At 73.9% G+C, this 56,730-nt stretch carries 52 protein-coding genes and 1 pseudogene (2 of these 53 running past the window's edge); 39 read left to right on the top strand and 14 right to left on the bottom strand.

Annotated features, from left to right (window positions below):
• The 7 genes and pseudogenes from AB0N63_RS01840 to AB0N63_RS01870 form a co-directional block, all read left to right on the top strand.
• A protein-coding gene (locus AB0N63_RS01840; protein WP_365522682.1) for an SRPBCC family protein crosses the window boundary here: on the top strand, positions 1–416 show its 3' portion. The gene continues 28 nt to the left of window position 1, outside the view; the window shows 416 of its 444 coding nt (coding positions 29–444); the start codon falls outside the window, past its left edge; it ends in the stop codon at positions 414–416.
• Between the two features lie 159 nt (positions 417–575).
• Positions 576–3,038, top strand: a complete 2,463-nt coding sequence (locus tag AB0N63_RS01845) for an MFS transporter (RefSeq protein ID WP_365522685.1) — start codon at positions 576–578, stop codon at positions 3,036–3,038.
• Between the two features lie 230 nt (positions 3,039–3,268).
• Positions 3,269–4,069: pseudogene (locus tag AB0N63_RS01850) on the top strand (hypothetical protein); the annotation flags it as partial.
• Between the two features lie 522 nt (positions 4,070–4,591).
• Positions 4,592–7,474, top strand: a complete 2,883-nt coding sequence (locus AB0N63_RS01855; protein ID WP_365522687.1) for a bifunctional glycosyltransferase family 2 protein/CDP-glycerol:glycerophosphate glycerophosphotransferase — start codon at positions 4,592–4,594, stop codon at positions 7,472–7,474.
• Positions 7,471–8,604: a glycosyltransferase gene (locus tag AB0N63_RS01860; protein ID WP_365522689.1), complete on the top strand. Its 1,134-nt coding sequence runs from the start codon at positions 7,471–7,473 to the stop codon at positions 8,602–8,604. The genes AB0N63_RS01855 and AB0N63_RS01860 overlap by 4 nt, the downstream gene beginning before the upstream one ends.
• 98 nt (positions 8,605–8,702) lie before the next feature.
• On the top strand, positions 8,703–10,133 hold the full coding sequence (locus tag AB0N63_RS01865; protein ID WP_365522692.1) for a glutamate decarboxylase: 1,431 nt from the start codon (positions 8,703–8,705) through the stop codon (positions 10,131–10,133).
• Between the two features lie 253 nt (positions 10,134–10,386).
• Entirely contained in the window at positions 10,387–11,256 is an 870-nt protein-coding gene (locus tag AB0N63_RS01870; RefSeq protein ID WP_365522695.1) for a class II glutamine amidotransferase, read from the top strand.
• Between the two features lie 31 nt (positions 11,257–11,287).
• On the opposite strand, the gene AB0N63_RS01875 is transcribed toward AB0N63_RS01870, so the two are convergent.
• Positions 11,288–12,358, bottom strand: coding sequence for an NlpC/P60 family protein (locus tag AB0N63_RS01875; protein ID WP_365522698.1), 1,071 nt, complete (start codon positions 12,356–12,358; stop codon positions 11,288–11,290).
• Between the two features lie 229 nt (positions 12,359–12,587).
• Between AB0N63_RS01875 and AB0N63_RS01880 the strand changes: the two genes are divergently transcribed.
• The 6 genes from AB0N63_RS01880 to AB0N63_RS01905 all read left to right on the top strand — a co-directional run bounded on the left by AB0N63_RS01880 (position 12,588) and on the right by AB0N63_RS01905 (position 20,211).
• Entirely contained in the window at positions 12,588–13,421 is an 834-nt protein-coding gene (locus AB0N63_RS01880) for a M55 family metallopeptidase (protein WP_365522701.1), read from the top strand.
• Entirely contained in the window at positions 13,414–14,718 is a 1,305-nt protein-coding gene (locus AB0N63_RS01885; RefSeq protein WP_365522704.1) for a M20/M25/M40 family metallo-hydrolase, read from the top strand. The genes AB0N63_RS01880 and AB0N63_RS01885 overlap by 8 nt, the downstream gene beginning before the upstream one ends.
• Positions 14,719–14,814: 96 nt before the next feature.
• A complete protein-coding gene (locus AB0N63_RS01890; RefSeq protein ID WP_365522707.1) occupies positions 14,815–16,767 on the top strand; it encodes a prolyl oligopeptidase family serine peptidase in 1,953 nt (650 codons plus the stop codon).
• Entirely contained in the window at positions 16,764–17,687 is a 924-nt protein-coding gene (locus AB0N63_RS01895) for an LD-carboxypeptidase (RefSeq protein ID WP_365522710.1), read from the top strand. Before AB0N63_RS01890 ends, AB0N63_RS01895 begins: the two co-directional genes overlap by 4 nt.
• 147 nt (positions 17,688–17,834) lie before the next feature.
• Positions 17,835–19,631: a CocE/NonD family hydrolase gene (locus AB0N63_RS01900; protein WP_365522712.1), complete on the top strand. Its 1,797-nt coding sequence runs from the start codon at positions 17,835–17,837 to the stop codon at positions 19,629–19,631.
• A 28-nt stretch (positions 19,632–19,659) separates the two neighbouring features.
• Complete coding sequence (locus AB0N63_RS01905) at positions 19,660–20,211, top strand: GNAT family protein (RefSeq protein ID WP_365522715.1); 552 nt, start codon at positions 19,660–19,662, stop codon at positions 20,209–20,211.
• Here AB0N63_RS01905 and AB0N63_RS01910 read toward each other — a convergent pair.
• Positions 20,183–20,530, bottom strand: coding sequence for a DUF6204 family protein (locus AB0N63_RS01910; protein ID WP_365522718.1), 348 nt, complete (start codon positions 20,528–20,530; stop codon positions 20,183–20,185). The two genes, AB0N63_RS01905 and AB0N63_RS01910, sit on opposite strands and share 29 nt — an antisense overlap.
• Positions 20,531–20,692: 162 nt before the next feature.
• Here AB0N63_RS01910 and AB0N63_RS01915 point away from each other — a divergent pair, with 162 nt between their 5' ends.
• Complete coding sequence (locus AB0N63_RS01915) at positions 20,693–22,657, top strand: DUF5107 domain-containing protein (RefSeq protein ID WP_365522721.1); 1,965 nt, start codon at positions 20,693–20,695, stop codon at positions 22,655–22,657.
• 12 nt (positions 22,658–22,669) lie between these two features.
• On the opposite strand, the gene AB0N63_RS01920 is transcribed toward AB0N63_RS01915, so the two are convergent.
• Positions 22,670–23,017: a VOC family protein gene (locus AB0N63_RS01920; protein WP_365522723.1), complete on the bottom strand. Its 348-nt coding sequence runs from the start codon at positions 23,015–23,017 to the stop codon at positions 22,670–22,672.
• A 109-nt stretch (positions 23,018–23,126) separates the two neighbouring features.
• On the opposite strand from AB0N63_RS01920, the gene AB0N63_RS01925 reads away from it, so the two are divergent.
• Complete coding sequence (locus AB0N63_RS01925; protein WP_365522725.1) at positions 23,127–23,663, top strand: phage holin family protein; 537 nt, start codon at positions 23,127–23,129, stop codon at positions 23,661–23,663.
• A 78-nt stretch (positions 23,664–23,741) separates the two neighbouring features.
• Here AB0N63_RS01925 and AB0N63_RS01930 read toward each other — a convergent pair whose 3' ends face one another.
• Entirely contained in the window at positions 23,742–24,689 is a 948-nt protein-coding gene (locus AB0N63_RS01930) for an LLM class F420-dependent oxidoreductase (RefSeq protein WP_365522727.1), read from the bottom strand.
• Positions 24,690–24,888: 199 nt separating this feature from the next.
• Here AB0N63_RS01930 and AB0N63_RS01935 point away from each other — a divergent pair, with 199 nt between their 5' ends.
• The 12 genes from AB0N63_RS01935 (at position 24,889) to AB0N63_RS01990 (ending at position 34,245) form a co-directional block, all read left to right on the top strand.
• Positions 24,889–26,736 carry an NAD(P)/FAD-dependent oxidoreductase gene (locus AB0N63_RS01935; protein ID WP_365522729.1) on the top strand — a complete coding sequence of 616 codons (1,848 nt, stop codon included), beginning with the start codon at positions 24,889–24,891 and terminating at the stop codon, positions 26,734–26,736.
• Positions 26,733–28,580, top strand: coding sequence for a transketolase (locus AB0N63_RS01940; protein ID WP_365522731.1), 1,848 nt, complete (start codon positions 26,733–26,735; stop codon positions 28,578–28,580). The genes AB0N63_RS01935 and AB0N63_RS01940 overlap by 4 nt, the downstream gene beginning before the upstream one ends.
• A 152-nt stretch (positions 28,581–28,732) precedes the next feature.
• The gene (locus tag AB0N63_RS01945) at positions 28,733–29,119 is read left to right on the top strand and encodes a gas vesicle protein (RefSeq protein ID WP_365522734.1); all 387 of its coding nucleotides are present in this window, start codon (positions 28,733–28,735) and stop codon (positions 29,117–29,119) included.
• A gap of 89 nt (positions 29,120–29,208) precedes the next feature.
• Positions 29,209–29,640: a gas vesicle structural protein GvpA gene (locus AB0N63_RS01950; RefSeq protein ID WP_365522736.1), complete on the top strand. Its 432-nt coding sequence runs from the start codon at positions 29,209–29,211 to the stop codon at positions 29,638–29,640.
• Complete coding sequence (locus AB0N63_RS01955) at positions 29,637–30,407, top strand: GvpL/GvpF family gas vesicle protein (protein ID WP_365522738.1); 771 nt, start codon at positions 29,637–29,639, stop codon at positions 30,405–30,407. The genes AB0N63_RS01950 and AB0N63_RS01955 overlap by 4 nt, the downstream gene beginning before the upstream one ends.
• 4 nt (positions 30,408–30,411) lie before the next feature.
• Positions 30,412–30,675, top strand: coding sequence for a gas vesicle protein GvpG (locus AB0N63_RS01960; protein ID WP_009191485.1), 264 nt, complete (start codon positions 30,412–30,414; stop codon positions 30,673–30,675).
• Positions 30,672–31,409, top strand: coding sequence for a PE-PGRS family protein (locus AB0N63_RS01965; protein WP_365522742.1), 738 nt, complete (start codon positions 30,672–30,674; stop codon positions 31,407–31,409). Before AB0N63_RS01960 ends, AB0N63_RS01965 begins: the two co-directional genes overlap by 4 nt.
• Positions 31,406–32,635, top strand: a complete 1,230-nt coding sequence (locus tag AB0N63_RS01970; protein ID WP_365522745.1) for an SRPBCC family protein — start codon at positions 31,406–31,408, stop codon at positions 32,633–32,635. The genes AB0N63_RS01965 and AB0N63_RS01970 overlap by 4 nt, the downstream gene beginning before the upstream one ends.
• On the top strand, positions 32,632–32,991 hold the full coding sequence (locus AB0N63_RS01975) for a gas vesicle protein (protein ID WP_365522748.1): 360 nt from the start codon (positions 32,632–32,634) through the stop codon (positions 32,989–32,991). Before AB0N63_RS01970 ends, AB0N63_RS01975 begins: the two co-directional genes overlap by 4 nt.
• On the top strand, positions 32,988–33,767 hold the full coding sequence (locus AB0N63_RS01980) for a GvpL/GvpF family gas vesicle protein (RefSeq protein ID WP_365522750.1): 780 nt from the start codon (positions 32,988–32,990) through the stop codon (positions 33,765–33,767). The genes AB0N63_RS01975 and AB0N63_RS01980 overlap by 4 nt, the downstream gene beginning before the upstream one ends.
• A complete protein-coding gene (locus AB0N63_RS01985) occupies positions 33,764–33,967 on the top strand; it encodes a gas vesicle protein (RefSeq protein ID WP_365522753.1) in 204 nt (67 codons plus the stop codon). Before AB0N63_RS01980 ends, AB0N63_RS01985 begins: the two co-directional genes overlap by 4 nt.
• Entirely contained in the window at positions 33,964–34,245 is a 282-nt protein-coding gene (locus tag AB0N63_RS01990) for a gas vesicle protein K (RefSeq protein WP_365522756.1), read from the top strand. The genes AB0N63_RS01985 and AB0N63_RS01990 overlap by 4 nt, the downstream gene beginning before the upstream one ends.
• 76 nt (positions 34,246–34,321) lie before the next feature.
• Here AB0N63_RS01990 and AB0N63_RS01995 read toward each other — a convergent pair whose 3' ends face one another.
• Together AB0N63_RS01995 and AB0N63_RS02000 are read right to left on the bottom strand one after the other, a co-directional pair.
• On the bottom strand, positions 34,322–35,143 hold the full coding sequence (locus AB0N63_RS01995) for a class I SAM-dependent methyltransferase (protein WP_365522759.1): 822 nt from the start codon (positions 35,141–35,143) through the stop codon (positions 34,322–34,324).
• Between the two features lie 158 nt (positions 35,144–35,301).
• The gene (locus AB0N63_RS02000) at positions 35,302–36,795 is read right to left on the bottom strand and encodes a phosphatase PAP2 family protein (protein ID WP_365522762.1); all 1,494 of its coding nucleotides are present in this window, start codon (positions 36,793–36,795) and stop codon (positions 35,302–35,304) included.
• Positions 36,796–36,935: 140 nt separating this feature from the next.
• Between AB0N63_RS02000 and AB0N63_RS02005 the strand changes: the two genes are divergently transcribed.
• Positions 36,936–38,555 (top strand): ATP-binding cassette domain-containing protein, encoded by a 1,620-nt coding sequence (locus tag AB0N63_RS02005; RefSeq protein WP_365522764.1) that lies wholly within the window; start codon positions 36,936–36,938, stop codon positions 38,553–38,555.
• Positions 38,556–38,795: 240 nt separating this feature from the next.
• Here AB0N63_RS02005 and AB0N63_RS02010 read toward each other — a convergent pair whose 3' ends face one another.
• Positions 38,796–39,914, bottom strand: a complete 1,119-nt coding sequence (locus AB0N63_RS02010; protein ID WP_365522767.1) for a Vms1/Ankzf1 family peptidyl-tRNA hydrolase — start codon at positions 39,912–39,914, stop codon at positions 38,796–38,798.
• A 57-nt stretch (positions 39,915–39,971) separates the two neighbouring features.
• Here AB0N63_RS02010 and AB0N63_RS02015 point away from each other — a divergent pair, with 57 nt between their 5' ends.
• Positions 39,972–40,253 carry a DUF6158 family protein gene (locus AB0N63_RS02015; RefSeq protein WP_365522769.1) on the top strand — a complete coding sequence of 94 codons (282 nt, stop codon included), beginning with the start codon at positions 39,972–39,974 and terminating at the stop codon, positions 40,251–40,253.
• A 130-nt stretch (positions 40,254–40,383) separates the two neighbouring features.
• On the opposite strand, the gene AB0N63_RS02020 is transcribed toward AB0N63_RS02015, so the two are convergent.
• The 3 genes from AB0N63_RS02020 to AB0N63_RS02030 all read right to left on the bottom strand — a co-directional run bounded on the left by AB0N63_RS02020 (position 40,384) and on the right by AB0N63_RS02030 (position 41,859).
• The gene (locus AB0N63_RS02020) at positions 40,384–40,929 is read right to left on the bottom strand and encodes a type 1 glutamine amidotransferase domain-containing protein (RefSeq protein ID WP_365522772.1); all 546 of its coding nucleotides are present in this window, start codon (positions 40,927–40,929) and stop codon (positions 40,384–40,386) included.
• A 95-nt stretch (positions 40,930–41,024) separates the two neighbouring features.
• On the bottom strand, positions 41,025–41,423 hold the full coding sequence (locus AB0N63_RS02025) for a CBS domain-containing protein (protein WP_365522775.1): 399 nt from the start codon (positions 41,421–41,423) through the stop codon (positions 41,025–41,027).
• A 34-nt stretch (positions 41,424–41,457) separates the two neighbouring features.
• The gene (locus AB0N63_RS02030; protein ID WP_365522778.1) at positions 41,458–41,859 is read right to left on the bottom strand and encodes a DUF2795 domain-containing protein; all 402 of its coding nucleotides are present in this window, start codon (positions 41,857–41,859) and stop codon (positions 41,458–41,460) included.
• Positions 41,860–42,118: 259 nt separating this feature from the next.
• Between AB0N63_RS02030 and AB0N63_RS02035 the strand changes: the two genes are divergently transcribed.
• From AB0N63_RS02035 to AB0N63_RS02050, 4 genes are all read left to right on the top strand, one after another.
• Positions 42,119–42,913 (top strand): RNA polymerase sigma factor SigF, encoded by a 795-nt coding sequence (locus AB0N63_RS02035; RefSeq protein ID WP_365522780.1) that lies wholly within the window; start codon positions 42,119–42,121, stop codon positions 42,911–42,913.
• Positions 42,914–43,353: 440 nt separating this feature from the next.
• Complete coding sequence (locus AB0N63_RS02040; protein WP_365522783.1) at positions 43,354–44,142, top strand: hypothetical protein; 789 nt, start codon at positions 43,354–43,356, stop codon at positions 44,140–44,142.
• Between the two features lie 229 nt (positions 44,143–44,371).
• Positions 44,372–45,622: an aminotransferase class I/II-fold pyridoxal phosphate-dependent enzyme gene (locus tag AB0N63_RS02045; protein ID WP_365522786.1), complete on the top strand. Its 1,251-nt coding sequence runs from the start codon at positions 44,372–44,374 to the stop codon at positions 45,620–45,622.
• Entirely contained in the window at positions 45,619–46,794 is a 1,176-nt protein-coding gene (locus tag AB0N63_RS02050; protein WP_365522789.1) for an MBL fold metallo-hydrolase, read from the top strand. The genes AB0N63_RS02045 and AB0N63_RS02050 overlap by 4 nt, the downstream gene beginning before the upstream one ends.
• A gap of 163 nt (positions 46,795–46,957) precedes the next feature.
• Here the strand turns inward: AB0N63_RS02050 and AB0N63_RS02055 are convergent, their stop codons facing one another.
• Positions 46,958–47,602 carry a VTT domain-containing protein gene (locus AB0N63_RS02055; protein ID WP_365522792.1) on the bottom strand — a complete coding sequence of 215 codons (645 nt, stop codon included), beginning with the start codon at positions 47,600–47,602 and terminating at the stop codon, positions 46,958–46,960.
• Positions 47,599–48,381, bottom strand: a complete 783-nt coding sequence (locus AB0N63_RS02060; RefSeq protein WP_365522794.1) for an MBL fold metallo-hydrolase — start codon at positions 48,379–48,381, stop codon at positions 47,599–47,601. The genes AB0N63_RS02055 and AB0N63_RS02060 overlap by 4 nt, the downstream gene beginning before the upstream one ends.
• Before the next feature lie 85 nt (positions 48,382–48,466).
• On the opposite strand from AB0N63_RS02060, the gene AB0N63_RS02065 reads away from it, so the two are divergent.
• From AB0N63_RS02065 to dnaK, 4 genes are all read left to right on the top strand, one after another.
• Positions 48,467–48,904: a hypothetical protein gene (locus AB0N63_RS02065; RefSeq protein WP_365522797.1), complete on the top strand. Its 438-nt coding sequence runs from the start codon at positions 48,467–48,469 to the stop codon at positions 48,902–48,904.
• Between the two features lie 285 nt (positions 48,905–49,189).
• Positions 49,190–51,376: a phage holin family protein gene (locus tag AB0N63_RS02070; protein WP_365522800.1), complete on the top strand. Its 2,187-nt coding sequence runs from the start codon at positions 49,190–49,192 to the stop codon at positions 51,374–51,376.
• 168 nt (positions 51,377–51,544) lie between these two features.
• Positions 51,545–51,970 carry an OsmC family protein gene (locus AB0N63_RS02075; RefSeq protein WP_009191504.1) on the top strand — a complete coding sequence of 142 codons (426 nt, stop codon included), beginning with the start codon at positions 51,545–51,547 and terminating at the stop codon, positions 51,968–51,970.
• A gap of 208 nt (positions 51,971–52,178) precedes the next feature.
• The gene (gene dnaK, locus AB0N63_RS02080) at positions 52,179–54,056 is read left to right on the top strand and encodes a molecular chaperone DnaK (protein WP_365522803.1); all 1,878 of its coding nucleotides are present in this window, start codon (positions 52,179–52,181) and stop codon (positions 54,054–54,056) included.
• Positions 54,057–54,167: 111 nt separating this feature from the next.
• Here the strand turns inward: dnaK and AB0N63_RS02085 are convergent, their stop codons facing one another.
• Together AB0N63_RS02085 and AB0N63_RS02090 are read right to left on the bottom strand one after the other, a co-directional pair.
• Positions 54,168–55,031 (bottom strand): helix-turn-helix transcriptional regulator, encoded by an 864-nt coding sequence (locus tag AB0N63_RS02085; protein ID WP_365522806.1) that lies wholly within the window; start codon positions 55,029–55,031, stop codon positions 54,168–54,170.
• A gap of 52 nt (positions 55,032–55,083) precedes the next feature.
• Positions 55,084–55,920 carry a helix-turn-helix transcriptional regulator gene (locus tag AB0N63_RS02090; RefSeq protein ID WP_365522809.1) on the bottom strand — a complete coding sequence of 279 codons (837 nt, stop codon included), beginning with the start codon at positions 55,918–55,920 and terminating at the stop codon, positions 55,084–55,086.
• Positions 55,921–56,084: 164 nt separating this feature from the next.
• Between AB0N63_RS02090 and AB0N63_RS02095 the strand changes: the two genes are divergently transcribed.
• Positions 56,085–56,390, top strand: coding sequence for a 4a-hydroxytetrahydrobiopterin dehydratase (locus AB0N63_RS02095; protein WP_365522812.1), 306 nt, complete (start codon positions 56,085–56,087; stop codon positions 56,388–56,390).
• Between the two features lie 22 nt (positions 56,391–56,412).
• Positions 56,413–56,730: the 5' portion of a class I SAM-dependent methyltransferase gene (locus tag AB0N63_RS02100; protein WP_365522814.1), read on the top strand. 447 nt of this gene lie beyond the right edge of the window; only the first 318 of its 765 coding nucleotides appear in the window; the start codon lies at positions 56,413–56,415; the stop codon falls past the right edge of the window.

Consider the following 56,730-nt stretch of genomic DNA (forward strand, 5'->3'; position numbering starts at 1 on the left):
GGGTCGTCGCGGCGGACGCGGAGAAGGTGTTCGACGCCCTCGCCGACTACAGCGGCACCCGCGAGAGGCTGCTGCCCGAGCACTTCAGCGAGTACGAGGTGCGCGAGGGCGGCGACGGCGAGGGCACCCTCGTCCACTGGAAGCTCCAGGCCACCAGCAAGCGCGTGCGCGACTGCCTGCTGGAGGTCACCGAACCCACCGACGGCGAGCTGGTGGAGAAGGACCGCAACTCCTCCATGGTCACCACCTGGCGGGTCACCCCGGCCGGCGAGGGCAGCTCCCGCGTCGTCGTCACCACCACCTGGCAGGGCGCCGGCGGCATCGGCGGTTTCTTCGAGAAGACGTTCGCCCCCAAGGGTCTCGGCCGCATCTACGACGCCCTGCTCGCCAACCTCGCCGCCGAGGTCGAGAAGTAGTTCCACACCTCAACTCGCCCTGAAAAAGCCTCTGTTGGGCCGTCACCGGTTCGGGTGATCTCACCGTTGTCCGGAGATACGCCGTAACTCGTCGCACCTGCCCGTAGTTGTCGCTTCACGCGCGGAAATTGCGCGGCAGGTACGACGAGGGAGAGGTACGTGGGCGGGATCACTCTGGTGCAGGACGAACCGGGGGCGGCGCCCCCGGACACCGGCGCCACCCCACCGGACACCCCCTCCGCGCCCCCCGGGCCCCGCGCCGAAGCGCCCGAGGCCGCCCCCGCCCTCAGCCCCCGCCGGGTGCGGCTCGTCTTCGTCGGGCTGATGCTCGCGCTGCTGCTCGCCGCGCTCGACCAGATGATCGTGGCCACCGCCCTGCCCAAGGTGGTCGGCGAGCTGCACGGCCTGGACAAGATGTCCTGGGCCATCACCGCCTATCTGCTCACCGCCACCGTCGGACTGCCCGTCTACGGCAAGCTCGGCGACCTCATCGGCCGCAAGGGCGTCTTCCAGTTCGCCATCCTGGTCTTCGTCATCGGCTCAGCGCTCGCCGGCCGCGCGCAGACCATGGACCAGATGATCGCCTTCCGCGCGGTGCAGGGCATCGGCGCGGGCGGGCTCATGATCGGCGTCCAGGCCATCATCGCCGACATCGTGCCGCCCCGGCAGCGCGGCCGGTTCATGGGCCTCATCGGCGCCGCCTTCGGCCTCGCCTCCGTCGCCGGCCCCCTGCTCGGCGGCTACTTCACCGACCACCTCTCCTGGCGCTGGTGCTTCTACGTCAACGTGCCCTTCGGCCTGATCACCCTGGCCGTCGTCACCGCCGTGCTGAAACTGCCCAGGCCGCGGGCCAGGGCGCGCTTCGACGTCCTCGGCGCGCTGCTGCTCGCCGCCGCCTCCACCTGCCTGGTCCTGCTCACCAGCTGGGGCGGCACCGAGTACGCCTGGAACTCGCGCGTCATCTGGGGGCTCGGCGCAGGCGCCGGCGCGGCCGCCGTCCTCTTCGTCGTCGCCGAGCACTTCGCCACCGAACCCCTCATCCCGCTGCGGCTCTTCCGGGACTCCGTCTTCAACATCAGCGCCCTGGTCGGCCTGGTCATCGGCGTCGCCCTGTTCGGCGCGGCCAGCTACCTGCCGACCTTCCTGCAGATGGTGGACGGCGCCTCCGCCACCGAGTCCGGCCTGCTCATGCTGCCCATGATGGGCGGCATCGTCGGCGCCTCCGTCATCTCCGGGCAGCTCATCAGCCACACCGGCCGCTACCGGCTCTACCCCCTGCTCGGCGGCGCCCTCTCCGCCGTCGGCATGTGGCTGCTGTCCCGGCTGGAGACCGGCACGCCCCGCCTGCACTACAGCCTCTGGATGGCCGTGCTCGGCGCCGGCATCGGCCTGGTGATGCCCGTTCTGGTGCTCGCCGTGCAGAACTCCGTGCGCCCCGCCGACCTCGGCACCGCGACCAGCGCCAACAACTACTTCCGGCAGATCGGCGGCAGCGTCGGCGCCGCCGTCTTCGGCACCCTCTTCGCCGGCCGCCTCACCGACGCCCTGCGCGACCGCCTCCCCGCCCGCGCGGGCGGGGCCCTGCCCGACGCCGAGTCGATCACCCCGCAGACGGTGCGCGCCCTCCCGGCGGGCCTGCGCGACGCCTACATCCAGGCGTACGCCGACGCCATGCCGCGGATCTTCCTCTACCTCGTGCCGGTGCTCCTCCTCGGCACGGTCATCGCCTTCTTCCTCAAGGAGAAACCCCTGGTGTCCCACAACACCCCCGCCCCGTCCGCCTTCGAGACCGACACCGCGCCGCTGCACACCACCGCGCCCGTCAACAACAACGCGGTGCCGCAGGCCCGTGCGCCGTACCCGGCCGGCGTCCCCGTGTGCGGCACAGTGCAGCACGCCGACGGCACCGTCGTACCGCGCGCGGCGCTCACCCTGATCGACATCGCGGGCCAGCAGATCGGACGCGGCGCGAGCGGCGAGGACGGCCGGTACGCGCTGTCCACGCCCGGCACCGGCTCGTACGTGCTGATCGCCGCCGCCGGCGGGCACCAGCCGCAGGCGGTCTCCGTGACCGTCGGCGAACGGCCCGTCGAACTCGACGTCGTCCTCGGCGGCGCCGGACGCCTCGCCGGCACGGTGTGCACGGCCGACGGCACCCCCGTGCGGGACGCCACCGTCACCCTCACCAACGTGCACGGCGAGGTCGTGGCCAGCACCCGCAGCGGACGCGAGGGCGGCTACGTCATCACCGAGCTGGTCGCCGGCGAGTACACCCTCGCCGCCAGCGCCCCCGCCTTCCGCCCGGCGGCGCTGCCCGTCAGCGTCCAGGCCTCCCGCGAGACCCGCCAGGACGTGGAGCTGGCCGGCGGCGCCGTGCTGCGCGGCACCGTCCGGGCCAGCGGTGGCCGGCCGGTCGAGGAGGCGCGGGTGACGCTGCTCGACGCCGCCGGGAACGTCGTGGACACCCTCACCACCGGCGCGGACGGGACGTTCCGGTTCGTGGACCTGTCCTCCGGCGAGTACACCGTCATCGCGGCCGGCTATCCGCCGGTCGCGACGGTGCTCCAGGTGGCGGGCGGCGGCCGTACGGAACGGGACCTCCAGCTCGGGCACGAGGACTGAGCCGGCGGCGGGACGCGACCGCTCCGTGCGGCGCGCCCGGCCGGCCCGGTGCCTGACGCCCGTCCGGCGCGTGACATTGCACGGTGGGCGCGTGACATTGCACGGTTCACGGCGGCGGTCGCGGGCCGCGGCCTATTCCGGAAATCGCCGGGCATCGTGACCCGGCCGCGCCGTACCGTGGTGGGCGGGGGAGCAGATCCTGCGGAGCCGTGGGGAGAGGGGCCTGCGCCATGGACCGTGGCACCGAGAGCTACGCGCCTCGCGGCCGCCAGGAGGGGAGCGTCGCCGTCGCGGGGATGCGCGCGGCCGGCCGGGTCCGGCCGGCCGTGGCCCTCGTGGGCCGCGACCGCCTGGTGTCGCACTGGAGCCGGAGCGCCCGGGAGTTGTTCGGCGTCCCCGAGAAGGACGCGATCGGCCGCCCCGCCGAGGATCTGCTGCCCGTCTCCGGCGCGCTGCCCGACGAGGACGACGAGCCGCCGGACCCGGGCCGCGTCGCCCACGGCGGACTCGGGCCCGCAGAGGCGCCCTCCCCGGGCGGACGCGGGGCGGGATCGGCGCTCTCCGTGGACGGGTCCGGGTCCGGAACGCCGCTCTCCCCCGACGGGGCGTTGTCCCAGCCGGCCGCCGGCCGCGCCCGGCTGGCCGTCCCCGGCCGGGACCGCCTCGACGTCCTGTGGTGGGCGTACCCGCTGGTGGGCCCGGGCCGCGCACGGCTGCTGGTCCTCGCCGCCGACGCGGACGGCCTGCGCGACGGCACGCCCTACGGGGCGGCGCGGGGTCACGAGGCCGCGCGGGGCCGCCGGGCGGTCGAGCGGATCGCCCCCGCCTTCGCCCCGCACACCGACTTCCCCGGCGCCGGGCAACTGGCCCGCGGGCTCCCGGAGACGCTGCCCGGCATGAGCGCGGGCGAAAGCGCCCGCATCGTCTCGCAGGTCCTCGAACTCGGTTGTCCGGCCCTGGAGTTCAGCCAGGGCGACCGGGTGCCCGTCACCGCGGACTGGGGGGTCCCGGCAGCGACCGGTTCGGCGCGGTAGTCGCGTCGGCCGCCGGTTTCACGGCGTGCGGACGCCGACGGAGCCCCGCACGCCTCTGCTCTCTCTCGCGCGCCGAGGCGCCGGATCGAGGTGTGGGTTCGGTGCGAGTCGGCCGTGGACTGTGCGGCGGATGTGTGAAGGCGAAGGGGACGCCCGGGAGCGGGGGCCCGAGCGGAGGCCGGCGAGGTTCGGCTCAGGGGGTGCGCCCGCCCTCGGGCGGGTGCCGCCGGGACGGCCCGCCCGGGCCGGTGGCGTGCCGCCCATCGGGACGGTGCGGGCGGCGCGGCCGCCGTCCGAGCCGGTTCTCCGCGCCGCGGGACCGATCGAACCGCCGTCGACGTGGCCCGTGGCCGTGAGCGCACGGTGACGGCCCGGCGGCGACAGCGGGGCTCAGCGTGTCCGGCCAGTGGCGTATTGTCGCATTGACGTAGTTTGAAAGGGGTGAGGGAAGGCCGCTCCCCCTACTGCCTGTAGGGTTACGTCCACCCCGCCACACCCCGAACGGAACAGAGACGAGAGGTGGCCGTGTCGACCGTCGCGCCCGATCCGGACGTCAGTGTTGTCGTCATCGTCTACAACGACCAAGACAGACTTCCGACGGCCGTAGGTTCCGTCCTCGAGCAAACTCTGCGCAATGTCGAGGTGGTCATCGCCGACGACTGCTCGACGGACGGCTCCTTCGAGGTCGCCCAGGCGCTCGCCGCCGCCCACCCCGGCAAGGTCCGCGCCATCCGGCTGCCGGAGAACAGCGGGGGCTGCGGAGAACCCCGCAACCAGGGCATCAAGGTCGCCCGCGGCCGGTACGTGATGTTCCTCGACAGCGACGACACGCTGGAGAAGAACGCCTGCCGCAACATGGTCGACGCGGCCGACCGCACCGGCGCCGACCTCGTCTCCGGCCTGTGTGTGCGGGTTCACACCGACAACCGGCACGGCAAGCGGACCCCCTGGTACCCGTGGCTGTACCGCAGCACCCGCACCCTCGACTCCGTCGCCGAGCTGCCGGACCTGTTCGTCTTCGACACCCTGTCCACGAACAAGTGCTACCGGCGCGGCTTCCTGCTCGACAACGACCTCGCCTTCCCGCGCGGCATCCACTACGAGGACCTGCTCTTCTCCGCCCAGGCCTATCTGGCCGCCGAGCGGATCACCCTCATCCCCAACACGGTCTACCACTGGAACGTCGTCCAGAAGACGGCCGTGAAGTCGATCAGCAACCGCCGCGGCGAGATCAGCAACTTCGCCCACCGGGTCGAGATCCACCGCCGGATCGACGCCATCCTGGACCGCCAGGGCCAGGACGAGCTGAAGCTGCGCAAGGACATCAAGTTCCTCAAGCACGACCTCGTGCTCTACCTGCGCGAACTGCCCTTCCTGGACGACGACTACCGGCACCGCTTCGCCGAACTGGCCCGCGACTACATCCAGGACTTCCCCGAGGCGGCGTACGCCGAACTCGACAAGATCCACGCCATCTGCGCCCAGTTGCTGCTGCGCGAGGACTGGACCGACCTGATGCCGGCCATCGACGCGCTGCTCAACCGTGGCAAGATCGCCACGCCGCTGGTCGAGCGCGACGGCCGTGTCTACTGGACCGGCCGTCACCTCGACGACCCGGAGATGCGCGCCGTCCTCGACGTGACCCCGCTCGGCTACCACGCCAAGCGGCTGAACCAGATGTTCCTGCGCAACCGGCTCACCGAGTACACCGTCCACGGCGGCGACGTCACCCTGGCCGGCCGGATCGTCAACCCGCTGCACACCATTCCCGGGGACGCCGCACTCAGCGCCGAGCTGGAGTTCAAGGCCCGTCGTCGCAGCCTGCAGACCTTCCGCTTCCCGGTGCCCGCCCCGCGCCACGAGGGCGAGGCCGTCACCTGGCGCGCCGAGGTCCCGCTGGCCCGGCTGCTCAGGCCGCTCGGCATCATCGACGACGTCTGGGACGTACGGCTGCACCTCACCGCCGACGGCAAGCGCACCACCAGCAGGCTCACCGTCGGCGCCGTGGACCTGGAGGACGCCCGGGCGGTGCCGGTGCGGCCGCGGCTCACCCGGCTCATGGCCGACCGCCTCGAAGCCCAGGTGTCCGCCAAGGGCCACCTCGCCTTCCGGCTCACCCAGGAGGGCCGGCTCGCCCGCTCCGGCCGCGCCGCCGTCGAGCGCAACCTGCACGGCCGTCCCGCCCGCGTCGCCAAGGGCGCCTACCGCAAGGCGCGCGCCGTGCGCCGCGAACTGAACTCCGGCGCCCGCAAGCTCCAGGTCTACGAGCGGATGCTGACCAAGCTGCCCGTCCGCAAGGGCACGGTGGTCTTCGAGAGCCACCTCGGCAAGCAGTACAGCGACAGCCCCCGCGCGATCTACGAGGAGCTGCGCCGCCGCGGCACGCCCGTCACCCCGATCTGGTCCTACGCCGGCGACCGCCCCAGCGGCTTTCCCGAGGACGCGGAACTGGTGCGCCGCTGGTCATGGCGGTACCTGAAGGCGCTGGCCCAGGCCGAGTTCTGGATCGACAACCAGGGCTACCCGCTGCGCCTGAGCAAGCGCCCCGAGACGACGTACATCCAGACCTGGCACGGCTCCGCGCTGAAGCGGATGGGCTTCGACGAGCCGGGCCTGCGGATGCTGTCCGAGGCCGAACAGCGCTCCTACCAGCAGGCCCTGGACCGCTTCGACCACTTCGTGGTCCGCGGCGAGCACGACGTGCGCACCCTCGCCCGCGCCTACCGCATCCCCGAGCACAAGCTGCTGCGCACCGGCTACCCGCGCAACGACGCGCTGGTGCGGGCCCGGGAGAGCGAGACGCCGGACCCTCAGGCGCAGCGGCTGGCCGCCCGCCTCGGCATCGAGCCGGGCAAGCGGGTGCTGCTGTACGCGCCCACCTTCCGCAGCCAGCCGGGCGGCAAGGTGCGCACCTTCGAATTCCCCTTCGACGTCGCGGAGTTCGCCGCCCGGTTCGGCGACGACTGCGTCCTGCTGGTCCGGGCGCACTACCTGAACCGGCTCACCCTGCCCCCGGCGGTGGCCGGCCGGGTGATCGACGTCAGCGGCGAGCCGGACATCACCCCGCTGATGCTGCTCGCCGACGCCCTGATCACCGACTACTCCTCGGTGATGTTCGACTACGCCCTCCTGCGACGCCCCATCGTCTTCTACGCCTACGACTGGGAGGAGTACGCCGAGGACACCCGCGGCACCTACTTCGACCTGCTCGCCGAGGCGCCCGGCCCCGTCCCGCGCACCCCGGACGAACTCTTCGCCGTGCTCGGCGACTTGGCCGGCCTGCGCGTGAAGTACGAGGCGCGGCTGAAGGAGTTCGTGGACAAGTACGGTGAGTACGACCGCGGGGACGCCGCGGCGCAGATCGTGGACCGTTTCTTCGGCCCCGCGGGAGAGGCCCGATGACCCAGCGCGACATCTTCTTCGTGGCCAACGAGGTCAACGAACTCGGCGGCGTGGGCCGCTGGCAGACCCAGCTGGCCGGCCTGCTGGCCGCACGCGGCCACCGGGTCACCGTCGTCGGCATCGCCCCGGCCAACCACCCCATGGATCTCGGCGAGGCGCCCCCGTTCCGCACGGTCACGCTGTACGCCCGCCGGCCGCCGGGCCGCCCCCGCCCGCGTCGACCGCTGGGCTCCCTCGACCCGGCCGTGCGCCGCCACGAGACGCACATGCGCACCGCCGCCTCCCGGCTCACCGGGCTGTTCCGCGCCGCGGCGCCGGGTGCGGTGATCATCGTGCCGCAGGTGTGGGCGATGGAGTGGGTGGCGCTCGCGGACACCGCCGGGCACCCCGTCATCGGCATGACCCACGAGTCCTTCGAGACCTGCCGCAAGTCCTCCCGCTTCGGCCGGGTGAAGCGGTACTTCAAGGACGTCGACCGGCTGCTCGCCCTCACCCAGGAGGACGCCGACCGCTGGGTGGGCGAGGGCCTGAACAACATGGGCTTCATGCCCAACCCGCTGCCCGTCGTGCCCGGCGATCCCTCGCCGCGCACCGCCAAGGTGGTGGCGAGCATCGGCCGGCTCTCCCACGAGAAGGGCGTCGACCTGCTGCTGGACGCCTGGGCCGAGGCCGTGGCCAAGCAGCCCGGCTGGACCCTGCGGATCTACGGCAAGGGCGAGGCCGAGGGCGAACTGCGCCGCCGCTGCGCCGAGTCGGGCCTGGAGGACTCGGTGGACTTCGCCGGGCAGACCGACGACGTGCCCGGCGCGCTGCGCGCCTCCTCCGTCTTCGTCCAGTCCTCCCGGGGCGAGGGCTTCCCGTTGGTGCTGCTGGAGGCGATGGCCACCGGAGTGCCCTGCGTGGCCTTCGACTGCGCGCCCGGCGTGCGCGAGATCGTCTCCCATCAGGAGGACGGGCTGCTGGCCCGCCCCGGCAACACCACCGAACTCGCCCGCCATCTCGTACGGTTGATGTCCGACGAGCGGCTGCGTGACGCGATGGGCGAACAGGCCCTGCGCAGCGTGCGCCGCTTCGACCCGGACACCATCACCCGCCGCTGGGAAGAGCTGTTCGACTTCCTGGAGCGCTGACCGAGGCGCACCGGCCGCCCGGCTCCGGGCCGGCGGCCGGTGCGGCAGCATCCCACCAGGCCCGCCGGCGAGGCCGGCGACGTACTTCAGGAGCGCGCATGACGGTGAGGCACCCCCACGGCGGCCATGGTGAGAGCCGTGACCTGGCGGTCAACCCCGTCTTCAGCCGGGAACCCCTCCGGGTGCCCCGGTACGCGATGCCGGACGGCGAGATGGAGCCGTCCACGGCCTACCAGGTGGTGCACGACGAGCTGATGCTCGACGGCAACGCCCGGCAGAACCTCGCCACGTTCGTCTCCACCTGGGCCGAGCCCGAGGCGCGGCGGCTGATGGACGAGTGCGCCGAGAAGAACATGATCGACAAGGACGAGTACCCGCAGACCGCGGAACTCGAGACCCGGTGCGTGCACATGCTCGCCCGGCTCTGGCACGCCCCCGACCCGCGCGACGCCGTCGGCTGCTCCACCACCGGCTCCAGCGAGGCGGCCATGCTCGGCGGGCTCGCCCTCAAACGGCGCTGGCAGGAGCGGCGCCGCGCCGAGGGCAAGCCCACCGACCGGCCCAACCTGGTCATGGGCATCAACGTCCAGGTCTGCTGGGAGAAGTTCGCCGACTACTTCGAGGTCGAGCCGCGCTACGTCCCGATGGAGGGCGACCGCTACCACCTCACCCCCGAGACGGCCGTCGAGCTGTGCGACGAGAACACCATCGGCGTCGTCGCCGTCCTCGGCTCCACCTTCGACGGCAGCTACGAGCCGGTCGCCGGCATCGCCGCCGCCCTGGACGACCTCCAGGCGCGCACCGGCCTCGACATCCCCGTCCACGTCGACGCCGCCTCCGGCGGGATGATCGCGCCCTTCCTCGACCCGGACCTCAGCTGGGACTTCCGGCTGCCGAGGGTCGCCTCCATCAACACCTCCGGCCACAAGTACGGCCTGGTGATGCCCGGTGTCGGATGGGCGCTGTGGCGCGACCGGGCGGCCCTGCCCGACAGCCTGGTCTTCCACGTCAACTACCTCGGCGGCGACATGCCGACCTTCGCGCTCAACTTCTCCCGGCCCGGCGCCCAGGTCGTCGCCCAGTACTACAACTTCCTGCGCCTCGGCTTCGACGGCTACCGGCGTGTGCAGCGCACCTGCCGGGACGTCGCCACCCGGCTGGCCGCCGAGATCGCCCGGCTCGGGCCGTTCGAGCTGATCACCGACGGCGGCGACATCCCGGTGTTCGCGTTCCGGGTGCGCGAGGACATCGACCGCTTCAGCGTCTTCGACGTCTCCGCCGCCCTGCGCGAACGCGGCTGGCTGGTGCCCGCGTACACCTTCCCGAAGAACCGCACCGACCTGGCCGTGCTGCGGATCGTCGTCCGCAACGGGTTCAGCCACGACCTGGCCGACCTGCTGCTGGACGATCTGCGCCGCGTCCTGCCGAGGCTGGACAAACAGAGCGAGCCGCACCGCGACGCCGACGACGCCGGCGGCTTCGCCCACGGCGCGGAGACCAAGAACCCGCGCCGCCCCGGCCGCGGCTGACCCCGCCGCCCCGGGCCGGCCCGGCCGTGCCCGACCACGACCCTTGTCCGCGTCGGCCGCACTCGGCCATGCGGCCCGGCCTTCCCCGCCGGAGTCGATCATCTGATCCCGGTCCGTGCCCCCGGGGGGGCGGTCGGCCGCCCCCCGGTCCGGCCCGCCCGGAGTCGGTCACCTGATCCCGGCCCGTCCCGCCGGAGCCGATCCCCCGCCCCCGTTCCGTCCCGGCCGCACCCCCCCACCACCGGAGGACGCCATGTGCCGTCTGTTCGGCCTCAGTAGTGCACCGCGGCGCACCCGCGCCACCTTCTGGCTGCTGGACGCCCCCGACAGCCTCAGCCGCCAGAGCCACCGGGAGCCCGACGGCACCGGCCTCGGCCACTTCACGGCGGACGGCGTGCCGCGCGTCGACAAGGCCCCGATCGCGGCGTACGAGGACCGGGCGTTCGCCGAGGAGGCGCGGGAGGCGGAGTCGGCGACCTTCGTCGCCCACATCCGCTACGCCTCCACCGGCGGCCTGGACGCCCGCAACACCCACCCCTTCGAACAGGACGGGCGGCTGTTCGCGCACAACGGCGTCATCGAGGGCCTGGACCGGCTCGACGCCCACCTCGGCGAGGACCGCTCCCTGGTGCGCGGCGACACCGACTCCGAGCGGTTCTTCGCCCTGATCACCCGGGAGACCCGGAACCACGGCGGCGACGTCACCGCCGGGATCGAGCACGCCGCCCGCTGGATCGCCCGGAACCTGCCCCTCTACGCCCTCAACCTCGTCCTCGTCACCCCGGACGAACTGTGGGCGCTGCGCTACCCCGACACCCATGAGCTGTACGTCCTCGACCGCGAGCCGGGCGGTCTGCACGGCGACCGGCACCTGGACCACAGCGGCAGCCACGGGCGGATGCGCGTCCACTCCGAGAACCTGGCCGACCGGCCGGCCGTCGTCGTGGCCAGCGAACGCATGGACGACAACCCGGGCTGGCGGCTGCTGGAAGGGGGCGAACTCCTCCATGTGGGCCCCGGCCCGAAGACCACCGGCCGGGTCGTCCTGACCGAACCGCCGGCGCACCGGCTCACGCTCGATGATCTGCGCCCTGACGCGGCAGCCTCCCAGCGGGCCGTCTAGCGCCCGGAGGCGTGCCGGCAGGCGCGTCGCGTCAGACGCGGACGCCGAACATGAAGGGGCCGCCGATGGTGCTCATCGACTCGTAGCGGACGACCGTGCCGCTGCGCGGGGCGTGCAGCACCTGGCCGTTGCCCGCGTACAGGCCGACGTGGTGGATGTCGTTGAAGAAGAAGACGAGGTCGCCGACCTGGAGCTGGTTCTGCGAGTAGATCCGGGTGCCGATGGTGGCCTGCGCCTCGGAGGTGCGCGGGATCGACACGTTCGCCTGCGCGTACGCCCACGAGGTCAGGCCCGAGCAGTCGAAGGTGGACGGGCCGGCGTGGGACCACTGGTACGGGCTGCCCAGCTTGCTCTGGGCGGCGGCGAAGGCCGCGCCGGCCCGGCCGGTACCGGCGGCCGGGATGTGGCCGCTCTCACCGGTGCCGCCGGAGCCGCCGTTCAGCCCGGGGCGCTCGGTGCCGCGGGTGGCGCGGTCCTGCTCGGCGGCCAGGGCCGCCTTCTCCTGCGCGGTGAGGGAGTTGAGCAGCTTCTGCGCCGCGGCGAGCTTGCCCTGCACCGCCCGCTTCTGGCTGCCGAGTTCGGTGCGGGTGGCGGAGAGGTCCTTGAGCTTGGCGGTGGCCTCCGCGCGCTGCTGCGCCAGTTCCCGCTGCTTGTCCTGGATCCTCCGCAGTGCATCGGCCTGCTGGCCGCTGACCCGGTCGAGGGTGGTGGCCTTGTCCAGGTAGTCGTCCGGGTCGGCGGACAGGAACAGCTGGAGCGAGGGGTCGATGCCGCCGGTGCGGTACTGGCCGGCCGCCATCGAACCCAGGCCGTCGCGCAGCTTGTTGAGGTCCTGCTGGCCGCGGGCGACGTTGTCCTGGATGGTGGAGATCTCCTTCTGGAGCTTCTCCTGCTTCTCCTTGGCCCCGTTGTACTTCTCGGTGGCCTGCTCCGCCTGCTCGTAGAGCTTGTCGACCTTGGACTTGACCTCGTCCTTGCCCGGCTTCGCGCCGGGCGCGGCGTTGGCCGCCTGGGCGCTGATCGCCACGGCTGCCGCCGCCGCGGTGGTGAGCACGGTCACCCGTGCGCGGCTGGGCTGTCGGGGTCGACGGTGGGACGCCACGGAACCGATCTCCTTCTTTTGGGTGACCACCCGATCGGAGGTTCGAAGCCTGACCCTAGTGACCTGATCGTGATGAATTCAATTCCTCCCCCCACGAAATCCCACCACGTCCTTCATTACTTGCACCCAACTCGCCACGAACCGCACGGCCCGCGCAGGACCCGGCGGCCGCTCGACCTGCTCTCCGCCTCATAGGAACTTCTGCGGCCGACGCGTAACGTGAGGCACCATGAAGATCCTCATCAGCGCCGACATGGAAGGCGCCACCGGTGTCACCTGGCCGGGCGACGTGCTGCCGGGGACGCCGCAGTGGGAGCGGTGCCGGTCGATGTTCACCTCCGACGTCAACGCGGCCGTGCTCGGCTTCTTCGACGGCGGCGCCGACGAGGTGCTGATCAACGAGGCCCACTGGTCGATGCGCAACCTGCTCCTGGAGCGGCTGGACGAGCGGGCGCAGATGCTCACCGGGCGGCACAAGTCGCTGTCCATGGTGGAGGGCGTGCAGCACGGCGACGTGGACGGCATCGCGTTCATCGGCTACCACGCGGGCGCCGGCATGGAGGGCGTCCTCGCGCACACGTATCTCGCCAACCAGATCACCGGCGTGTGGCTGAACGACGTACGGGCCAGCGAGGGCCTGCTCAACGCGCATGTGGCCGCTGAGTACGGGGTGCCGGTCGTCCTCGTCACCGGCGACGACCTGGCCTGCGAGGACGCGCTCGGCTACGCGCCCGAGGCGCTGAAGGTCGCCGTGAAGGACCATGTGTCGCGTTACGCGGCCGTGTGCCGCACCCCGGCCCGCACCGCCGCCGACATCCGCGCGGCGGCGAAGCAGGCCGCCGGTCTGGCAGCCCGTCACGAACCGGCGGAGGCCGGCCCGTTCACCGTGGCGGTCGAGTTCGACGCCGAGCACCTGGCGATGGCCGCCACCGTCGTCCCCGGCGTGTCCCGCATCGGGGAGCGGAAGGTGGCCTACACCAGCGCCACCATGTACGAGGGCATCCGCACCTTCAAGGCGGTCACCACGATCGCCTCGGCCGCCGTGGAGGAACAGTATGGCTGACGCACTGGCACTGGACGAGGTCGTCCGGTTCACGTCCGACCTGATCCGCATCGACACCACCAACCGGGGCGGCGGCGACTGCCGGGAGCGCCCGGCCGCCGAGTACGCCGCCGAACAGCTCGCGGGGGCGGGCCTGGCCCCGCTGCTGCTGGAGCGCACCGAGGGCCGCACCAACGTCGTCGCCCGGATCGAGGGCACCGATCCCTCGGCGCCCGCGCTGCTCGTCCACGGCCATCTCGACGTGGTGCCCGCCCGCGCCGAGGACTGGAGCGTGCACCCGTTCTCCGGCGAGGTCCGCGACGGCGTCGTGTGGGGCCGGGGCGCGGTCGACATGAAGAACATGGACGCGATGATGCTGGCCGTGGTCCGCGCCTGGGCCCGCCAGGGCGTGCGCCCGCGCCGCGACGTGGTGATCGCGTTCACCGCCGACGAGGAGGACAGCGCCGAGGACGGCTCGGGCTTCCTCGCCGAACGGCACTCCGAGCTGTTCGAGGGCTGCACCGAGGGGATCAGCGAGTCGGGGGCGTTCACCTTCCACGACGGCACCGGCCGCCCCCTCTACCCGATCGCGGCCGGCGAGCGCGGCACCGCCTGGCTGCGGCTGAGGGCGCGTGGCCGGGCCGGCCACGGCTCCCGCGTCAACACGGAGAACGCGGTGACCCGGCTGGCCGCCGCCGTCGCCCGCATCGGCGACCACGAGTGGCCGCTCAGACTCACCCCGACCGTCCGCGCGGCCCTCACCGAACTCGCCGCGCTGCACGGTCTGGAGCCCGATCTGCAGAACGTGGACGCGCTGCTGGACAAACTCGGCCCGGCAGCCGAACTGGTGGCCGCGACCGTCCGCAACAGCGCCAACCCCACCATGTTCGAGGCCGGTTACAAGGTCAACGTCATTCCGGGCGAGGCCGTGGCGCATGTCGACGGACGCTTCCTGCCCGGCGGCGAGGAGGAGTTCCGCACCACCCTCGACCAACTGACCGGACCGGACGTCGACTGGGAGTTCCTGCACCGTGAGACGGCACTCCAGTCGCCGGTCGACTCGCCGACGTTCGCGGCGATGCGCGCCGCCGTCGAGGAGTTCGCGCCCGAGGGCCGTGTGGTGCCGTACTGCATGGCGGGCGGCACCGACGCCAAGCAGTTCTCACGGCTCGGCATCACCGGCTACGGGTTCTCGCCGCTGAAGCTGCCCGAGGGCTTCGACTACCACCACATGTTCCACGGGGTGGACGAGCGCGTCCCGGTGGAGGCGCTGCACTTCGGTGTCCGCGTCCTCGACCGCTTCCTGCGGTCCGCCTGACCGGAAGCAGCGCCTCCACCCGGAGGCGTCTCGACGCCGTAGACCGGAACTCCGAAGCGCCCCAACTCCGTAGCGTCTGAACTCGAAGGGGAGACAGTGCAGATACTGCCGTACGGTTCGTGGCCCTCGCCCGTCGACGCGGCCCTCACCGCCGACCACGACGGCCGGCCGGAGTTCGCCGGCTTCGTCGGCGACGAGGTCTGGTGGACCGCGCCCCGCCCGGCGGAGGGCGGCCGGCGGGCGCTGGTGCGGCGCGCCGCCGACGGCGGGGAGTCGGTGCTGCCCGCGCCGTGGAACGTGCGCAGCCGCGTCATCGAGTACGGCGGCCGGCCGTGGGCCGGGGCGCTGCGCGACGGCGAACCGCTGCTGGTGTTCGCGCACTACGCCGACCAGCGCCTGTACGCCTACGAGCCCGGCGGCGAGCCGCGCCCCCTCACGCCCGTCTCGCCCGTCGGCGGCGGACTGCGCTGGGCGGAGCCGCAGGTGCTGGTGGAGCGCGGCGAAGTCTGGTGCGTGCTGGAGGAGTTCACCGGTGAGGGCGCGAGCGACGTGCGACGGGTGCTCGCCGCGGTGCCGCTGGACGGCTCGGCCGCCGAGGACCGCGGCGCGGTGCGCGAACTCACCGGCGAGCGCCACCGGTTCGTCACCGGGCCGCGGCTGTCCCCGGACGGCCGGCAGGCGGCGTGGCTGGCCTGGGACCACCCCCGGATGCCGTGGGACGGCACGGAACTGCTGACCGCCGAGATCACCGCCGACGGACGCTTCGGCGCGCCCCGCACCGTCGCCGGCGGCCCCGACGAGTCGATCGCGCAGGTGGACTGGGCCGCCGACGGCGCGCTGCTGTACGCGAGCGACCGCAGCGGCTGGTGGAACCTCTACCGCGACGGCCGGCCGCTGTGCCCGCGCGAGGAGGAGTTCGCCGGACCGCTGTGGAAGCTCGGCCAGCGCTGGTTCGCCCCGCTGGAGTGCGGACTGATCGCCGTCCTGCACGGACGCGGCGCGGCCGCCCTCGGCATACTCGACCCGGAGACCGGCGAGATCGTCGACGTCCCCGGACCCTGGACCGAGTTCGAGCCCACCCTCGCGGTGCGCGGCGACCGGGTGGTCACGGTCGCCGCCGGCCCGCACCGCGCGCACGAGGTCGTGGAGCTGGACACCCGCACCGGGCACACCCGGGTCATCGGCGCCGCCCACCGGGACGCCGTCGATCCCGCCTACCACCCCCGGCCGCTGGCGCGCACCTTCACCGGCCCCGACGGCCGCGAGGTCCACGCGCAGGTCTACCCGCCGCACCACCCCGAGTGCGCCGCCCCCGAGGGAGAGCTGCCGCCGTACGTGGTGTGGGCGCACGGGGGCCCCACCAGCCGCTCCCCGCTCGTCCTCGATCTGGAGATCGCCTACTTCACCTCGCGCGGCATCGGCGTGGCCAAGGTCGACTACGGCGGCTCCACGGGGTACGGCCGCGCGTACCGCAACCGGCTGCGCGAGCAGTGGGGCGTCGTGGACGTCGAGGACTGCGCGGCCGTGGCCCTCGCCCTCGCCGAGGAGGGCAGCGCCGACCGTGCCCGGCTCGCGATCCGGGGCGGCAGCGCGGGCGGCTGGACGACCGCGGCCTCCCTGACCGGCACCGACGTCTACGCCTGCGGCACCATCCTCTACCCGGTGCTGGACCTGACCGGCTGGGGCTCGGGGGAGACCCACGACTTCGAGTCGCGGTACCTTGACACGCTGGTCGGGCCGATCGACCAGGTGCCCGAGCGGTACGCCGAGCGCTCGCCCGCCACCCACGCCGACCGGCTCACGGCGCCGTTCCTGCTGCTCCAGGGCCTGGACGACGTGATCTGCCCGCCGGCCCAGTGCGAGCGGTTCCTGGCCCGCCTGGCCGGGCGGAAGGTGCCGCACGCCTATCTGACCTTCGAGGGCGAGGGCCACGGGTTCCGGCGGGCGGCGACCCTGGTGCGGGCGCTGGAGGCCGAGCTGTCGCTGTACGCTCAGGTGTTCGGCCTGGATCTGGCAGGCGGCCTCCCGACCCTGGAGCTGGAGACGTGAAGGAACTCGTCCGTCCCGCGCGGCTCGCGCCCGGCGCCCGGGTGGCCGTCGTGGCGCCCAGCGGCCCGGTGCCCGAGGAACGGCTCCAGGCCGGCCTGGACGTGCTGCGCGGCTGGGACCTCGACCCGGTCGTCGCACCGCACCTGCTCGACCGGCACGAGCGTTTCCCCTATCTCGCCGGGACCGACGCCGACCGGGCCGCCGACCTCCAGAGCGCCTGGTGCGATCCGGCCGTCGACGCGGTGCTGTGCGCCCGCGGCGGCTACGGCGCGCAGCGGATGGCGGACCTGCTGGACTGGGACGCGATGCGCGCGGCCGGGCCCAAGGTGTTCGTCGGCTTCAGCGACATCACGGCCCTGCACGAGGCCTTCGCCACCCGGCTCGGCCTGGTCACCCTGCACGGGCCGATGGCGGCCGGCGTCGACTTCGTCAAGAACGCCCGGGCGCAGGACCACCTCCGGGCGACCCTGTTCGCGCCCGAGACGGTCCGTGTGATCGCCTCCGGCGGCGCCCCCCTGGTCTCCGGCCGGGCCCGGGGCGTCACGCTGGGCGGCTGCCTCGCCCTGCTCGCCGCCGAACTCGGCGTCCCGCACGCCCGGCCCTCCGCGGCCGGGGGACTGCTGTGCCTGGAGGACGTGGGCGAGGACACGTACCGGCTGGATCGCTACCTGACCCAGCTGCTGCGCGCCGGATGGCTCGACGGCGTGCGCGGCGTGCTGCTCGGCTCGTGGGAGAGCTGCGAGGGTCCCGACCAGGTGCGGGCGCTGCTCGCCGACCGGCTCGGCGGCCTCGGGGTGCCCGTCGCCGAGGACTTCGGATTCGGGCACTGTGACGGGGCGTTGACGATACCGTTCGGCGTCGCCGCGGAACTCGACGCGGAGGACGGCACGTTGACGCTGGAGGCACCGGCGTTGCGCTGAGGGGACCGCCGCCCGGTTACGCGGTTCTGATGATGCGTCAGGACACTCCCGTCGCGGTGTTTGACGAGGTCCGGCATGTGTCCCAGCATGAGGGCAGCCGGTACTTACCGGTCGGTAAGTACCGGCTGCCCCCGCTGTGGAGGTCCTGTGTCCCGTCGCGCGCCCGGAGTCCGCGCCGCTCTCGCCGCCGCCCTCGTCACGGCGCTCACCGCACCGCTCGCCCTCGCGGCGCCCACCGCGCTCGCCGCCCCCGCGGCCACCGGCGAGTACAGCGTCACCGCCCTGCGGTTCACCGTGCGCGCCGGCGACCGCACCTGCGCGATCGACGCCGACGTGTACCGGCCCGCCGGCGTGGACCGCGCCCACCCCGCGCCCGCCGTGCTGACCACCAACGGCTTCGGCGGCAGCAAGAACGACGGCTCGACGAACGCGACGGGCGCGGCCCTCGCCCGGCGCGGCTATGTGGTCCTGGCCTACTCGGGACTCGGCTTCGGCCGCTCCGGCTGCCTGATCTCCCTCGACCACCCCGGCGTCGACGGCCGCGCCGCCTCCGGGCTGATCGACTTCCTGGCCGGCACGCGTGCCGCTGACGACGGCACCCGCGCCGACTACGTCACCCTCGACCGCCCCGGCGACCCGCGCGTCGGCATGGTCGGCGGCTCCTACGGCGGCGCGGTCCAGCTCGCCACCGCCGCCGAGGACCACCGCGTCGACGCGCTCGTCCCGATGGCCACCTGGAACGACCTGGCGTACTCCCTCGCCCCGAACAACGTGCTCGGCGCGGGGGCCGTACCCGGCGTGTTCAAGTGGCAGTGGACCGACGGCTTCTACCTCATCGGCGAGAGCCGGCCGCTCCTTGAGCCGTCCCTCGACCCCTCCCGGATCAACTCGTTGACGTGTCTGCACTTCGCGACCGGCTTCTGCGAGGCCGTCCGCACCCTCAACTCCGGCGCCTACCCGCCCGCGGACACCGCGCGACTGCTCGCCTACGCCCGCGGTGTCTCGCCGGCGTCCTACCTGGCCCGGGTGACCGCGCCCACCCTGCTGGTCCAGGGCCAGGCCGACACCCTGTTCAACCTCAACGAGGCCACCGCCACCTACCGGGCGCTCAAGGCCCAGGGCGCCGAGACCCGGATGATCTGGCAGTCCTGGGGCCACAGCGGCGGCGTCACCGGTCCCGGAACCGGCGAACTGGACGTGGAGCGAGGCGACTTGGAGGCGAGCTACGTCGGCCGGCGCGTCCTCGCCTGGTTCGACCGCCATCTGCGCCGCCACCGGCAGACGAGCCCCGGACCGGAGCTCGCCTACTACCGCGACTGGATCGCCGACCCGGACCACACCTACGCCACCGCCGACCGCCTCCCCGCACTGGACCGCACCCTGTACCTGTCCGGCGACGGCACGCTCGCGGACGACCCTCACGCGGTGGCCAGCGGGAGCCGCACCTACGCCAACCAACCGCTGCCCAGCAGCCATTCGGAGAGTTCACTGGCCGCACTCACCGGGCTGCCCGACCCCGCGCCCCACGACACCGAGGGCACGTACCTCGGCTGGACCAGTGCCAGGCTGGATCGCGCCCTCGACGTCGTCGGCGCGCCGAGGGCCACCCTCAGGGTGCACTCGCCGGCCGCCGAACACGCCCAGCGCTCCACCGACGCCGCCGACCGGCTCGTCCTGTTCGCCAAGCTGTACGACGTCGCGCCCGACGGCACCCAGTCCCTGGTGCACCGGCTGATCGCGCCCGTCCGCGTCCCCGACGCCACCCGGGCCTTCACGGTCACCCTGCCGGGCATCGTCCACCGCTACCAGCCGGGCCACCGGCTGCGGTTCGTGATCGCGGCGAGCGACGACGCCTACTTCGGCAACCGCGGGATCAAACCCGTCACCGTCACCGCCGCTCCCGGCGACGCCGGCACCCTCCGGCTGCCCGTCGTGGGCGACTGAGTCCGGCCGGCCCAACTAGGGTGGCGGGATGCCGCACACCCCCTCCCCGTACCTGGCCGAAGGCCTCCGCGTGGGCATCCGCCCCTTCACCCAGGACGACTCCGCCGAGTTCACCGCCCGCGTCCGGGAGAGCCGCGACCTGCACCGCCCGTGGCTCTTCCCGCCGGCTACCGCGGAGGCGTACGCCGCCTACGCCGGACGGCTGATCGAGGACGAGGACCGGGCCGGCTACCTGGTCTGCGACAAGGACGACGGCGCGATCGCCGGCTACATCAACATCAACAACATCGTGCGGGGCGCCTTCCAGTCCGGTGCGCTCGGCTACGGCGCCTTCGCGCACGCCGCCGGACGCGGACTGATGAAGGAAGGCCTGAACCTCGTCGTCGGTCACGCCTTCGGCCCGCTGGGACTGCACCGGCTGGAGATCAACGCCCAGCCGGGCAACACCGCCTCCCTCGCCCTGGCCCGCTCATGCGGCTTCCGCCTGGAGGGCTACTCGCCCGGCATGCTCTACGTCGACGGGGCCTGGCGCGACCACGAACGGTGGGCGCTCACCGCCGAGATGCGGACTTCCGGTTGATCTTCATCGTGTCGAGGTCCGTCGCGGTCGAACGCAGCTCCCCGAAGCCGTAACCGAGTTCCCGCAGCGCCGTCTGCGCGCGGTCCTCGGCGATCGCGGCGGCCATCTCCTCGCCGTCGGCGGCGTCGGACACCACCACGTAACGCATCGAGAAGTGCTTCAGCGGCACCGCCTCGTACGACAGCGAGCCCTCCTCGGTGAACCGCATGCTCGTCATGCCGTGGTCCGCCGCCTCGGCCAGCAGCCGTTCCCGCGCCTGCTCGGTCAGCCCGTCCCAGGTGCCCCGGACGATGACCCGGTAGGTGTGCTGCTCGCTCATCGGTCCCACTGCTCCTCGTCGCGGTCCGTCCCTGTGTCGCGGGACCGACTGTACGCGGCCCGCACGGCGCCGCCACCTGGTTTACGCCCCGTTGCCGGTCCGCCGCCTTTGCGCAATCCTGACCGGTGCCGCCCCTGGTCAGCTCACCGGCGACCGGGTTCCATGGTGATCGTGACGACGATCCGACATGAGGTACTCACGCTGCCCGCCGCACCGCTCGGACCGGACAACCCGCTGCCGGCGCTGCGCCCGCTCGACGAGGTCCACCGCATCGAGGACCGGGACCGGGCGGGTCTGCCGCACGACATGGCCCGGCAGATCGGCTGTGCACCGCTGCACAGCCTGCTCCCGGCACCGGTGCGCGACGGCTACGGCAGAACGCGCCGGGACCGTACGATCGACGCCCTCGTACTCGAGAACGACCGGCTGCGCGCCACCGTGCTGCCCGGCCTCGGCGGCCGGATCGCCTCCCTCGTCCACCTGCCCACCGGCCGTGAACTCCTCTACCGCAACCCGGTGTTCCAGCCCGCCAACTTCGCCCTCAACGGGGCCTGGTTCTCGGGCGGCATCGAATGGAACATCGGCGCCACCGGCCACACCACCCTGTCCTGCGCACCCCTGCACGCCGCCCGCGTCCCCGCCCCCGACGGCGGCATCATGCTGCGCCTGTGGGAGTGGGAACGGCTGCGCGACCTGCCCTTCCAGGTCGATCTGTGGCTGCCCGACGGCTCCGACTTCCTGCACGTGGGCGTCCGCGTCCGCAACCCGCACGAGCGGCCCGTGCCCACCTACTGGTGGTCCAACATCGCCGTCCCCGAGGAACGCCGGGTGCTCGCCCCCGCCGAGGAGGCCTGGCACTTCGGCTACGAACGCCGCCTGCGCCGGGTCACCGTCCCCGCGTACGACGGCGTCGACCGCACCTACCCCCTCAACAGCCGTTACGCCGCCGACTACTTCTACGAGGTCCCCGACGGGCGCCGTCGCTGGATCGCCGCGCTCGACGAGGACGGCGACGGACTGGTGCAGACCTCCACCGACGTGCTGCGCGGCCGCAAGCTGTTCGTGTGGGGCTCCGGCACCGGCGGCCGGCGATGGCAGGAATGGCTCACCGAGCCCGGCACCGGCGGCTACTGCGAGATCCAGGCGGGCCTGGCCCGCACCCAGCTGGAACACGTACGCCTGGAGGCGGAGAGCGAAGTGGCCTGGCTGGAGTCCTACGGCCCGCTCGACGCGCCCCCGCCGGCGGGGGAGTGGCAGGCCGCCGTCCGGCGCACCGAGGAACGGCTGGAGACCGTACTGCCCCGGGCCGCCGTGGACGCCGCCTACGCGGCCTGGAAGCCGTACGCCGACGCCGAACCGGAGGAGATCCTGAACACCGGTTCCGGCTGGGGCGCGCTCGAAGTGCTGCGCGGCGGCTGGAAGCTGCCCGGCACGCCCTTCGCCGAGTCGGCCATGGGCGGGGAACAGGAGCCGTGGCGGCACCTGCTGCGCGCCGGCTCCCTCCCCGAAGCGGAGCCGTCCGGCCCGCCCGGACCGAGCCTGGTCGCCCCGCACTGGCGCGACCTGCTGGAGACGGCGCCCGCGACCCCGGCCGCCGAGTACCACCTCGGCGTCGCCCAGTGGCACGCCGGCGACCGGGCGCAGGCGGTGCGCAGCTGGGAGCGGGCGCTCGAACTCGCCCCGGCACACTGGCCGTCGCTGCGCTGCCTGGCCGTGGCCGACCGGGGAAGCGAACACCACGAACGCGCCGCCGACCGCTACCGGCAGGCCTTCGACGGCCTGTGCGCGCAGCGGACCGGCGACGACGAGCGGTGGACGGCGGCGGCCGCCGCCCTCGGCCGCGAGGCGATCGAGGCGCTGCTGCGGGCGGGCCGGCCGGCCGAGGCCCGCGCGGTGTGGGACCGGCTGGACGAGGCCACCCGTGCCCGCGGCCGGTTCCGGCTGATCGAGGCGGAGTTGCTGCTCGCCGAGGGGCGCGCCGGACAGGCGCGGACCGTCTTCGCCGAGGACTTCGAGGTCGCCGACCTCAGGGAGGGCGACGAACGGCTCGGCCAGGTGTGGCGGCGGTCGGGCGGCGGCGAACTGCCCGCCCGCTACGACTTCCGGATGCGCCCGGACCCCTCGTGACGGGCCGTGCGCTCAGGCGCGGCGGTCCACGTACTCGTACACCGCGCCGTCCGGGTGCACGGCGATGAGGTTGCGGCCCGCCGGGGTCGCCACCGGCCCGGCGACGACCCGCGCGCCGAGTTCGGTCAGCACCCGGTGGGCGTCGTCCACGTCCTCGACGGCGATGGTCGCCGCGACCTTGCGCAGCACCTCCAGTTCCGCTTCGGGCCCGCTCATCAGCAGGAAGCAGCCGACGGCGGCCACCTGCACGCCGGCGCGCTCGAAACGGAGGGCTCTGCCGCCCGCCAGACGTTCGTAGAAGGGAACCGCGGTCTCCAGATCGTCGACACAGACGCGCAGGCTGGCTCCGAGAATCTGCATGCGGACGAGCCTAGTCGGTGGGTCGGCCGGGCAGCAGAGCGTCCGGACATCGCAACGGCGGTCCAGCGACGATCAGTTACGCCGTGTCCGGTTCGGATACCCGCCGGGGATGGAGCGCCTGGATCACCTTGAGCACCTTGACGAGCACGTGGCCGAAGAGCTGGCGCGGGTGGCGCGCGAGACGGTGCGCGACGAACTGCGCGAGCAGACCCGCCGTCGCCGGCGCACGACCGTTCTGTACGCCGCGTCCGGCGCCGCCGCCCTGTACGCGGGCGCGGCCGTCGCGCTCGCCGTGGGACTGGCCCTGGCGACCGGCCTGCCCGGCTGGGCGGCGGCTCTGATCACCGCGGCGGTCTTCGCCGCGGTGGCGTACGCGCTGCGGGGCGCGGCCCGCTCCGGCGCGGGGCGGCCGCGGGTCCCGGACGGGACCGGGCCGCGGGCACAGGCCCCGGCCGGATCGGAGGCCGCCGGGGCGAGCGGCCTCATGGACGGGACCGGTGATCTCGCGGGAGGGACCGGTGGCCTCGCCGGAGGGGCCGGTCGCGAGCACGGCGGTGGCGGCGTGCTGCGCCCTGCGGTGCCCCCGAAGCCGGCCGTCCCGCCCGTCGTTCCGGGTCCGGCCCGGCACGACGGCCGCTGGTCCTGAAGCCGGCAGCTCCGAACCGGACGCAGGGGGGGTGCCCGTCGGCGCGGGCCGACCGGCGCCCGTACCGGTCTCCCCTTCTCACCGCGGCAGCACCTTCGTGCGGTAGAAGTCGAAGAAGCCGCGCTGGTCGGCGCCGATCTGGTTGACGTAGACACGGTCGAAACCGGCGTCGGCGAACTGCTTCAGCGTGGCCACGTGCTGGTCGGCGTCGTCGCCGCACACCACGTTCTCCCGGACCATGTCCTCGGTGACGAGCGGCTTGAGCTGCTCGAAGTGGCGGGGAGTGGAGAGCACCTGGCTCATCTCGCCGGGGAGTTGCTCGTTGTACCACAGCTCGTGCACGGTGCGGACGCACTCCTCGCGGTCGGCGCCGAAGCACACCTTCGTGCCGCCGCTGACGAGTTTGGCGCCGCCCCCGCCCTTGCGGTACTGGGTGACCATCTCCTCGTTCGGCATCATCGTGATGTAACCGTCGCCCACGCGCGCCGCCAGCGCGGTCGCCTTCGGGCCGAACCCGGAGACGTCGATCGGGACGGGCTCCTCGGGCACGGTGTAGAGGCGGGCGTTCTCCACGGTGTAGTACGTGCCGTGATGGGTGACCTCCTCGCCGGTCAGCAGCCGGCGGATCAGTTGCACCGCCTCCTCCAGCATGTCCATCCGCACCCCTGCGGGCGGCCAGCGGTCGCCCAGGATGTGCTCGTTCAGCGCCTCGCCGGTGCCCACGCCGAGCCGGAACCGGCCCTCGGTCATCACCGCGCTGGTCGCCACCGCCTGCGCCACCACGGCCGGATGGATCCGCACGGTCGGACAGGTCACCGCGGTCTCGATGGGCAGGGACACCGCCTCGGACAGCGCGCCGATCACCGACCACACGAACGGGCTCTGACCCTGCGCGTCGTTCCACGGGTGGTAGTGGTCGGAGATCCACAGCGCCTGGAAACCGGCCTGCTCGGCCATTCTGGCCTGCTCGACGAGGTCCGCCGGGCCGTACTGCTCGCACGAGAGGAAGTAGCCGTACTCGGGCATGGAGGGACACCTCCGGGACATGGGCGTGCGGGGGAACGCGGTGCCGAGTACCCGGTGCGGACGGCGGAAACCGGAGGCGGGGCGCGCGGCCCCCGTGCCCGCCGCGGCGGCCCCGCCGCCGGGCCGTGCACGTTTGGCCGCCCCGGCCAAGGGGACGCGGAAGGTTCCGCACCAGGCACGACTGCGCCGGAGGCCAACCGTGGGGCGACCCCGCATCCTGATCGTCGGTGCCGGCTTCGCCGGATACCGGGCGGCCCGGACCCTGTCCCGGATGTCCCGGGGCAAGGCCGAGATCACCCTGCTCAACCCGACCGACTACTTCCTGTACCTGCCGCTGCTGCCCCAGGTCGCCGCCGGCGTCCTGGAACCGCGCCGGGTCACCGTCTCCCTGTCCGGGACGCTGCCCCGGGTGCGGCTCGTCCTCGGCGAGGCCGACGGCATCGACATGGACGCGCGCACCGTGCACTACACCGGCCCCGAGGGACGCGCCGGCACGCTGGCGTACGACCGGCTGGTGCTGGCGGTCGGCAGCGTCAACAAGCTGCTGCCGATTCCCGGCGTAGCCGAGCACGCGCACGGCTTCCGCGGGCTGCCCGAGGCGCTGTACCTGCGCGACCACGTGACCCGGCAGGTGGAGCTCGCCGCGGCGGCCGGGGACCGGGAGGAATGTGCGGCGCGCTGCACGTTCGTCGTGGTGGGCGCCGGTTACACCGGCACCGAGGTCGCCGCGCAGGGCAAGACGTACACCGACGCGCAGGTGCGCCGGCATCCGCTGCGGCAGGGCCTGCGGCCGCGCTGGCTGCTCCTGGACACCGCGCCGCGCGTGCTGCCCGAGCTGGACGAACGGCTCTCGCGCACCGCCGGCCGGGTGCTGCGGGAGCGGGGCGTCGACGTGCGCACGGGCATCTCCGTGCGAGAGGCGACGCACGAGGGGGTGGTGCTCACGGACGGCGAGTTCGTGCCGACCCGCACGCTCGTGTGGTGCGTGGGCGTACGGCCCGATCCGCTGGTGGAGAGCGTGGGGGAACCGCTGGAGCGGGGGCGGCTGGTCGTGGACCCGTTCCTCCAGGTGCCAGGGCGGCCGGAGGTGTTCGCGTGCGGGGACGCGGCGGCGGTGCCGGACCTCGACCGTCCCGGCCGGTTCACGCCGATGACCGCGCAGCACGCCTGGCGGCAGGGCAGGACCGCCGCCGTCAACGTCGCCGCCTCGCTCGGTGCCGGGACGCCCCGGCCCTACCGCCATCGCGACCTCGGGTTCGTGGTGGACCTCGGCGGGGCGCGGGCCGCCGCGAATCCGCTGGGCGTCCCGCTGTCGGGCCTCGCGGCCGGTGCGGTCACCCGCGGCTACCATCTCGCGGCGATGCCGGGCAACCGGGTGCGGGTGGCCGCGGACTGGCTTCTGAACGCGGTACTGCCGCGCCAGGCCGTCCAGTTGGGCCTCGTACGGTCCTGGTCGGTGCCGCTGGAATCGGCGACCCCGGAACTGGCCCGCGTCCCGGGCGGGCCGCTCCGCGAGACGGAGTCGGAGTATTCGGGCGGGTCCGGTGAGAGGCGGGGCGGCCCGGGTGAGGGCGCGGACGCCTCCGCCCCTGGTGCTGACGAGTCCGGTGGCACCGGCGGTGTGCCGATCACCGAGATCATCGACAACACGGAGAAGGCCCAGCTGGCCGGCGCGGAACCACCCCCGCACCCCGCACGGAACGTGCCGCGCGAGCAGTCCACCCCGGGCCGCCCGGGTGCCGGGCCGCGGCGGAACCGGCGCGGTGGCGGGGCCGGCCGGAACCGGTCGGCCGCCCGGCAGGCGAAGGCGCAGCCGGGCCCCGGCGCCGCGCGCGGCGGTTCCCGCGGACAGCCGGCCCGGAGCGGTCCGGGCGACGAGCCGGCCGAGGGCCAGGCCCCCGGCGGCCCCGCCGGAGAACGGCGCGCGGGCCGCGGAAGCGCCACGCCGGACAGCGGACGCGGCCCCTCTCCCGGCCCCCCACCCGGTCACGGAGCCGCCCCCGGGCCCGTCAGGCGTACCGACATTCCCATGGAAGGAGACTCATGAACAGCGACGAACTCGTCGAGCTGGGACAGCAGTTGAGGGTGGACAGCGTGAGGGCGGCCGCCGAGGCGGGGTCCGGGCACCCGACGTCCTCGATGTCGGCCGCCGACCTGATGGCCGTCCTGCTGGCCAACCACCTCCGTTACGACTTCGACCGGCCCGACCATCCCGGCAACGACCGCTTCGTGCTGTCCAAGGGGCACGCCTCCCCGCTGCTGTACTCCGCCTACAAGGCGGCCGGCGCCATCGACGACGAGGAACTGCTCACCTTCCGCAAGCTCGGCAGCCGCCTGGAGGGGCACCCCACGCCGCAGCGGCTGCCGTGGGTGGAGACCGCCACCGGCTCCCTCGGTCAGGGGCTGCCCATCGGCGTCGGCATGGCGCTGGCCGGCAAGCGCCTGGACCACGCCGACTACCGGGTGTGGGTGCTGTGCGGCGACAGCGAGCTGGCCGAGGGTTCCATCTGGGAGGCCGCCGAGCACGCCGGGTACGAGCACCTGGACAACCTGACCGTGATCGTCGACGTCAACCGGCTCGGCCAGCGCGGCGCCACCCGGCACGGCCACGACCTGGACGCCTACGCCCGCCGCTTCCGCGCCTTCGACTGGCACACCATCGAGATCGAGGGCCATGACGTGGACGCGATCGACCGCGCCTACGGCGAGGCGGTCTCGACCACCGGCCAGCCCGTCGCGATCATCGCCCGCACCCTCAAGGGCAAGGGCGTCAGGGACACCGAGGACCGCGAGGGACTGCACGGCAAGCCCCTCAAGGACGCCGACGAGGCGATCGAGGAGCTCGGCGGCGTCCGCGACCTCCGGGTCCACGTCCACGAGCCGCCGGAGACCCGGGCGCCGCGCACCGCCGGGCGCGACGGCCTCGAACTGCCCCGCTGGGACAAGGGCGAACAGGTCGCCACCCGCGACGCCTACGGCAAGGCGCTCGCCGCGCTCGGCACCGCCCGCGGCGACGTGGTGGCCCTGGACGGCGAGGTCGGCGACTCCACCCGCTCGGAGTTCTTCGCCAAGGAGCATCCCGAGCGCTACTTCGAGTGCTACATCGCCGAACAGCAGATGGTCGCGACGGCGGTCGGCATGGCCCGGCGCGGTTGGGTGCCGTACGCCTCCACGTTCGCGGCGTTCCTCACCCGGGCGTACGACTTCGTGCGCATGGCGTCCGTCAGCGGCTCCGGCATCAACCTCAACGGCTCCCACGCGGGCGTCTCCATCGGCCAGGACGGACCCAGCCAGATGGGCCTGGAGGACCTGTCGATGATGCGGGCGATCCACGGCTCGACCGTGCTGTACCCGAGCGACGCCAACCAGGCCGCCAAGCTCGTCGCGGCCATGGCCGACCTCGACGGCATCCGCTATCTGCGCACCTCGCGCGGGGAGAGCCCGGTCATCTACGGGCCGGACGAGGAGTTCCCCGTCGGCGGCAGCAAGGTGCTGCGCGCCTCCGACGGCGACCGGCTGACGATCGTCGCCGCGGGCGTCACCCTGCACGAGGCGCTGAAGGCCGCCGACGCCCTGCACGACGAGGGCATCCCGGTCCGGGTGATCGACCTGTACTCCGTCAAGCCCGTCGACCGGACCACGCTGCGCCGCGCCGCCGAGGAGACCGGCTGCCTGCTCACCGTGGAGGACCACCGCGCGGAGGGCGGCCTCGGCGACGCCGTCTGCGAGGCCTTCCTGGACGGCCGCCCCACCCCGCGCCTGGTCCGCCTCGCCGTCCGCACGATGCCCGGCTCGGCCTCGCCCGAAGAGCAGTTGCACGCCGCCGGCATCGACGCCGAGTCCATCGCCGCCTCCGCCCGGCTGCTGGTGGAGGAGGCGGTGGTGCGGTGAGCGACACGCCGTACACACAGCGCGACCCCCGCCGCTGACCGGGGACATGTGAGCACCGGCGGACCGGAAACGGCCGCCGGTGCGCGGGGATGTGTGTGCCGGTGAAGGTTTGGCCCGGGGTTCAGCGGCCACCCGCAGGAGGAGAGGTGGCCATGTCGAACACGAACCACGCATCCGAGTCACAAGACTCACACAAGTCACAGAAATCGCAGGAGTCACACACCGAAAACGAAGACAGCGGGAACCGCGGGAGCGCGCCGGCCCATCGGATGAGCCCCGTCCAGTTGTTGCGCGAGGCCCGCGCCCAACTGGCGGAACTCGCCGGAGTGACCGCGGAGTCCGTCACCTCCTTCGAGCGGACGGACGACGGCTGGTCGCTGGAGGTCGAGGTCCTCGAACTCGAGCGGGTACCCGACACGATGAGCCTGATGGCGAGCTACCTGGTCGAACTCGACGCCGAGGGAATGCTCACCGGCTACCGCCGGCTGCGGCGCTACGAGCGCGGCCGCGCCGACGGTCGGCGCTCCGGAGGCCAGTAGGCCGTCCGCGGGCGCCGGCGCGGCCCCGCGTACGCGACGGCGTTCTCTCTCACCACACTTCCACTCACAGACAAGGAGGCACGGTCGGCATGACCGTAGTCCCGGCACAGACGTCCGGCGGCGGAGGCGGCAGCAGCGGCCTCTACGACGTACTGGAACTCGTCCTCGACAGGGGGCTGGTGATCGACGCGTTCGTGCGGGTGTCCCTGGTAGGCATCGAGATCCTGAAGATCGACGTGCGCGTCGTCGTCGCCAGCGTCGACACGTATCTGCGTTTCGCCGAGGCCTGCAACCGGCTCGACCTGGAGGCCGGCCCGCGCAAGAGCCCCGGTCTGCCGGAGATCGTCGGCGAGGTCACCGAGTCCGGCGCCCGCGGCAAGTCCAAGGGAGCGCTGTCCGGCGCCGCGCAGACCGTGTCCGACGCCTTCAAGCAGGCCCGCTCGGAGGGCTCGGGCGAGACCGAGTCCCGTCCGCGCACCCGTAAGGCGACCGCGTCCCGCAGGAAGGAGGAGCAGGAGTGAGCACCTACGTCTACGGGATCACGTCCGCCGCGCACCCGGCGCTGCCGGAGGGCACGACCGGGGTCGGCGAGCCGCCCCGGCCGGTGCGGGTGCTGACGGCCGGCGACCTCGCGGCCGTGGTCAGCGACGCGCCCGAAGGGCTGCGGCCCAAGCGCAAGGACCTGCTCGCCCACCAGAACGTGCTCAGCGAGGCCGGCGCGGCCGGGTGTGTGCTGCCCATGCGGTTCGGCAGCGTCGCCCCGGACGACGAGGCCGTCACCGGTGTGCTCACCGAGCGGGCCGAGCACTACGCCGAGCGGCTGCGGGCGCTGGACGGCAAGGTCGAGTACAACATCAAGGCCAGTCACGTCGAGGACGCCGTGCTGCACCGCGTGATGTCGGAGAACCCGGAGATCCGGGCGCAGGCCGAGGCCAACCGGCAAGCGGGCGGCGGAAGTTACGAAGACAAGATCAAGCTGGGCGAGATGGTCGCCGCCGCCGTCAAGGCGCGCGAGGCCGACGACGCGGCCCAGGTGATCCAGGCCGTGGAGGCGCAGGCCGCCGCGGTCAGCCAGGGCCCCGAGTCCACCGGCTGGCTGCTCAACGCCTCCTTCCTGGTCGACCGTGACACAGCGGCCCGCTTCCTGGAAGCCGCCGAGCGGGCCCGCCAGGACCTGCCGCATCTCGAACTGCGCGTCAACGGGCCGCTGCCGCCCTACAGCTTCGTCGAGCCCGGCCCGGCGGAACCGGCGGGCACCGCGGCGGGAGCCGACGCGGGATCGGAGTAAGGCCATGGGACTGATCTCGGAGGTGCTGCTGCTGCCGCTCGCTCCGGCGCGCGGTGGCGCCTGGGCGATCAGACAGGTGCTGCACGAGGCGGAGCGGATCTACTACGACCCCGCCACCGTGCGGGCCGAACTGGCGCAGCTGGAAGAGCGGTTGGAAGCGGGCGAGATCACCGAGGAGGAATTCGACCGCCAGGAGGACGAACTGCTGGACCGGCTGGAGATCGGCATGAACGGCGGTCCGGGGACGGGTGAGGGGACAGCACGATGAACCGAACGGCAATCGGCCTCGCGGTAGGGGCCGGCTATCTGCTGGGGCGTACGAAGAAACTGAAGATGGCCGTCGCCGTCGGCAGTCTGGTCGCGGGCAAGAAACTGAACCTCACCCCGCGCGGAGTGGCCGAGCTGGTGGGTAAACAGCTCAAGGACAACCCCCAGTTCAAGGAGATCGGGGACCAGCTGCGCCAGGACATGAGGGGCGTCGGCAAGGCCGCCTCCGGGGCGATGGTCGAGCGGCAGATGAGCGCCCTCGCCGACCGGCTCCAGGGCCGTACGGCGAAGGTCCGCGACGAACTGGCCGGCGTCGTGCCCGACGGCGGCGGGAAGAAGGGGCCCGCCGGCAAGAAGGACGGCGACGGCGCCGAGGACGGCTACGACGACGAGTACGACGACCGCGAGGGCCGCGAGGCCGAAGCGGACTCGGAGGACTCGGACGAGGAGGAGGAGTCCGCGGACGGCTCCGGACGGCGCGCGGGCGGTCAGGCCCGCAAGGCGGCCGCCAAGGCGCCCGCGAAGAAGGCGCCGCCCGCCAAGCGCGCGGCCCACCCGGACCGGGCCGCCGCGCCGGCCAAGACCGCGAAGAAGGCGGCGAAGAAGGCCCCCGCCAAGAAGGCGGCGGCGAAGAAGACGGCGGCCGGCCAGCCGGCCGCGAAGAAGACGGCCGCGTCCGGCGGCGCCCAGCGCGCCGCCCGGACCCGGTCGCCGAAGGGCGGTGGTGACCGATGACCGAGGCCCTCGGAACCGCGAAGTCGGCCGCGGACAAGGCGGCCAAGGACAGCCCGCTGTCCGCTCTGGCGCACAGCGAGGCCGCCGACCGGCTCAAGGCGGAGGCTCAGGAGTACCTGTCCGCGCAGGCCGAACGGCTGCTGGCCGGCTTCGGCCGCAAACTCGGCGAGACCACCGGCAAGCTCAACGACATCGCCGAGGGCAACAGCCCCGGCTTCGCCAAGATGGCCCTCGAAGGCGGACGCAAGCTCGCCGAGGGCAAGGGCCCGCTGCGCTCGGCCCTGGAGGTCGGCGTCTCCCACGCCAAGGACAGCGTCGTGGGCGCGTTCAAGAACCTCGGGGGCAAGGGCAAGGGCAAGAGCAGGCGCGGCGGGGGCAACAAGCCCACCGTCATCATCGAGTCCGTCGACGTGGGCGTGCCCCAGCGCACCGCCTACGACCAGTGGACCCAGTTCCAGGACTTCAGCACCTTCGCCAAGGGCGTCAAGAGCGCCAGCCGCGCCGACGACACCACCTCCGACTGGCAGGCGAAGATCTGGTGGTCCAGCCGCAGCTGGAAGGGGAAGACGACCGAGCAGATCCCCGACTACCGCATCCAGTGGACCTCGGAGGGCGCCAAGGGCACCACCAAGGGCGTGGTCTCCTTCCACGAGCTGGAGGAGAACCTCACCCGCGTCCTGCTGGTCATCGAGTACTACCCGAGCGGCCTCTTCGAGAAGACAGGCAACATCTGGCGTGCCCAGGGCCGCCGGGTCCGGCTCGATCTGAAGAACTTCGCCCGCTTCATCACCCTCAAGGGGGAGGCGGAGGACGGCTGGCGCGGCGAGATCCGCGACGGCGAGGTCGTCCGCAGCCACGAGGACGCGGTGGCGGAGGAAGAGGAGGAGGCCCAGCAGTCGGAGGAGGGCGAGGAGCCCGAGGAGCCCGAGGAGGACGAGGAGTCCGGCGAGGCCGCCGCCGAGGACGAACAGCCCGAGGCGGAGGACGAAGAGGGCTACGAGGACGAGGACGAGGAGCCGTACGCCGAGGACGAGGAGGAAGGCGCCTACGCCGAGGAGGAGGACGGCGACTACGAGGAGGAGCCCGGCGAGGAGACCGAGGACGAGCCCGAGGACGAAGCCGAGGACGAGACCGAGGGCGAACTCGAGGATGAGGAGCCCGAGGAGGAGCCCGAGGAGGAGCAGCAGGAGGAGCACGAGTACTCCGAGGGTGGGAGCCGTCGATGACGACGCCGAGCCGACTGCCCGACGCCTACGGCCCGAGCAGCGGCGCCAACCTCGCCGACATCCTTGAACGGGTGCTCGACAAGGGTGTCGTCATCGCCGGCGACATCCGCATCAACCTGCTCGACATCGAACTCCTCACGATCAAGCTCCGGCTCGTCGTCGCCTCGGTCGACAAGGCCAAGGAGATGGGCATCGACTGGTGGGAGAGCGACCCGGCGCTCTCCTCCCGGGCCCGGCGCGACGAACTCGCCCGGGAGAACGCCGAGTTGCGCGAACGCCTGGCTCGGCTGGAGGAACTCGGCCTGGAGAAGGGCGCCGAGCGCACCGGACGTACGCTCCCGAAGGAGGCACCATGAGCGGACTGCGGTACGTCTACGCCATCTGCCGCCCCCTGGAGGCGCCTCTGCAGGCGCAGTTGACCGGAGTGGCCGGCGCCCCGGCCAAGCCGCTGCACCACCACGGCCTGGTCGCCGTCGTCAGCGAGGTCCCCGAACAGGACTTCACCGAGGACGCGCTGCGGGCCCATCTGGAGGACCTGGACTGGCTCGCCGCGACCGCCCGCGCCCACCAGGGCGTGATCGACGCGCTCACCGTCGTCACCACCCCGCTGCCGCTGCGGCTGGCGACCGTCTTCCGGGACGACAGCGGGGTGCGCTCCATGATCGAGTCCCGCGAGGAGCACTTCCTGCGGACCCTGGACCGGCTGTCGGGGCGGGTGGAATGGGGGGTCAAGGTCTACCTCGAGTCCGAGGAGCAGGAGAGCGGGGCCGCCGGGCGGCCCGCGCCGAAGGCCGCCTCCGGCCGCGACTACCTGCGGCAGCGCAGGCAGCAGACCCGGGCGAGCGAGGACCTGTGGCAGCGGGCCGAGACCTTCGCGACCGTCCTGCACGAGAAGCTCGCCGCGTTCGCCGAGGACTCCCGGCTGCACGCGCCCCAGAACGCCACGCTCTCCGGCGCCGCCGGCCGCAACGTCCTCAACGCCGCCTACCTGGTGCCGCGCGACCGGTCCGAGGAGTTCGTGGAACTCGTGGACCGCACCAAGGACGACGCGCCCGGGCTGCGCGTCGAACTCACCGGGCCCTGGGCGGCGTACTCCTTCGCGGGCGAACTGCCGGGGGAGGAGCGGGCATGACGGTCGTGGAGCGCCGTGAGATCGCCCTGGTCGACCTGCTGGACCGGCTGCTGGCCGGCGGGGTCGTCATCACCGGGGACGTCACCCTGCGCATCGCGGACGTGGACCTGGTCCGCATCGACCTCAACGCGCTGATCAGCTCCGTGAACGCCAAGGTGCCGTCCCCCTTCGAAGCCGGAGCCGCCGAGGAGGCGCCGTGACCCCGCGCAGGCGAGTGGAACTGGAACCGGACACGGTCGAGCGCGATCTGGTCAAACTCGTCCTGACCGTCGTGGAGTTGCTGCGCCAGCTCATGGAGCGGCAGGCGCTGCGCCGGTTCGACGAGGGGGACCTGACCGAGGAGCAGGAGGAGCGCATCGGCCTGACGCTGATGCTGCTGGAGGACCGCATGGCCGAACTGCGGGACCGCTACGGGCTGCGGCCCGAGGACCTCAACCTGGACCTCGGCCCGCTGGGCCCCCTGCTGCCCCGGAACTGAACCGGCCCCCGCCCCTCGGGACCCGTGGGGCGGGGGCCGGCCGGGTCCGCGGCCGGGCTCAGGCTCCCCTCCGGGTTCAGGCTTCCTTGCGGCAGAGGATCTCGCCGTGCAGGACGGCGAACCAGCCGTCCTCCCGCCGCCCCCACTCGCGCCACGCCCCGGACACCGCCCGCAACTGGTCCTCGGTGGCATGTCCGCCGCCCGTGGCGCGCTCGGCGTAGGCGGAGGCCAGCGTGCGGTCGGCCCACAGCCCGCTCCACCACTGACGTTCCTCGGGCGTCGCGTACGTCCAGGTGCTGGAGGAGGCGGTGACGTCCGTGAACCCGGCCGCCAGCGCCCAGGAACGCAGCCGGCGCCCGGCGTCGGGCTCACCGCCGTTGGCGCGCGCCACCCGCTCGTACAGGTCCAGCCAGTCGTCCAGCCCCGCTACCTCCGGGTACCAGGTCATCGCCGCGTAGTCGGCGTCCCGGACGGCGACGTATCCGCCGGGCTTCGTCACCCGCCGCATCTCGCGCAGCGCCTGCACCGGGTCGCCCACGTGCTGGAGCACCTGGTGGGCGTGGACGACGCAGAACGTGTCGTCCGGCCAGTCCAGGGCGTGCACGTCGGCCACCGCGAAGTCCACGTTCTCCAGGCCCCGTTCGGAGGCGGTGGCCCGTGCCTGCGCCAGCACGCCCGGCGCCCGGTCCACGCCGGTGACGTGTCCGTCCGGCACCAGCTCCGCCAGGTCGGCGGTGATGGTGCCGGGCCCGCAGCCGATGTCCAGGACCTTCATATGGGGCTTGAGCGAACCGAGCAGGTAGGCCGCCGAGTTGGCGGCGGTGCGCCAGGTGTGCGAACGCAGCACGGACTCGTGGTGCCCGTGCGTGTAGACGGCCGTCTCGTGCTGCTTCGGCATGGCGGTACCCCTTCTCGTCACCTGGCCCCGCGGGCGTCGGTGGCCCGGGGGCGGTGAGATCCACGGTACGCCCGAATGCCGAATAATGAGACAGGCGTATCGTCATATGGACTGACGCTGGGTCAGGTCCCGATCGGCGGGGGTGGGGGAGAGACCGCTCAGTGGCGGGGCAGCGGCCGGTACACCGTCAGCGCCTCGGGCAGCTTCTCCAGCCACACCTCGTCGTCCACCTCCGTGACCTCGCCGTCGTAGGCGAGGAGCGTGCCGGGGGCGACGCCGGTCAGGTGCAGCCGGCGCACCTGGACCGCCGCGTGGGCGGGGGAGCGGGTCAGCGGGCCCGCGATCGCCGCGGACAGCAGCCGCAGCGCCGGTCTGCGGCCGCCGTGCACCACCCGCACGTCGAGCACCCCGTCCGCGAGGTCCAGCCGCCGCCCCGGGGCCAGACCCATGCGGTGGTACGTGCCGTTGCCCGCGAACAGCAGCCACAGCGGGCGGCACTCCCCCTGGAACTCCGCCTGCAGCGGATGACGGTCGGCGCGCAGCACCCGCAGCGCCGCCAGCACCCCGGCCGGCCAGCCGCCGATCCGCTCCGACCAGCGCTCCCGCTCCCGCACCAGCTCCGGATACACCCCCAGGCTGAAGGTGTTGAGGAAGACGCCCCGCTTGCGGCCCGAGCCGAAGCGGCCCACATCCACCCGTACGCCGTCGCCCTGCTCGACGGCCCGGGCCAGGTCCCGCGCGTCCTCCACACCGAGGTCGTAGGCGAAGTGGTTGAGCGTGCCGCCGGGCAGCACCGCGAGCGGCAGGCCGTGCCGCATGGCCGCCTCGGCGGCGGTGTTCACGGTGCCGTCGCCGCCGCACACCCCGAGCACCCGGGCCCGGGCCGCAGCCTTCTCCAGCTCGGCGGCCACGTCGTCCGGCGCGCTCTCGACGATCTCCGCCTTCGGCAGCGCGTCACGCAGCGCCCGGGCGCGGTCCGCGGTGCCGGAGGCGGTGTTGGCCACCAGCACCAGGCCCTCGCCCTCGGGCAGCGCCGGAACGTCGGCCCGCGGCCGGGCCGGCGGGGCGCTGCCGGCCCGCGTGGGCACCAGCGCCCGCACGGCGAACGCGGCGCCCACCCCGAGCGCCGCACCCGCCAGGACGTCGCTCGGGAAGTGGACGCCGGTGTACACGCGGGACAGCGCCACCGAGGCGGCCACCGGGGCCACCGCCGCGCCCCACGCCGGGGACTCCAGGGCGACGCCGGCCGCGAAGGCGGCGGCGGAGGCCGCGTGCCCGGACGGGAAGGAGGTGGTGATGGGCTGCCGCCCGAGCCGGCGCACTACCGGCACCTGGTCGAGCGCGGGGCGCGCGCGGCGCACCGAGCGCTTGCCGAGGGTGTTGATGGTGAGGGAGGCCAGGGTGAGCGAGGCCAGGCCCCGGGTCGCGGCGCGGCGGGCGCGCGGGGTGCGGCTCGCCGCGATCCCGGCGGCCGCGGCGAACCACAGCACACCGTGGTTGGCGCTGCGGCTCAGGCGCGGCAGCACGGGCTCGGCGCCGGGCCAGTGACGCTCGGCCGCCACCTGGAACAGCCGGCAGTCCAGGGCGAGCAGCCGCTTCAGGGCGCTGTGGGCGCCGGTCTTCGGGACGGTGAGGTCGACGTCAGGGCTCATACAGCCACCGCTACCCGCAACCGGCCGTTTCTTGTCCACCACCGGGTCGACCAGGCGCCGTCCGGGCGCCGCGGGGTGGAGGGCCCGGTCCTGGATATGCGTTTGCCCGGAGTGCGCCGTGGCCACCAGAATGCCTGGCCATGGGACATCTGGAAGCCGCGCACCTCGAATACTGCCTGCCCGACGGAAGGGTGCTCCTCGGCGATGTGTCCTTCCGGGTGGGGGAGGGCGCAGCGGTCGCCCTCGTCGGCCCCAACGGCGCCGGCAAGACGACCTTGCTCCGCATCATCTCCGGCGAACTCAAACCGCACGGCGGCACCGTGACCGTCAGCGGCGGCCTCGGCGTGATGCGGCAGTTCGTGGGCTCCGTCCGCGACGAGACGACCGTGCGCGACCTGCTCGTGTCGGTCTCCCCGCCGCGCGTCCGGGAGGCCGCGCGGGCCGTGGACGCGGCCGAGCACGCCCTCGTGACCACCGACGACGAGGCCGCGCAGCTCCAGTACGCGCAGGCCCTCGCCGACTGGGCCGAGGCGCGCGGCTACGAGGCCGAGACGCTGTGGGACATGTGCACCACGGCCGCGCTCGGCGTCCCGTACGACAAGGCGCAGTGGCGGCAGGTGCGCACCCTGTCCGGCGGCGAGCAGAAGCGGCTCGTGCTGGAGGCGCTGCTGCGCGGCACCGACGAGGTGCTGCTGCTCGACGAGCCCGACAACTACCTCGACGTGCCCGGCAAGCGCTGGCTGGAGGAGCGCCTGAAGGAGACCCGCAAGACGGTCCTCTTCGTCTCCCACGACCGCGAACTCCTCGCCCGCGCCGCCGAGAAGATCGTCTCCGTCGAACCCGGCCCGGCCGGCGCCGACGCATGGGTGCACGGCGGCGGCTTCGACACCTACCACGAGGCCCGGCGCGAGCGCTTCGCCCGCTTCGAGGAACTGCGCCGCCGCTGGGACGAGAAGCACGCGCAGCTGAAGAAACTCGTGCTGAACCTCCGCCAGGCCGCCACCGTCAGCCACGAGCTGGCCTCCCGCTACCAGGCCGCCCAGACCCGGCTGCGCAAGTTCGAGGAGGCCGGCCCGCCGCCCGAGCCGCCCCGCGAGCAGGACATCCGGATGCGCCTGAAGGGCGGCCGCACCGGCGTCCGCGCCGTCACCTGCGCCGGGCTGGAACTGACCGGCCTGATGAAGCCGTTCGACCTGGAGGTCTTCTACGGCGAACGCGTCGCCGTCCTCGGCTCCAACGGCTCCGGGAAGTCCCACTTCCTGCGGCTGCTGGCCGGCGAGGACGTGGCGCACACCGGCACGTGGAAACTCGGGGCGCGGGTGGTGCCCGGGCACTTCGCCCAGACCCACGCGCACCCCGAACTCCGGGGCCGCACCCTGCTGGACATCCTGTGGCAGGAGCACTCCCAGGACCGCGGAGCCGCGATGTCCCGGCTGCGCCGCTACGAGCTGACCGGCCAGGCCGAGCAGACCTTCGACCGGCTCTCCGGCGGCCAGCAGGCCCGCTTCCAGATCCTGCTGCTGGAACTGGCGGGCGCGACGGCCCTGCTGCTGGACGAGCCCACCGACAACCTCGACCTGGAGTCCGCCGAGGCCCTCCAGGAAGGCCTGGAGGCGTTCGAGGGAACCGTCCTCGCGGTCACCCACGACCGCTGGTTCGCCCGCTCCTTCGACCGCTTCCTGGTCTTCGGCACGGACGGCCGCCTCCGGGAGACCCCGGAACCGGTCTGGGACGAACGCCGGGTGGAACGGGCACGCTAGTGCTGTGACCGGGAAGCCGTCCAGGTCGCAGTACGGGTCGAGCCCCGGCGCGCCCCTTCGCGACCGCACGGAGGCGCGCCCGGGGTGCGGGGCGCGCTCGGTGGCGTGGCGGGCGGTCGTCTCCGACCGCGCGCCGTGCCTGCTGTTCGACCGGGTCGTCGACAGGCGGCCGCCCGCCGCTCGGCCCCGTCACGTGTCCGCGGCGGCGCGCCCCGGCGGTGTCTCACTTCCAGCGCTGTCTCACTTCCAGCGCAGGATCGCGCCCAGGCCGCCGACCGGGGCGTCCTCGCCCGCCGACCCGCCGGCCGGGGCCAGCGACAGCGCCGCCGCGTCCGTGGTGACCGCGGAACGGATCAGGGCGTCGTCGGCGCGCGCCGGCCAGGAGTGCTGCTCACCGAGGATCTCCAGATCCGTCCGCCGCACCGCCACCTGGTCCGGGTCCTCGCCGATCCACACCTCGCGGCGGGCGTCGGCCCCGTCCGGGCTGATCAGCAGCTCCTCCAGCCGGTGCTCGCGGGCCGCCTCGACCAGCGCGGGCACCCCCTCCACGGCCCTGGAGCGCCCCTCGTCGTCGGGGTTGCGGGCCGCCCGGAAGCGGTCCAGCTCCTCGTCGATCCGCTGCCGTACGTGTTCGGACCGCAGCCGTTCCACGTCCTCGTCCAGCAGTCGGCTACCGGTGCCGTGCACGGCCTCGACCACCTGGCCGCGCAGCCGCTTGGGAAGGCGTCCGCGCACCTCGTTGCGCTCCCGGTCGTCACCGACCATGATCAGCAGGTCCGCGCCGGTCTCCTCCTGGCAGACGCTGAGCGCGTCGGCGATCTCCGCGGCGTTGTGCTCCCAGGTGTTCTCGACCTTCAGCTGGAAGTGCCGCTCCGACCAGTCGACGCTGCTGGTGCGGTGGATGGGCCACTGCCGGCCGACCACCTTGCCCGCCTGCTCCCGGCCCAGCGCGCTGCGCAGCTCGAAGTCCGCGCCCTTGCGGTCGACGTACGCCACGATCGCGACCGGATCCTCGCCCGCCAGCTCCAGCAGCGGTCCCACCCGGGGCAGCGGCGCCCACTCCGCCCAGCTGTCGCCCAGCGGGGGGCGGGCCAGCCGCGGGTCGAGGACCACCCGGCCGCCCTGCGCGAACAGGGCCCGCCCGTGCGGGTCGGGCGAATGGCGCATGTCCTCGATCGCGCTCGCCACGGCCCGGCAGGTGTCCTCGTCCGCGCCCTGCCGCGCCAGCTCGCGGGCCATCGCCTCGGCGGTCAGGTGCAGTTCGTGGGCGGTGTCCTCCGTGTGCCGGGAGGTGTCGACGTACACGGAGGCCCAGGGGCCCGGGTGTTCGTACAGTGGATTCAGAAAGGCGAGATCCATGGCTCCCTCCCGGATGCCGTTCGGTGGTAGTGCACGCCGGGCGGGTACCCGGACCGCATGAACGAACACGACGAGCGGGGCAACACCATGACCGGAGTCGACCCGGGCCGGCTGGACGACCAGCAGCTGATGAAGGAGCTGGAGACGATCCACCGCACGCGTCACGACACCCTGCTGTACGCCTCGAACGACGCCCTGCGGGCCCACAACGAGCGGATGGCGCAGCTGGAGGGCGAGTACCTGCGCCGCAATCCGCGGCGGCCGGTCGCCGCCGGCCGCACCCGCGAGGGCGCCCGGGAGCGCGGGGGCTGCGGGGAGACCGCGGCGCCCCAGGGCTGACGGGGCCCGCGCTGACGGGGCCGCTCGGAGCGGGGGCGGTGGGCGCACGGCTGTGCCCGCCGGCGCGCTTGGTGCGGCGCGCCGGCGGGCACTCTCGCGTAGGACCGCTGTGCGGACGACCGTTGGCCGGTCAGCCCTTGCCGCTCTGGGCGAAGACCTCGAGGAACGTCTCGCAGAACGCCTTCAGGTCGTCCGGCTTGCGGCTGGTGACCAGCTTGTTCGGCCCGTTGTCGCAGACCTTCACCTGCTCGTCCACCCAGGTGCCGCCCGCGTTGCGGATGTCGGTGCGCAGGCTCGGCCACGAGGTGAGGGTGCGGCCGCGTACGACGTCGGCCTCGACCAGCGTCCACGGCGCGTGGCAGATCGCGGCCACCGGACGCCCCTGGTCGAAGAAGTCCTTCACGAACGCGACGGCCTTCTCGTCGGTGCGCAGGAAGTCGGGGTTGGCCACCCCGCCCGGCAGGACGAGTCCGTCGAAGGAGTCGGCCGAGACGTCCCCGACGACCGCGTCGACGGGGAACGTGTCCGCCTTGTCCAGGTGGTCGAACCCCTGGATCTCCCCGGACTGCGTGGACACCAGCACGGTCTCGTGCCCGGCGTCCTCGGCCGCCTTCCGGGGCTCGGTCAGCTCCACCTGCTCGACGCCCTCGGGTGCGGTCAGAAATGCGATGCGCATGATCGTTCAGAATCCTTTCGTCATCCGCCGGGGGACGCCTCGCCCCTCCGGCGGCTCGTACGGTGCTGTCGGCGCCGTCTCGGGGCGCGGCCTTCTCAGGGCGTGGGCGCCGCCTTCGCGTCCCAGGCGTCGGCGAGGTCGCTCAGGCTCACCATGCCGACCGGCATGCCGTCCTCCACGACCGGCAGCCGGCGCACGGAGTGCTCGCGCATCAGCGTGACGGCCGCCCGCAGCGGGTCCTGGGGGCCGACGACCAGCGGGTCGGGTGTGCACACGGCCCGCGCGCTCACCGTCTGCGGGTCCAGGCCCTCGGCCACCGCCCGCACCGCGATGTCCCGGTCGGTGAGCACGCCGACGACCTCCTGCCCGTCGGCGACGACGACACCGCCGATGTCCTGGGCGCGCATCAGCCGTGCCGCCTCGACCAGCGAGGCGTCCGGCCGTACCGCGACCACGCCCGGCGTCATGACGTCCCTGACGAGTTCAGCCCTCACTCGGGCGCCACCTGCCTCTCGCCCCGCACGGGGATTACGCGCGGTCCTCCCGGGGGGGCCGCTCGGTATGGGTCAGTTCCTTCGCCAGTTCCTGGACGTTGGCGTACTGCGCCTTGCGCGGCAGCCGTTCCAGTGCCTCGATGAGCGCGTCGGGCGCGTTCTTCCGCCGCAGGGCGCGGGCCAGCTCGGCCGGGCCCGCGGGGAACGCGGTACGGCCCAGGTTCCGGGCCAGTTCCAGGCGCACGGTCTCCAGGGACGCCCGCGAGTCGCCCGGCGCCACCGGGCCGCCCCACACCTGCGGGTCGTCCTCGGCGGTCGGCTCCGGGTCGTGCCACTCCTCGGTGCGCGTGGGGTGGCCTGACCTGAGCAGGCCCTGCAGTTCGTGCTTCATCTCGTCGTCACGGTGGACACTCAGCCGGTCGCTGCCTCGCTGCATGTCTCCCTCCACATCGGTCGGGGGTGGCCACCGCGTACCCGTGCAGACGGAGCCGACACCGCCGTAAAGAAGCCGGAAGAACTGTGTTTGCCCCCGGCGCGGACGGGCAGGCGCACACGCAGTGCTTCGGACCGGAGGCACGTCCGCGGGAGCGGCGCGCCCCAGGCCGCCACACGCGACGCGGCCCTCCGGAACCGCGTTCGCGCTCCCTCGGTGACCGTCGTCCATCCAGAGCACTCCGAGGGAGTTGCGACCCACCATGGACATGCGAACGAGTGCGGGGCGCCACCCGCACGACGACGCACCCGACACCGCCGACGCCTTCCGCCGGCTGGTGAGGCTGCCCCCGGGTCCCCGGCGGGACGCCCTGCGCGCGGAACTCGTGGAGGCCTGGCTGCCGATGGCCGACCGGCTGGCCGGCCGCTTCCGCAACCGCGGCGAGAACCTGGACGACCTGCGTCAGATCGCCGCGCTCGGCCTGGTCAAGGCGGTCGACCGCTACGACCCCGGGCGCGGGTACGCCTTCGAGAGCTACGCCGTGCCCACCATCACCGGCGAGATCAAACGGCACTTCCGCGACCACATGTGGACGCTGCACGTGCCGCGCCGGGTGCAGGACCTGCGCAACCGGGTGCGCGCCGCCGACCAGGACCTGGCCCGGACCATCCCGGGCCGCAGGCCCACCGTCGCCGAGATCGCCGCGCACGCGCGGCTGAGCGAGGACGACGTGCGGACCGGGCAGGAGGCGCTGGACAGCTTCACCGCGCTCTCGCTCGACGCGGAGCTGGCGGGTGGCGCGGACGGCTACTCCCTCAACGACTCGCTGGGTTCGCCCGACGCGGCGCTCGACACGGTCGTGGACCGAGAGGCCGTCAAGCCCCGCCTCGCGGCGCTGCCCGAACGCGAGCGGGCCATCCTCTACATGCGGTTCTTCGACGACATGACGCAGAGCCGGATCGCCGAGGAACTGGGCATCTCCCAGATGCACGTCTCCCGCCTGATCAGCCGCAGCTGCGCCCGGCTGCGGGAACAGGTGCTGCGGGACGCGGCGTAAGGCCTGCCGGGCGGAGCGGGGGAGCGGGCGCCCGGACACGTGGTCCGGTGCTCACCCGTGGTCCGGCGCCCGTCTGCGGCCCGGTGCGAGACTGCGGCCCGGCACCCGGCGCGACGGCACCACGCAGGGCGGGGGCGTCGCGTCGGTGCGCCGGGGCTCGTGCGCCGGCCGAGCGGGCTGGGGCTGCCGGGCGTGCAGTTCGCCGGGACCGTCTGTCCCCCGCGTCCCGCCGGCTCCATCCGTCCCGCCGGCTCCCGGGAACGGGGGGCCGGCGGGACCCGTCGGGGCGGGGCCGCTGGAGCGGCGGTGTCACCCGATAGGCCGTCGGCGTCCCGCCAATGGGGCTCGGCCGCGCGCGGGCCGTGGCGTGAGGCGCTGTGATGACAGCCGGGGGCACGGAATCCCGTGCCTCCGCGCCGCCCGTCCGAGAGGCCCAGCCCATGCGCCGAACAAGCCCCCGTGCCCTGTCCGCCGCCGTCCTGGCCGGTCTCATAGCGGGCTCCGCCGCGACGACCGCGTACGCGGTCCCGGCCACCGGGTCCCCACCGCACCCGGGCACCGCCGCTCCCCGCGCCGCCTGCGCGCCGGCCGGCGACCTCGCGGCGGTCAAGCCGCTCGCCGCCCACGGCACGGCGCCCGGTTCCTGTCCGGCCGGGGCCGGCGCCGAGCGGGACCGTGCCGCGGCGCGGCGGACCGCCCCCGGTGATTCCGGCGACGACGTCTCCGACGACGAGATCCAGGACCTGTCCCAGGACCCGGTCCTCCGGGACGCGCTCGCCAACGACCCCGCCCGCCAGGACTCCCCCAGCCAGGCCCCCACCCCCACCGCCCGTGACGGCGCCGCCGGGGAGACGGCCCGCGCCCCGTCCGGCGACGACCCGGCCCGCGTTCCCGCGGCCACGCCGTCCCGCACGGCGGCCCCGGCCGCACCCGACCCGGCGGGCGGTCAGTCCAGCCGGCCGCCCTCCCGTCCTGCGGGCCGCGACGAGGGGTCCGGCACCGCCTCGCGGGATCCCGCACGGCCACCGGCGGCCACCCGTGACCCCGGGCGCGACTGCGCCGACGGGGGCGGCGGGGACTGCTCCGCGGCCCAGCACGGGGTACAGGCCGGTACCGGCGGCTCGTTCACCGCGTCCCTGCCCGCGCTGATCGGCGGCGGCGCGTTCATCGCGGCGGCCCTGTGCGGCGCGGCGCACCGCGTGTGGCGCCGACGAAGAGCGGGCGACTGAGCACCGGGCGCCCCAGGGGCGCTCAGCGTCCCCGGCCGGCCCCCGCGACCCCCGGGACCCATGGGACGGCCCCCGGCGGGGTACCCGCACCGCCGAGGGCCTGGTCCCGGTCGTACCGGCCCTCGCCGCACGGCCGGGCCCCACGGCGACCACGACGGCCACGCATCGCAACGGCATCGCATCGCACCGGCGGACAGGACACGGCACCAGGGACTGCGCGGAGGCACCCATGCGGCGGACGGAGCGGGAAGGACACGGCCCCGTCCGTTACGGGCCCTCGGCCCTGCCCGAGGACGGACTGCCGGTGCTGCCCGAGCTGTCCGCCGCGCTCGCCGGAGCCGCCGGCCGGATCCGGGACAGGCCGATCGGCGGCTGCCCCGAACTCCTGGACGCGGCCGGCGGCTACTGGTTGCGCCGCGGCCTGGCCGCCGGCCCCGACCGCCTCGCGGCGGCCCCCGGCGCCCCCGCCCTGCTGCTCGCCCTGACCGCCGCCCTCGGCGGCGACGTCCTGGTGCCCCGCCCCTGCGCCGCCTGGTGGGCGCCGTACGCGCGCCTGCTCGGCAGGCCCGCCTTCCCCGTGCCCACCCCGGCCGAGTCCGGCGGCGTACCCGATCCGTACGCCCTGCTGGAGACCGTGCGCAGGGTACGCGCGGAGGGCGGCGACCCGCGGCTGCTGGTCCTGTCCGTCGCCGACGACCCCACCGCCACCGTCGCCCCGCCCGAGGTGCTGCACGAGACCGTCGAGGCCGCCGCGGGCGAGGGACTGCACCTGGTCAGCGACGAGACCTGGCGCGACACCGTGCACGCGCCGCGGGAGACGGTGCTGGTGAGCCCCGCCGAGATGCTGCCCGAACGGGTCACCGTCGTCACCGACCTGGCCGGGGCGTTCCTGCCCGGAGGCTGGCCCGCCGCGATCGCCCGCTTCCCGGCCGGGCCGACCGGCGCCGCGCTGCACGCGCGTGTGCTCGACGTGCTCACCGCGCTGGACGCCCGGATCGCCGAACCGGTCGCCGCCGCGGCGGCCTGGGCGCTGGACGAACCCGATCCCGTCACCGAGCGCATGGCCGCCACCGTGCGCCTGCACGCGCGCCTGGCGCGCGCCGCGCACGCCGTCGTGGTCGGCGCGGGCGCGCTGTCCCGGCCCCCGCGGGCCGGCCGCCACCTCTACGCCGACCTCGGCCCGCTGCGTCCCGCGCTCGTCGCCCGCGGCGTCGGCGACGCGCAGGAGCTGGAGGAGTTCCTCGGCTCCCGGCTGGCCGCGCCCGCGCCCGGCGGCCACCGCTTCGGCGACGACCTCGCCGCGCTGCGCGTACGGCTGTCCGCGGGGGCGCTGCTCGGCGGCTCCGACGAGGAGCGCCTGGCGTGCCTGCGGTCGCCCACGCCGCTGGAACTGCCGTGCGTGCGCGCCTCGTTGATCTCTTGGAAGTCGGTCTTCGACGAACTTCGCGACGACGCTCAGCGATGGGAGCATCCCCGATGACGCAGCAGTCCGAGCCGACCACGACCACCACCCCGCCCTCGACGAGGACTGCCCCGGTCCCGGCCGGAACCGGCCCGGCCGGGACCGCGCCGGCCCGAGCCGCCGTCCCGCCTGTGTCCGCGACCGCCCGGAGAGCGGACGCCCCGCCGCCCGCGCCCGCCGCCGCGGCCACGCTCGCGCCTCCGTCCGGCCCCGCGCCGTGCCCGCCGCCCGCCGCGCCCCGGCCGCCGGGGGAGCGCCGGATGTGGCCGCGCAGCTTCCACGACCGGCTCACCGCCCCGCTGCCCGGCCTGAAGGCGCTGGCCCGGTTCGCCCGTGAGGGCGCGGTCCGGCCGGACAAGGAGGGCCTCGCCGACATCCCGCTGCTGCCCTGCGAACCCGGCCCGCTGCCCCGCGTCGACGCCCGCACCGTCGCCGTCACCTGGGCGGGGCACGCGAGTTGGGTGGTGCGGATCGGCGGGCTGACCGTGCTGACCGACCCGGTCTGGTCGCGCCGCATCATCGGCACCCCCGCCCGCATCACCCCCGTCGGCGTGCCCTGGAGCGCGCTGCCGCCCGTCGACGCGGTCGTCATCAGCCACAACCACTACGACCACCTGGACGCGCCCACGCTGCGCCGACTGCCGCGCGACACCCCGGTGTTCGTGCCCGCGGGGCTCGGCCGCTGGTTCCGGCGCCGCCGGTTCACCCGGGTCACCGAGCTGGACTGGTGGGAGGCGGCCGAACTCTCCGGCGTGCGCTTCGACTTCGTGCCCGCCCACCACTGGTCCAAGCGGACCCTGACCGACACCTGCCGCAGCCTCTGGGGCGGCTGGGTGCTCACCGCCCCCGACGGGCAGCGCGTCTACTTCGCCGGCGACACCGGCTACGGCCACTGGTTCTCCCGGATCGGCGCCCGCCACCCCGGCATCGACCTCGCGCTGCTCCCCATCGGCGCGTACGACCCGCGCTGGTGGCTCAGCGACGTGCACTGCGACCCGGAGGAGGCCGTCCAGGCCGCGCAGGACCTCGGCGCCCGCCGGATGGCCCCCATGCACTGGGCCACCTTCGTCCTGTCCGCCGAACCCGTCCTGGAACCCCTCATCCGGGTCCGGGCCGCCTGGGAGAAGGCGGGCCTGCCCCGCGAGGACCTGTGGGACCTGCCGGTGGGCGCGTCCCGTGTCCTGGACTGAACCCGCCGCGCCCGCTCCGTGCGCGCCGCTCCGCCCGCCGGCGGCGTACCCCCGGCGGCAGACGCCGGCGTGCGCGCCCAGTCCGCACCCCACGGAACGCACCCGCTCCCTGCGTCAGGCGGCGCGCCCTCGGCCGCCGCCCCCTGCGCGCCACCCGCCCCGCTCAGTTCGACGACCGGTGCGCCGGCGTCCACTCCCGTATCCGCCGCCAGGCGCTCGGCGCCACGCCGATCAGCACCGTCAGGAGGGCCGCGGCGAGCACGCCCTCCCAGGGCTCCTCGAACAGGGAGCCGCCGAGGATGCCGATCACCTGGTACGTCACCGTCCAGGCCAGGCAGGCCGGCAGGTTGCCACGGGAGAACCTGCGCAGCGGCCACTGCGCCAGCAGACAGGCCAGCATGATCGGTATGCGTCCGGCCGGCACCAGCCGGGACAGCACGAGTACCGCCACCCCGTGGTCGGCGAGCTTGCTCTGCGCCTGCTCCAGCCGGTCCTCCGGCGCCCGGGAGCGGATCGCCTCCAGCCAGCGCGAGCCGTTCTTCGAGCCCAGCCCGCGCCGCCCCAGCCAGTACAGCGCCGCGTCCCCGCAGAACGCGGCAAGCGACGCCGTCACGAACACCAGCGCCAGCGACACCGGCGCCGTACGGTGCACGGCGACCACCGCCGCCGAGGAGACCAGGGCGCCGGTGGGCACCACGGGCACCAGCGCCCCGATCAGCACCAGCAGGAACAGCGACGGATACCCGAACGCCTGCTGGGTGGTCTCCGTCGGCACCACCGCGGTCACGGCGGCCGCCAGTCGTATCACCGTACGACCTCCAGGCGCACGCTTCCGCCGTGCGTCAGCCGGTGCACCGCCACGCCCGGCGCGCGCAGCGCGGCATGGCGCACGAACTCGTCGCCCGGCGCGTGGAACTCGTGGGGGCGCACGGCGTCCATCCCGATCGGCCAGTACGTGCCGTAGTGCACCGGCACGGCGGTGCGCGGCGCGAGCCGGGCCAGCGCCTGCGCCGCACGCCCCGCGTCCAGGTGTCCCTCGCCGAGGTACGGCCCCCAGCCGCCCACCGGCAGCAGCGCCGCGTCCACCGGCCCGACCTCCTCGGCCATCGTCTCGAACAGGCCGGTGTCCCCGGCGAAGTACGTCCGCGCCCCGCCCTCGACGACGTAGCCGAGCGCGGGGGAGCGGTGCGGGCCGAGCGGCAGGCGCCGTCCGTCGTGCGCGGCGGGCACCACCCGGACCGTCACCGCGCCGACCTCGACCCGGTCGCCGGGCGCGACTTCGGTGATCCGCAGCCGGCCCGGCCGTCCGAGCCGGCGCAGCCCCGGCACCGCCCGTGGTGCGCCCCGGGGCACCAACAGGCGCGTGCCCGGTGCGAGCCGCGCCAGCGAGGGCAGGTGCAGATGGTCGGCGTGCAGGTGGGAGACGAGCACCACGTCCGCCTGCCAGGCGTCCGGCGGCGGCAGCGCGCCCTGGCGACGCCGCAGATGGGCCAGGCGGCGGGCGAACAGCGGATCGGTCAGCACGCGTACGTTCGAATCCTCGATCGTGCACGTGGCGTGACCCCACCAGGTGATCTCCACCGGCACTTCTTCGCCTCCTTCGCGCGACTCCCCCCGACCCTACGCGCAGGGGTAGGGTCGGCGGCGAAAACCCGGAGGTGAGGGGGACGCCATGGGAGAAATGCCCGATCCCCGCGGCGGGGCCGCCGCGACACCGGTCCGCGTCACGGCGATCGCCAGCCTGACGCCCCTGGAGGAGCTGAACGACGAGCCCTTCCTCGTGGACTCCCGCGGCCAGCACGCGATGTGCGCCCGGTGGGCCGCCGAACGCGGCTATGTGGTCGCCCGTGAGCTGCTCGTACGCGGCCTGCGCATCGACCACACCGCGCTGTGGGAGGGCGTCCGGCCCGGCGTCGACCTGTTCGTCGCCCCCAGCCGGCGCGTGCTGGAGCGGGCGCTGTCCTCCGTGGAGGAGTTCACCGCGGAATGCGCGCGCCGCGGGGTGCGCGTGGAGACGGTCGGCCAGGCCGAACCGTGCTACGACGCTCAGATGAAGGCCCGGGTCCACCGCCGCCTGTCCATGCCCACGGCCGGCTACGCGGGAGACTGACGGCCCCGGCACGGCCGGGCCAGGACCGCGGCCGACGGCGTCGCCCGGCGGTGGGCACGCCGACGATCCGGGGCCGGGTGCCGCCGACGGCCGACGCCCCCTCCGGCCCGGCCGGCCACGGCGGCGGCCGGCGGGACTCGGCCCCGGGGTCGGCCTGCGGCGCCCGGCGCGTCGCCCGGCGGCGACAGCGGCCCGCGGGCTGCTCACGCGGCCCGCCCTCCGTCGCCCGTATGACAAGCTGGACCGGGCCCGTGCGGAGGGCCGGGTCGGGACGTGAGGTGTGTCGTGGGTCGCGGGCGGTGGCGGCGGGTCGCCAGTCAGGTCGGGCGGAGCGTCGCCGTGTGGGCCGTGTCCACGGTCACCATGCTGGTGCTCGCCGGGATCCTGCCGGACTTCCAGCTCCAGTCGCCCGACGGGGACAGCGCGACCACCATCGCCGTCACCGCCGCCCTCGGCGCCGGCGCCTTCGGTGTGCTCTCGGCCGTCGTCTGGCCGCTGCTCGTCCGGCTGCTGCTGCTCGTGCCCGCGCTCGTGCTCGGCCTGCTGGTCTTCTTCCTCAACGGCTCGCTGCTCCTGCTCGCCCTGCGCCTGAACCCCGCCGGCCGGCCCGAGGCGGCCCCCGAGACCGCCGTCATCGTCGCCGCCGTGATGTCCGCGGTCGCCTCCGCCACCGGCGCCGCCCTCGCCGTCCGTGACGACGACGCCTACCGCAGCCGTCTGCACCGCCTCGCCCTGCGCCGCGGCAGAACCCTGCCGCCGTGCTCCACCACGCCCGGCACGGCCGTCATCCAGCTCGACGGCGTCGGCCACGACGTGCTGCGGGACGCCGTCGAGCTGGGGCTGATGCCGACCGTGGCCCGCTGGCTCGGCGCCGGCCCGGACGGGGCGGCGCCCCCGGGCCCGGCGACCGCCCCGCCCACGCACCGCCTCACCTCCTGGCGCACCGACTGGTCCAGCCAGACGGGCGCCAGCCAACTCGGCATCCTGCACGGCACCAACCACGACGTCCCCGCCTTCCGCTGGTACGAGAAGGACACCGGCGAGGTCATGGTCTGCAACCGGCCGACCAGCGCCGTGGAGCTCCAGCGCCGCGCCGTCGCCCGCACCGGCCACGGCGGACTGCTCGCCGACGACGGGGCCAGCCGCGGCAACCTCTTCAGCGGCGGCGCCGGCGAATCCGCCCTGGTCCTGTCCGTCTCGGCGCGCCGCGGCCCCGGCACCCGCTCCCGCGCCGGCTACTTCGCCTACTTCTCCGACCCCGCGAACGCCGTCCGCACCGCTCTGTCCTTCATCGCCGAGACCGGCCGCGAGATCGGCCAGTCCCTGCACGCCCGGCTGCGCGGACAGCGCCCCCGCGTCTCGCGCGGCGGTCTCTACCCGCTGATCCGCGCCTTCGCGACGGTCGTCGAACGGGACGTCGTCGTGGCCGCCGTCGTGGGCGACCTGCTGGCCGGCCGCTCCGTCGTCTACGCCGACCTGGTCGCCTACGACGAGGTGGCCCACCACTCCGGACCGCACAGCCGGGACGCCGCGAAGGTGCTGCGCCGCCTGGACCGCGCCCTCGCCCTGATCGAGAACGTCGCCGAGCACGCCCCGCGCCCGTACCGGATCGTCGTCCTGTCCGACCACGGGCAGAGCCCCGGCGAGACCTTCCGCGCCCGCTACGGCCTCACCCTCGCCGACCTGGTCCGGGCCGGCTGCGGACTGCCCGTGCCGCGCCGCGCCCGCAGGACCCGCAGCGGCGCCGAGGCGCGGGCCGCCGTCCGGGCCGCGCTGCGCCGCCCGGTGGAGGAGGGCGCCGAGCGCCATCGCCCCGCCCGCCGCCCCGAGCCGGTCGTGCTGGCCTCCGGCAACCTCGGCCTGGTCTCGTTCCCGGACGTGCCGCACCGGATGAGCGAGGAGGAGATCTCCGCCCGGCACCCCGCGCTGCTGCCGACCCTCGCCAACCACCCCGGCATCGGCTTCCTGCTCGTGCGCAGCGAGGAGCACGGCGGCGTGGTGCTCGGCGCCCGCGGTGCGCGCATACCGCTCGCCGACCTCGACGCCGACCCCGGGCCGCTCGCCGTGTTCGGTCCCGGTGCGGCCGACGCCGTCCGCCGCACCCACTCCTTCCCGCACACCGCCGACATCATGGTCAACTCCAGCCACGACCCGGCCGACGGCGAGGTGCTGGCCTTCGAGGAGCAGATCGGCTCGCACGGCGGCCTCGGCGGCGCGCAGTCCCGCCCCTTCCTGCTGTCCCCGCTGCGGTGCTCCCCGCCCGTCCCCGAGGGCACGGAACTCGTCGGCGCCGAGGAGATCCACCGCGTCCTGCGCCGCTGGCTGACCGAGGCGGCCGCGCCCCCGCGGGTCCCGGCTCAGGCCGCACCGGAGTCGGAGGCGGGGATGCCGGGAGCCGGGATGCCGGAAGCGGAGACACCGGTAACGGGGGCACCGGAGACGGATGGGGAGTCGGAGGAGCGGGCCGCCTGACCGCCTCCGCACCGCACCGGCCGCCCATACCGGACCAGACCGACCGTACTGCCCCGAAACACCCCTGCCGCGCGCCCCGTTCACCGCGTCCGCGCGCCCCGGATGTGATCGGATGGGGGCGACGGAACCCCGGCAACGGGTCCCAAGGCGAAAGGTATGGATCACACCGTGGCAACTACGCGCACCGCTCACACCGTCTGGGAAGGCAACCTGCTCGAGGGCAACGGCGTCGTCACCTTCGACTCCTCCGGCATCGGTGAGCAGCCGGTGTCCTGGCCGTCGCGCGCCGAGCAGGCCAACGGCAAGACCAGCCCCGAGGAGCTGATCGCCGCCGCCCACTCCAGCTGCTTCTCCATGGCGCTCTCGCACGGCCTGGCCGGCGCCGGCACCCCGCCCACCAAGATCGAGACCAAGGCCGACGTGACCTTCCAGCCGGGCACGGGCATCACCGGCATCCACCTCACCGTCGAGGGCACGGTCCCCGGCATCGACAACGACGCGTTCGTCGCCGCCGCAGAGGACGCCAAGAAGAACTGCCCGGTCAGCCAGGCCCTGACCGGCACCACCATTACCCTGGACGCCAAGCTCGCCTGACGCGCCCCGTCGGCGCGCCGCCGCACGAGCCGCCCGGCCGCGCTCCGGACGTGGGACGACCGCCCCCGATGCCGCGCCCCCGCACCCCGGGGTGCGCGGCATCGTCGTACGCCCCCGCCGGGGTACCCGGCATTGACAACGGCCCGCTCCCGTCCTGGGTTGGAGACGGGGGGCGACGCCCGGCGACGAACGGCGGAAGGGGACGACGATGACACGTGCGGTCGGGATCGATCTCGGGACGACGAACTCGGTGGTGGCCGTCCTGGAGGGCGGCGAGCCCACGGTCGTGGCCAACGCCGAGGGGGCGCGGACCACGCCGTCGGTGGTGGCGTTCGCCAAGAACGGCGAGGTGCTGGTCGGCGAGGTCGCCAAACGGCAGGCGGTGACCAACGTGGATCGCACCGCCCGCTCCGTCAAACGCCACATGGGCGACGCGCACTGGCGCTTCCCCGAGCAGGGCTCGGTCGACGGCACCCGCTACCGTGCGCAGGAGCTGTCCGCGCGGGTGCTCCAGAAACTGAAGCGGGACACCGAGGCCTACCTCGGCGAGGAGGTCACCGACGCGGTGATCACCGTGCCGGCGTACTTCGACGACGCGCAGCGGCAGGCGACCAAGGAGGCCGGGGAGATCGCCGGCCTGAAGGTGCTCAGGATCATCAACGAGCCCACGGCCGCCGCGCTCGCCTACGGCCTGGACCGGGGCGAGGAGCAGACCGTCCTCGTCTTCGACCTGGGCGGCGGCACCTTCGACGTGTCCCTGCTGGAGATCGGCGACGGCGTCATCGAGGTGAGGGCCACCAACGGCGACACCCGCCTCGGCGGCGACGACTGGGACCAGCGGCTCGTCGAGCACCTGGTCAAGCGGTTCAAGGGGCAGTACGGCGTCGACCTCGGCAACGACAAGATGGCGCTGCAACGGCTGCGCGAGGCCGCCGAGAAGGCCAAGATCGAGCTGTCCTCGTCCACCGAGACGAACATCAACCTGCCCTACATCACCGCCTCCGCCGAGGGCCCGCTGCACCTGGACGAGAAGCTCACCCGCGCCCAGTTCCAGGAGCTGACCGCCGATCTGCTGGACCGCTGCAGGAAGCCGTTCCACCAGGCGGTCCAGGACGCGAAGATCGAGCTGTCGGCCATCGACCATGTGATCCTGGTCGGCGGCTCGACCCGGATGCCCGCCGTCACCGACCTGGTGCGCGACCTCACCGGCAAGGACCCGCACAAGGGCGTCAACCCCGACGAGGTGGTGGCCGTGGGCGCCGCCCTCCAGGCCGGTGTGATCCGCGGCGACGTCAAGGACGTCCTGCTGCTCGACGTCACCCCGCTCTCCCTCGGCATCGAGACCAAGGGCGGCATCATGACCAAGCTGATCGAGCGCAACACCACGATCCCCACCCGGCGTTCGGAGATCTTCACCACCGCCGCCGACAACCAGCCCTCGGTCGGCATCCAGGTCTACCAGGGCGAACGCGAGATCGCCGCCTACAACAAGAAGCTCGGCGTCTTCGACCTCACCGGCCTGCCGCCGGCCCCGCGCGGAGTGCCGCAGATCGAGGTCGCCTTCGACATCGACGCCAACGGGATCATGCACGTCTCCGCCAAGGACCTGGCCACCGGCCGCGAGCAGAAGATGACCGTCACCGGCGGCTCCGCCCTGCCCAAGGACGACATCGACCGCATGATGCGCGAGGCCGAACAGTACGCCGAGGCGGACCGCGAACGCCGCGAGGCCGCCGAGACCCGCAACCAGGCCGAGCAACTCGCCTATCAGACGGAGAAGTTCCTGACCGACAACGGCGACCGTATCCCCGCCGACACCAAGGGCGAGGTGGAGTCGGCCATCGCCGGGGTGAAGGCGCTGCTGGAGCAGAACGCCGACACGGCAGCCCTGCGCGCCGCGACCGACGAACTGGCCACCGTCAGCCAGCGGATGGGCCAGGCGATGTACGCGCAGGCCCAGCAGCCGCCCGGGGACGCGGGCGGCGGCGAACAGACGCGGGACCGGCGGCCCGGTCAGGAGGACGAGGGCGTGGTGGACGCCGAGATCGTCGACGACGACCGCGACACCAAGGGCGGAGCCGCGTAGCCGCAGGACCGGAGCCGCGCAGCGCGGAACCCGAGCGGCGGGAAAGCAGAACCGGAGCCGCGGGGAGCGGGCGGCCGGCGTCCCCCGGACCGGCTCCGGAGAGGTGGCGGCTCAGTAGCCCTCGCGGCACTCCCGCAGCAGCCGGCGGGTGCGCTCGGCCGACGCCGCACGGGTCGTCATGTGGTCCAGCACCTCCAGGTGCGCGGCGACCTCGGTGCGCGAGTCCAGATACAGCGCGCCGGTCAGGTACTCGGTGTAGACGAGGTCCGGCAACTCCGGCTCGGCGAACCGGAACAGCGTGAACGGCGCGTACGTCCCCGGATGCGGTCCGTCGGCGAACTCGGCGATCTGGACCGTCACCCGGTCCCGCTCGGTGAGTTCGAGGAGCTTGTCCAGCTGCCCGCGCATCACCTCGCCGCGCGGGCTCACCGGCCGGCGCAGCGCCGTCTCCTCGACGACCACCCACAGGTGCGGGGCGTCCGGCCGTTGCAGCAGCTCCTGGCGGGCCATCCGCAGCGACACGTGCCGCTCGATCGACTCCCGCGCGGACTGCCCGACCGTGCCCGCCTCCAGCACGGCGCGCGCGTACTCCTCGGTCTGCAACAGTCCCGGAACGAAGTGCGGTTCGTAGGAGCGGATCAGCCGGGCGGCGCCCTCCAGGCTCACGTACAGACTGAACCAGTCCGGCAGCACGTCGTGGAAGCGCTGCCACCAGCCGGGCTGGTTGGCCTCCTCGGCCAGCCGCACGAACGCGGCCGCCTCCTCCTCGTCCACCCCGTACGTCTCCAACAGCACCTGCACGTAAGGGATCTTGAGGGCGACCTCTGCGAGTTCCATGCGCCGCACGGTCGCCGGGGCCACCCGCAGTACGCGCGCGGCCTCCTCCCGGGTCAGGCCGGCCGCGTCCCGCAGCTCCTGAAGCCGTCTGCCGAGCACCACCTGGCCCACCGTCGGCGCCGGCCGCCGCTCGCTCACGCCACGCCTCCCCATACGCGCCGAAGTACGCGGATCAGTGTGACACAGCGCCTCAAGGGATCATCGAGCGAAGGTACTTCACGGTCGCCGGGTCGGCGGGCAGGAAGGTCTCGATGGCCAGCTCGGCCACCGTCACGTCCATGGGCGTGTTGAAGGTGGAGATCGAGGAGACGAACGACAGCGTCCGCCCGTCGTGCTCGATCAGCATCGGCAGCGCGAAGTACGGCACGTCACGGGCCGGTTCCTCCGGGAGACCCGAGTCGTTCTCCGGGACCGGGTACGCGGCCACCTCCTCGTACAGCTCCCGCAGGGCCGGGGAGCGGTGCAGCGCGATCTGCCGCTCCATCTGCGCCAGCAGATGCCCGCGCCACTCGCGCAGGTTGCGGATGCGCGGCGCCAGACCCTCCGGGTGCAGGGTCAGCCGCATCGCGTTCAGCGGCGGTGCGAGCAGCGTCTCCGGGACGCCCTCCAGCAGCATGGTGATGCCCCGGTTCGCCGTCACCACGTCGTAGCGGGCGTCCACCACCAGCGCCGGATACGGCTCGTAGCCGAGGATCAGCCGCTCGAGCCCCTCCCGCAGGGCGCCCAGCGCGGGCGCGTCCAGCGGGGTCTCCGGGTAGTGGGGGGCGTAACCGGCGGCCAGCAGCAGCGCGTTGCGCTCGCGCACCGGCACGTCCAAGTGCTCGGCCAGCCGCAGCACCATCTCCTCGCTGGGGCGGGAGCGGCCGGTCTCGATGAAGCTGATGTGCCGGGCCGAGGAGTCGGCGCGCAGCGCCAGCTCCAGCTGACTGACCCGCCGCCGCTCGCGCCAGGCCCGCAGCAGCGGGCCGACGCCCTGGCCGGCGGGGGCGGTGGGAAGCGCGGCGGCAGCGGTGGCGACAGTGGTCATACGCCTGACCGTAGTCGAACCGCCGTCCGATCCGGGCCGCTCCCCGGCCGCGTCCCCCGCGCACCCCGGTGAGCAGGGACGGCTCGGCGCTCCTGTGGCAGGCTGAACACATACCCGCGGCCGCGCACCGCGGGCCCGCCGCCACCCCCCGAGGGAGTGTTCCCATGCCCGTCGAACCGCTGTCGCAGAAGGAGATCGAGGACCGGCTGGCCGAGCTGCCCGGCTGGTCCCTGGACGGGGACCGGCTCACCCGCTCCTACCGGCTCGGCTCGCACTTCGCCGCAACAGCGATGGTGGTCCACATCGCGCAGGTGCAGGAGGAGCTGGACCACCACTCCGATCTCACCCTGGGCTACGACACGGTCTCCGTGAGCGTGCACACGCACAGCGCGGGCGGCGCCGTCACCGAGAAGGACTTCCGGCTCGCCCGCCGGGTCGAGGACCTCGCTCCGGGCCACGGCGCGCACTGAGCCGCGCGGAACGGGGGGAGCCATGCTGGACTACGACGAGGAAGCCGCGCGCTACGACGCCCTGCGCGGCGGCGAGCCGCGTGCCGCCGCCGCGGCCGAGGCGGTCCTCGGTCTGCTGCCCGGGGCGGTGCGGGAGATGCTGGACCTCGGCTGCGGCACCGGGATCGTGACCCGCCGCCTCGCCGCGGGCCGCCCCGGAGCGCGGGTGACCTGCGTCGACCGGGCGCCCGCGATGACCCTGAGGGCCGCGGCCCGGCTGCCCGGCGCCGTCGTCCGTGCCGACAGCCGCCGGCTGCCGTTCCCGGACGGGCGCTTCGACGCGGTCACCAGCGTCTGGCTG

It is taken from the genome of Streptomyces sp. NPDC093260 (assembly GCF_040683715.1).
Classification (GTDB): Bacteria; Actinomycetota; Actinomycetes; order Streptomycetales; family Streptomycetaceae; genus Streptomyces; species Streptomyces sennicomposti.

Coding starts and splice junctions, on each gene's coding strand:
- AB0N63_RS01860 (WP_365522689.1), top strand. CDS start 7,471: ATGACCCAGCGCGACATCTTCTTCGTGGCCAACGAGGTCAACGAACTC.
- AB0N63_RS01865 (WP_365522692.1), top strand. CDS start 8,703: ATGACGGTGAGGCACCCCCACGGCGGCCATGGTGAGAGCCGTGACCTG.
- AB0N63_RS01870 (WP_365522695.1), top strand. CDS start 10,387: ATGTGCCGTCTGTTCGGCCTCAGTAGTGCACCGCGGCGCACCCGCGCC.
- AB0N63_RS01880 (WP_365522701.1), top strand. CDS start 12,588: ATGAAGATCCTCATCAGCGCCGACATGGAAGGCGCCACCGGTGTCACC.
- AB0N63_RS01885 (WP_365522704.1), top strand. CDS start 13,414: ATGGCTGACGCACTGGCACTGGACGAGGTCGTCCGGTTCACGTCCGAC.
- AB0N63_RS01905 (WP_365522715.1), top strand. CDS start 19,660: ATGCCGCACACCCCCTCCCCGTACCTGGCCGAAGGCCTCCGCGTGGGC.
- AB0N63_RS01910 (WP_365522718.1), bottom strand. CDS start 20,530: ATGAGCGAGCAGCACACCTACCGGGTCATCGTCCGGGGCACCTGGGAC.
- AB0N63_RS01915 (WP_365522721.1), top strand. CDS start 20,693: ATGGTGATCGTGACGACGATCCGACATGAGGTACTCACGCTGCCCGCC.
- AB0N63_RS01920 (WP_365522723.1), bottom strand. CDS start 23,017: ATGCAGATTCTCGGAGCCAGCCTGCGCGTCTGTGTCGACGATCTGGAG.
- AB0N63_RS01925 (WP_365522725.1), top strand. CDS start 23,127: ATGGAGCGCCTGGATCACCTTGAGCACCTTGACGAGCACGTGGCCGAA.
- AB0N63_RS01930 (WP_365522727.1), bottom strand. CDS start 24,689: ATGCCCGAGTACGGCTACTTCCTCTCGTGCGAGCAGTACGGCCCGGCG.
- AB0N63_RS01940 (WP_365522731.1), top strand. CDS start 26,733: ATGAACAGCGACGAACTCGTCGAGCTGGGACAGCAGTTGAGGGTGGAC.
- AB0N63_RS01945 (WP_365522734.1), top strand. CDS start 28,733: ATGTCGAACACGAACCACGCATCCGAGTCACAAGACTCACACAAGTCA.
- AB0N63_RS01950 (WP_365522736.1), top strand. CDS start 29,209: ATGACCGTAGTCCCGGCACAGACGTCCGGCGGCGGAGGCGGCAGCAGC.
- AB0N63_RS01960 (WP_009191485.1), top strand. CDS start 30,412: ATGGGACTGATCTCGGAGGTGCTGCTGCTGCCGCTCGCTCCGGCGCGC.
- AB0N63_RS01965 (WP_365522742.1), top strand. CDS start 30,672: ATGAACCGAACGGCAATCGGCCTCGCGGTAGGGGCCGGCTATCTGCTG.
- AB0N63_RS01970 (WP_365522745.1), top strand. CDS start 31,406: ATGACCGAGGCCCTCGGAACCGCGAAGTCGGCCGCGGACAAGGCGGCC.
- AB0N63_RS01975 (WP_365522748.1), top strand. CDS start 32,632: ATGACGACGCCGAGCCGACTGCCCGACGCCTACGGCCCGAGCAGCGGC.
- AB0N63_RS01980 (WP_365522750.1), top strand. CDS start 32,988: ATGAGCGGACTGCGGTACGTCTACGCCATCTGCCGCCCCCTGGAGGCG.
- AB0N63_RS01985 (WP_365522753.1), top strand. CDS start 33,764: ATGACGGTCGTGGAGCGCCGTGAGATCGCCCTGGTCGACCTGCTGGAC.
- AB0N63_RS01995 (WP_365522759.1), bottom strand. CDS start 35,143: ATGCCGAAGCAGCACGAGACGGCCGTCTACACGCACGGGCACCACGAG.
- AB0N63_RS02000 (WP_365522762.1), bottom strand. CDS start 36,795: ATGAGCCCTGACGTCGACCTCACCGTCCCGAAGACCGGCGCCCACAGC.
- AB0N63_RS02005 (WP_365522764.1), top strand. CDS start 36,936: ATGGGACATCTGGAAGCCGCGCACCTCGAATACTGCCTGCCCGACGGA.
- AB0N63_RS02010 (WP_365522767.1), bottom strand. CDS start 39,914: ATGGATCTCGCCTTTCTGAATCCACTGTACGAACACCCGGGCCCCTGG.
- AB0N63_RS02015 (WP_365522769.1), top strand. CDS start 39,972: ATGAACGAACACGACGAGCGGGGCAACACCATGACCGGAGTCGACCCG.
- AB0N63_RS02020 (WP_365522772.1), bottom strand. CDS start 40,929: ATGCGCATCGCATTTCTGACCGCACCCGAGGGCGTCGAGCAGGTGGAG.
- AB0N63_RS02030 (WP_365522778.1), bottom strand. CDS start 41,859: ATGCAGCGAGGCAGCGACCGGCTGAGTGTCCACCGTGACGACGAGATG.
- AB0N63_RS02035 (WP_365522780.1), top strand. CDS start 42,119: ATGGACATGCGAACGAGTGCGGGGCGCCACCCGCACGACGACGCACCC.
- AB0N63_RS02040 (WP_365522783.1), top strand. CDS start 43,354: ATGCGCCGAACAAGCCCCCGTGCCCTGTCCGCCGCCGTCCTGGCCGGT.
- AB0N63_RS02045 (WP_365522786.1), top strand. CDS start 44,372: ATGCGGCGGACGGAGCGGGAAGGACACGGCCCCGTCCGTTACGGGCCC.
- AB0N63_RS02050 (WP_365522789.1), top strand. CDS start 45,619: ATGACGCAGCAGTCCGAGCCGACCACGACCACCACCCCGCCCTCGACG.
- AB0N63_RS02065 (WP_365522797.1), top strand. CDS start 48,467: ATGGGAGAAATGCCCGATCCCCGCGGCGGGGCCGCCGCGACACCGGTC.
- dnaK (WP_365522803.1), top strand. CDS start 52,179: ATGACACGTGCGGTCGGGATCGATCTCGGGACGACGAACTCGGTGGTG.
- AB0N63_RS02090 (WP_365522809.1), bottom strand. CDS start 55,920: ATGACCACTGTCGCCACCGCTGCCGCCGCGCTTCCCACCGCCCCCGCC.
- AB0N63_RS02095 (WP_365522812.1), top strand. CDS start 56,085: ATGCCCGTCGAACCGCTGTCGCAGAAGGAGATCGAGGACCGGCTGGCC.